Raw genomic sequence first — 50,639 nt, forward strand, 5'->3', positions numbered from 1 at the left:
AATCAATGTATAAAAGAACAAACTGTTCTCATATAAGCGGTCAGAAAATAGCCAATCGGGGAGTTGTTCGGTGTGGTAATTCATGAGATGGTTGTGTAAATGAGTGTGGATGAATTGTAAGTTTGTGTACAGAGGATATCAATGGGTGTTGGGGGTTTGCTATAAAATAAAGCATGTAAGTGTTAATAATTAAAAGGGCTATTTAAGCCATAAGGTCATCTTGATGTATCTGTGGTATTATTATATCTTTAATTTCGCATTTTTTTCTTCGCTATCGGTGCTTTTGTTGAAGGCGGGGTTGGGCTTCATACAGTTAAAACTTTAAATTAAAATCATACATATAACCATCATATTCAAAATCGCTCCATAAATGCCCATCTATTTTATCTATCATGACATTATTAGGTATAAAGCCATCAGGATTATTTCCCACAAAAACCGTCTTAAAAGAATAAAATAATGGCGTATGATGATGAAAAGCAGAATCAATTAATGGCTCTACGTCTTTATATCTTGTTGATTTTTTTGCTATTTGAAATGCTTCTTTTGCTGTTATATTTATATTATTCTTGTACTGTAAGGGCACGCTATAATAATTTATTTTTTTATCTTTTAAAATGCTGATTAAATTAATTAATTTTAATCTTTCAACACAGATATTTAAATATCCATGATATAATTTATCGTGATTGTATTTGAAATTTTTATCTAACAATTCTAAAAATCTTAATGAATTATCATTGGTTGGGTGTTCCAAAAATAAATCACAATATATTTTCATCTTTATCCGCCTTGTGTGTTTGGTTGTGATGGTTTTTAAGAGTGGTTTTAGTAAAATCCAAAAATATTTATCATTTTTTAAGATTTCTCATATTTTGGATAAATTGCAACCTGATACGAACCACCAATCCCTGAATTTTTATCAGGATAGCACAGCTTTTTGTTTATAGTATTTGGCTCTTGCTAGGTTTGATGATTTTTGCTACATTAATAAAAATTTTATGTTTGTGATGACCATGCACCATACAGAATTGCCTTTGACCAATGAACAGCAAAAAGCCCAAATTGCTTATGCCAAATTTTTAAAAAATCGCAGCCGTCTATTAAGTAAAATTTTACGCCACCAACCAGAATCAGTGGGCATTACCTTAGACCGTCAGGGCTATGTGGCGGTGGATGAGCTGTTATCTGCCCTACAAAATTCGCCTTTTCCCATGGATAGGGCGGTACTTGATGAAGTGGTGGCAAAAAACGACAAACAGCGATTTTCATACAGTTCAGATGGTCAAAAAATCCGTGCCAATCAAGGGCATTCTGTCATCGTTGATTTGGAGCTGTTGCCACAAACTCCGCCTGATGTGCTGTATCATGGCACGGCGATACAGCATTTGTCAAGCATTTGGCAAATGGGACTGACCGCCCAAAGTCGTCATCATGTTCATCTAAGTTGTGATGTGCAAACTGCCATCAAAGTGGGTAAACGTCATGGAAAAGTGGCAGTATTACAAGTCAATGCCAATCAAATGAATACAGACGGCAGGGTGTTTTATCGTTCAGATAATGGCGTATGGCTCACAGAATGTGTACCACCTTGTTATTTGGAACAGTTGGTGATTTGAGTGTTTGTGGTTTTATTTTGACGGATTTTTTAGTAAAATACTCCCCTATCTTGGTTAAATCACTTGCTGATGACCTATTTACCATCAATCAGAGACGTTTTATGACACATACTGACCCTAAACTTGCCCAAAAACGAGCTGTTGCCAAATCCGCCCTTGATTATGTAGAAGATGGTATGATTTTGGGCGTGGGAACGGGCAGTACAGTCAATTGCTTGATTGAACTGTTGCCACAAGTTCGCCTAAAAGGGGCGGTCGCCAGCTCCAAAGTTACCGAAGATAAACTTCGTGCTTTGGGCATTGAGATTTTTGATTTAAATGCGGTGGGTGAACTTGATTTGTATATAGATGGTGCAGACGAAATAGACGCACAGGGCAACATGATAAAAGGTGGCGGCGGTGCTTTGACTCGTGAGAAAATCGTAGCAGCAGCATCTAAGCAGTTTGTCTGCATGGTAGATGATAGCAAGGTGGTGGATAAGCTTGGCAGATTTCCTGTGGCGGTAGAAGTGTTGCCACAAGCCCGCTCTTATGTGGCTCGTGAGCTGGTCAAATTAGGGGGCGACCCTGTGTACCGTGAGAACTTTGTTACGGATTATGGTCATGTGATTTTGGATACTTATGAGCTGGACATTAAAAATCCCAGCGATTTTGAACAAGTGCTCAACAATATTGTGGGTGTGGTGTGTAATGGCATTTTCGCCAGTCAATCTGCCCATATCATGCTAAAAGCAAGCGATGGTGGGGTAGAAGTGGTGAAATTCTAGTCATTAAAATTGAGTAAAGACAAATCATGGGGTAAACAAAAATCTGCCCATGACGATGGTTTTTGGATAAAATAAAGATTGAACTTAGAAATTTTAAAAACCCCTTAATCATTAAGGGGTTTTTGTATGGCAACTAAATCTTAGTGTCTAAAATGTCTCATGCCTGTAAACACCATGGCGATGCCATGCTCATCAGCAGCAGCAATGGTCTCATCATCACGCATAGAGCCACCGGGCTGAATGATGCATTTAATCCCTGCTTTGGCAGCATTATCAATGCCATCACGGAATGGGAAAAACGCATCTGATGCCATTACCGCACCTTCTACCACCAGACCTGCGTGCTCTGCCTTAATGCCTGCAATACGAGCCGAATTGACACGACTCATCTGACCTGCACCAATACCGACGGTTTGACGATTTTTGGCATAGACGATGGCATTGGATTTGACATATTTGGCAACTTTCCATGCAAAAATCAAATCATCAAGCTGTTCATTGGTGGGGGCGATTTTGGTAACAACTTTAAGGTCAGATTTATCAATCATGCCTAAATCTTGATCTTGAACAAGCAATCCGCCATTGACGCGTTTATAGTCTAATTGTGCCTTGCGTTCACTTGGATTTGGCAAATCACCACAGACCAATACTCGTACATTTTTCTTGGCAGCTGTAATGTCCAACACGCCATCTGCCACACTTGGTGCGATAATCACTTCTACAAATTGACGTTCCACAATGGCTTGGGCGGTCTGAGTGTCAAGTTCTCTGTTAAAAGCGATAATCCCACCAAAGGCAGACTCAGGGTCGGTGGCATAAGCCAGATGATAAGCTTTCAAAATACCATCGGTAGATACTGCCACGCCACATGGATTGGCGTGTTTTACGATGACGCAAGCAGGCTTTGTAAAGGATTTGACGCACTCTAAGGCGGCATCTGTGTCAGCAATGTTGTTATAAGACAGCTCTTTGCCTTGGAGCTGACGTGCGGTTGAAACAGAGGCTTCGCTGGCGGTGCTTTCGGTATAAAAACTTGCGGATTGATGTGGGTTTTCACCATAGCGTAAATCTTGGGCTTTGGTAAACTGGGTGTTAAAGGTGCGAGCAAATTTATCTACCTGAGCATTTAGCCTTGCTCCCAAATAATTGGCAATCATCCCATCGTATTGAGCAGTATGTTCAAAAGCTTTTACCGCCAAATCAAAGCGAGTATCGTGTGATAAACTGCCTGTTTCTTTGAGTTCATTAAGAACTTGATGATAGTCAGATACATTAACCACAATACCAACAGATGCGTGGTTTTTAGCGGCAGCACGTACCATTGTGGGGCCACCAATATCAATGTTTTCAATGGCATCAGCAAGCGTACAGTCAGGATTGGCAACGGTTTGAGCAAAAGGGTAAAGATTGACCACCACCAAATCAATGCCATCAATGCCATGTTCTGCCATGACCGCATCATCAATACCACGGCGAGCTAAAATGCCACCATGAATTTTTGGGTGTAAGGTTTTGACACGACCATCCATCATTTCAGGAAAGCCTGTGTGCTCAGAGACTTCAATGACGGACACGCCATTGTCTTTGAGTAGTTTGTAAGTACCGCCTGTGGATAAAATCCCAAATCCAAACTGACTTAGCCCTTGGGCAAATTCTACAATGCCTGTTTTGTCTGAAACTGACAAAAGTGCAAAACGTGAAAAACTCATAAAAACCCCAATTGGTAAAATTAGAATAAGTGCTAAACGCCTACTAATGATACCAATTATTGGGGTATTTATAAAGCAAAATTTCTTTTATGTGGGTAAAAGATTATTTTTTAAGCAAATCATAGGTTTTTAGCTTGGTGCGTAGTGTACCACGGTTGAGACCTAGGATTTGGGCGGCTTTGGATTGATTGCCGTGGGTGTAACGTAACACAGAAATCAGCAAAGGTTTTTCAAATTCACCTAAAAATAGCTCATATAGTTGGCTGGGTGTTTCGCCATTTAGAGCGTTTAGGTGTTGTTGTACCGCACTTTCAACGTGTGTGTGTAGTGGGTGAAGTGTGTTTTCAGTAGTCATAATTAACCTTATTAACCTATTAATAAAAACGTCTAGGCCATATAGCCTTTGACAACCTAAGGAGACTGATACAAAGGAGTAACTTCTACGACAGTCGGCGTTTGTTTGAGTTTAACGGTTAGCTGAATGCGTTTGGTTTGATTGCCTAATATGCTTTTTTGGGATTCTGCCAAATAATCACTGCGTTTTGCCACAAAATCAGCCACTACGACACCTTTGCTATCTTTTAGACGCACCAACAGGTCAGGATATAACTGCTCTTGGCTACTTCTGTTAAAAAAAGTGATGATAACATCGGTTTTGTTGCTGCTGTTTTTGTGTGTGGCACTAATGGCAATGCTCCCTAAATCAGCGTGGGGGGCACTACATTTTGCCAAAGAGCAAAAAGCGTGCACCTTGTCAGCATGAGATGGACTAGCGATGATACTTTCTAAATTAAATAATGTGTATTGCATCACCATCAGCCCCATCAAAATTATAGAACCAATCAACCACATGAGCTGACTGACAAAGGATTTTTTGGTTGCCAGTTGCTGGGTGGTGGGTCTGTGCGACATCGCTTTTTTAAAAGATGGCATTCTTTTTTGACCGAGATTGGACGCAGGGGCAATAATGGTGCTTAGGTCAATGTCGGCTTTTGGATTGGCATGGGTGTTAGTGCTTTGATTGATAGCAACATCATTGGGGTTGCTATTATCTAGGGCATCTTGTATCCATGCTTCATTTGTGGTGCCATCTGGTGATTTTTCGCCATGTATGCTTGATGTGGCAATTTGCATTTGTTCATCTAAAAAACGGCTAAAATCATCAACTGTTTGTTCTTCTTGCACTTGCACAGATTGTGCCAACTTTGATGTGTTGGGTGCAGAAGGCGGTATTTGGTCAATGGACGTGTTTTGTGCAACATTTGTGTGAGCATTGGGTGTTTGGTGAGCCTGAGAAATGGGCGGCTTACTTTGAACCAGATTGTCATTAAGTAAAAAAACCTGCTGACAACGCCCACACTTTGCTTTTGCAGTGGGATTGCCAATTTTAGCACTTGGCATGGGGTAAACCGCCCCACAACTGGGGCATTGTGTATGTTGCTGACTCATGGGTGTTCCAATGCTTTTATTATTATTGGGTTGGCACAAAGCAAACCGATTAGTTTCACATAAAAATTGCAAAAATAACGCCAAAAATTTAGCCGATTTGTATTTATGATGCTATTTTTACAAAATAGTAACTGTGTTAGAATTGTGTAAAAAAATAGCCGTGCCAAGACAGTAGTAATGGCGAATAATTGACCGTCTTGGTGGCTATGCTACTAAATTGTTTGATGATTTACAACGATTTAGGGGTTAAGTGAGCTTAATAGCAGATAAACGATGCCAATGGTGGTCATCGGGGGTGTCGTAATGGTAGGGTGGGTCAATTTTAAAATAGGGCGAATAGGCATTTTTGACATCTTCGGTTTGGTTTTCAATCAGTCCTGCCAAAACAATTTGTCCACCATTTTTTAATAAAGTAGCAAAATAAGGGGCAAAATGAATGAGTGGCTTGGCTAAAATGTTAGCAGTGATGACATCAGCGATGATGTGATGTTCTTTTTGGTGGGCTTGAAACTCTTCGGGTAAAAAAACCAACATTTTATCTGACACACCATTGAGCTTAGCATTTTGGCGAGTGGCGAGTACCGCTTGGGGGTCTATATCTACCGCTAAAACCTGCTTGGCACCCAGTAATAAAGCACCCACGCCTAATACGCCTGAGCCACAGCCATAATCTATGACAATTTTGTCGGTTAAATCTTGCTCACTTAGCCAATCCAAACACAGTCGTGTTGTGGCATGATAGCCTGTGCCAAATGCCAAACCGGGGTCTAAGATAAGGTTGATGGCATCAGGGTCGGGAGCATTTAGCCATTGGGGGACTATCCATAAGTTGCCTTGACATTTGATGGGGGTATAGTGGCTCATCCATTCACGAGTCCAATCTTTGTCATCTAAGGTAGTAAGCCACACACGGCTTGCTCTGACAGTTGCGGCGATGTCTTGGGCGAGATGTTCAAAATCTACTGACAAAAAACGCTCATCAGTATGTGTGTCAAAAATCGCCGTCAAAATCACATCTGCCCATAGCGGCTCTTCATTAGGCAGCGGCTCAAATAAAGGCTCATCGCCTGCATCTTCTAATAAAATGGACACCGCTTCGGCTTCATAAAATAAAGCTTCTGCCAGCTCTACTTGGTCTTTGGTGAGTTGTAAATGGATTTGTTGCCACGCCATAAGATTTTTCCTACTTAAAGACAAATATTTATTTAACATAATGCTTAAATTTTTAATAAAATTTTAAAAATATGTTAAATTATTAAAAGCAATCATTTTAACAAAAAATTTAAAAGAAATTAGTAAAGGATTGTTAAAAAAAACCGCGACTTATGACGCATCTAAGGCTTGCCAAACATAAGTTGGTGCGATAAAAAAGATGGCAAAATAAAAAGGGGAGTTACTCCCCATGTTATCAAAGTTTGTTAAATTAAGTGCCAACATCAGATTTTGGATTGTCTAAGATGTCTAAGTCATCAGAATCAATCGCTTGGCTTTTTGACTTACAAAAGGTAGGGTCAAGCCGACAGATGGCGTTTTGCAATTCTTCTATACGTTTATCTTGGGCTTGGATATGGTCTAGTAGTTTGGCGATACTGGTGGCAACAGGGTCTTTATCGGTGCTGACCCCATAAGCATTAAAGCCATCATCACTTTTTTTGGCGTTATTTTTGGTGTTTTTGTCTATCATGCGAGCGGTTGCTCCGACCATGGTTACATTATCAGGAACAGGCTTGACAACCACAGCATTTGAGCCAACCTTGGCGTTATTACCAACGGTAAAGCCACCTAAAATCTTTGCCCCTGCACCAACCACGACATTATTGCCAAGGGTGGGATGGCGTTTTGTGCCTTTTTCCCATGACACACCACCAAGCGTAACACCATGATATAAAGTAACATCATCACCAATTTCTGCTGTTTCCCCAATCACCACACCCATACCATGGTCAATAAAGAAGCGTTTGCCGATTTTGGCGGCAGGGTGAATCTCAATGCCTGTACTCACACGGGTAAAATGCGACAAGGCACGAGCCAAAAATTTATGGTCAGCTTGCCATAGAGCATGGGACGCACGGTGTAGTGTGCGTGCGTGAATGCCCGGATAAGTAAGCAAAATCTCTGTTTTGTTGCGAGCGGCAGGGTCTTTGGCAAGTACAGCACTTAGGTCGTCATCAATGCTGTTTTTTAGGTCAAGCAGTTTTTTAAAAAGCGTCATGGTCATGGTTTGATGGATGTTTTGGTTATTTTAGCATAAAAATTTATCATCACAAAAAGCTATTGGGATTTTTTGGTTAAAGCAATCATTTTTGCAGTCAAAGCCTGTAAGATGGCGTATTCTTTTTGGTCAAGTTGTAGGCGACCAACCAAGCGAGATAAACGGCTGGGCAAGTCTTTGAGTTCATCATCACGAGCAAGGTTGAGTGCCACCATTAAATCGGTGATGTTGTTTTGCAAGCTGTCTTTTTGGGCATGGGTGATGGCAGGTAAATCCCAATCGGTGCGAATGGTGATGGGCATGACAGTACGGTTTGGTTCGGTGTCAGCAAAATGTGCGTATATCGTACTTGCAATGACTTGCACCGAACTTGCCACATTTAGCACAGGATAGACAGGATTGGCAGGGATTTGTATGTGATAATCTGCCAAGGCAAGCTCATCATTGGTCAAACCACGGTCTTCACGCCCAAATAAAATGCCAATGCGGGCAGTTGGATTGCTTGTAAGAAATTGTGCCATGATGGTGGTGCTCTGGGTGGGGGTAATGGTAGGGCGTGGCAGATGGCGAGAGCGTGCTGATGATGCAAAAATGAGTGAGCAATCACAGATGGCATCATGAAGTGTTGGGACAATGCGTGCATTGTCTAATATACAAGCACCGCCTGCTGAGTTGGCATAACTGTTTTCATCAATGGGGAGTTTTGGGCTGACCACCACCAAATCTGACAGCCCCATGGTGTGCATGGCACGAGCGGCTGAGCCAATATTGGCAGGTAAGGTGGTGTTTATCATGATGATACGAATGTTTGGCAAAAAAGACAACATGAGTTTTCCGTCAGTATAATTTGATGGTTTCTGTGTTAAATAATCGGTGTAAGGCGTTCATGGTTTCATCTGATGGATAAAAGCGAAAACGCTCATTTACCATGACTTTGCACAACCCACAGTCGTCATGTAAAAATAAAGAAATGGGCAGACAACCATCACCGTCATCGCCAGTATTGCCATGTTCATCGGTGGTTTGGGGTATGTCGCTGTCATTGGGTGGGTTATTTTCTTTGAGCAGTCCAAGAAGCTCATATAAAGTGGCAGTATCATCACTGGCAAGTTTAAGGTGCACACCTGTCAGGTGTTTAAGACGAGCTTGGGTTAATGTGCTGGCTCCATGCAGTCGGCAAAATAACCGCCCATCATTTTCACGCACGCTAATGCGAGCAATGATGATAGAACCGTTAAGATTATGAACATTTTCCCAGTCGGTTTTGTCAATCTTGGCAAGCGTTTGACTGTTGAGTTTTTGGGGGTTGAAGTTTTTTTCGCTTTTGATAAGCCGTTCATATTTGGCTACCAAAGCATCACTTAGACTGATGTTGCTTTCTAAGATGGATTTTAGGTGGGAGTATTTGTCAGCATAACAGCTAATTTCTAGGCGAGCTGTGCCATCGTCCAAAGTAACCGCAATGCGATTGCCAAAATTTGCCACATCAACGACAAGCCCCGCCACTTTAACCATTTTGCCAGCACCTGTGTCGGTCAGCTCGCTTAGGCTAGGCACGTTAGTAAATTTTGGCAGTTCATGACGATATTTGTCCAAAGGGTGCCCTGTCAGATATAGCCCAAGCGTGTCTTTTTCGCCACGCAGGCGAGTTTGGTCGCCCCAAATGATGGGTTTTAAGGGTGGGGCAACAGACAGACCATCATCAACTTCGGCAAATAAATCTAGTGTGCCATCTAGCAGATTTTGGCGGTTTTGGTGAGCCACTTCCATTGCTGATGGCAACTGCTCCCACAGTCCGCCCCGTATGTGGTGGCTTTCGTGGATAAATTGTGGGGCAAGTTTTTTTGCCATGTCATCAAAACAGCCTGCACAAATCAAGGCTTCTAAGGCACGTTTACCAACTTTTTTGGTGTCCACACGGTTGCAAAAATCATACAAATCTGCAAATTCTCTTTCTTGGCGAGCTTTGACAATGCTTGCCACAGCATCTTCACCCACGCCTTTGACCGCCCCAAGCCCTGAGATGATGCGAGTGTGTGTGGGGTCATCAGGGTCGGTAACAAATCGCCATTGACTGTGATTGATGCTTGGGGGCAATACAGACAGCCCAAAGTTTTCTTTGCAATCACCAATTAAAAACACCACTGTGTCCGTGTTGTTCATCTCCGATGTCAAGACGGCGGACATAAATTCAGCAGGATAGTAGTGTTTTAAATAAGCCGTTTGATATGCCAAGACGCCATAGGCTGCTGAGTGCGATTTGTTAAAACCATAACCTGCAAAAAACTCCACTAGGTCAAAGATTTTACCTGCCAGCTCACCATCAATCTCATTGGCGATAGAGCCTTCCACAAACTTACTTCGCTCCTTTGCCATCTCTTCTACTTTTTTCTTACCCATCGCACGTCTTAGCATGTCCGCGCCACCGAGCGTATAGCCTGCCAATACCTGAGCGATTTGCATGACTTGCTCTTGATAAACAATCGTGCCATAAGTTGGCTCTAAGGCAGGTTTAAGCAGTTCATGCTGATGATTGGGGTCAGGATAAGCAATTTCTTGAATGCCGTTTTTTCGGTCAATGAAGCTTTGTACCATGCCAGACTCTAACGGACCGGGGCGATACAAGGCACACATGGCGATGACATCTTCAATGTTGGACGGTTTGAGCTGTTTTAGGTATTTTTTCATGCCTGAGCTTTCAAGCTGAAACACGGCGGTGGTGTTACCTGTCTGCAATACCGAACGATACACGTCCATGTCATCAAGTGGCAAAGTGTCTAGGTCAATGGGGGGCAGACCTTCTTTGGCACGGCGTGCATCTATGTTATCAATGGCGGATTTGATGACAGTCAGGTTTCTAAGTCCTAAAAAGTCAAATTTGACCAAACCCACCGCTTCTACATCATCTTTATCGTATTGGCTGACAAAATGCCCTTCATCATCGCAATACACCGCACTAAAATCACTGATGCGGTTTGGGGCGATGAGCACGCCCCCTGCGTGTTTACCAACATTTCGGGTGATGCCTTCTAGTTTTTGAGCCATCTCCCAAATCTCTAACGCTTGCTCGTGGTCGCCATCTTCGCTATTAGTTAAAAGGTCGTTTAATAATGGCTCTTCTTCTTTGGCTTTTGCCAGTGAAATGCCGGGTGTTTTGGGGATAAGTTTGGAGATTTTATCTGCCAAACCATAAGATTTGCCTTGCACACGAGCCACGTCTCTGATGACGGCTTTTGCTCCCATTGTGCCAAAGGTGATGATTTGACTGACCGCCATGCGTCCATAAGTTTGGGCGACATAATCAATCACGCGGTCTCGCCCTTCAATACAAAAATCCACATCAAAGTCAGGCATACTGACCCGTTCGGGGTTTAAAAAACGCTCAAACAGCAAATCATAATGTAAAGGGTCTAAATCGGTGATGTTCAATGAGTATGCCACAAGCGACCCTGCCCCAGAACCACGACCAGGACCAACTGGCACGCCATTTTCTTTTGCCCAACGGATAAAGTCCATCACGATAAGAAAATATCCGGGAAAGCCCATGTTTAAAATGATATTGACTTCAAATTCAAGGCGGTCATCATAAGGCTTTCGCACGCTTTCCCAGTCATCTGTGCGAGTGCTTGGTGGGTAGAGTTTATCTAGGCGTTTATTAAGACCATCTTTTGAGATTTGACGAAAAAAGCTCTCTTCGGTCATGCCATCAGGTATGGGAAAAGCAGGCAAGAAGTTTTTGCCAAGCGTTAAAGACACATTACAGCGACTGGCTAATAGGTTTGTGTTTTCAATGACTTGTGGCAAATCAGCAAACAGCTCACTCATTTCATCTTGGGTGCGAAAATACTGATTTTCGGTGTATAAATGTGGTCTGTTTGGGTCGGCAAGCACCCAACCGCCTGTGATACACACACGAGCTTCATGAGCTTCAAAGTCGCTACTATTGGTGTCTTCTTTACCAATAAGCTCAGGGGTTTTGTTGATAAAACGCACATCATTATGGGCGATGATGGGTATGCCTGCTTGTGAGCCATAGATGATGGCGTTTTTGTTATAAGTATCATCGCCAGTATGGGTGCGTTTGATGCCAAGGTATAGACGGTCGCCAAAGGTTGCTTGCCAAAACTCAAAACGTTGTATTGCCCATTGTGGGTGCTGGCTAGATAAAATTGGGGCGATTTCTGAGCGGTGGGTTAAAATGGCAATCAGCCCTGAATTTCTTTTGGCTAGGGCATCTTTGGTAACAATGGGGGTATGTTTGATGACTTTGCCATTATCGCCCATTGGACGGGTGGTATAACTGTCAGAGACAAGCCTTAGCAGGTTTTTGTAGCCATCATCATTCATGGCATAGAGTATGACACTAAACTCATCTTGGCTATCCATGCTTGGAGCGACCACAACTTCACTGCCTAAAATCGGTTTAATCCCTGCACCAATACAGGCTTTATAAAATTTTACCAAAGCAAAAGTGTTGTGCAAATCCGCCAAGCCGAGTGCTGTTTGTCCGTCTTGTTTGGCAGCTTGTACCAGCTCATTAATGCGTACGATAGAATCAACAATGGCGTATTCGCTACGCACACCAAGATGTACAAAAGCCATAAGATACCTACAAAAATACACATTATAACTGCTTATCATGAGTGTGTAAACAGATTTGGCAAAGCCCAAAAAGCTGTGTAAAATAAGTAAACATTTATCAAAAAGCCATCTTATGTTTTATATCATACAGTCCAACGATACCGACACGCTTGTTAATCATCTTATTGATTTTTATAAAGATTTATCAATAGATGGCGAGCTAAGTAGGGCGATATTTGACCCCTTTACGGTCATTGTGCCATCAATGGTTTTGGGCGACTGGCTGACCAAACAGGTGGCACTAAAACTTGGGGTAAGCACGTTGTTTACCGCACAGTTTTGGGGTAAATATCAATGGCAAATGACCCAAACGGTGCTAGAAAAAGACGCACAAACTCACCCATATGACAGTTTGGTTGTTCCAGAAGTGGCGGTGTTGTCCGCATCCATCATGCGATGGCGAATTTTTAGTTTTGTGTCAGCACAACTGCAACAACTGACACACATCATAGATGACACTGAGCACCCTTTACATTTGCTCATTAAGCCTTTATATGATGAAAAAACAGGCGTGGCAGAACATCGTTTATGGCAGGCGTGTGATGAATTATCTTCGGTATATGTGCGTTATTTGACCCATCGTCCCCAGTGGCTGTTGTCATGGTCAAAGGGTGAGTCTTTGGCTGACGATGTCAAAAAAATGATGAGCGATAAAGCTCGCTTGGAGCGTGAGTTTGGTGCGATAAGACCCAGCGAGCATACTGATGATATGATGTATGAGCTGCCAGAGTGGTTGCAGGAGCATTATTTGGCGTTGGAGCGATTGCTTAGGTTTTTGTGGCATTCGCTATTTGCCCAGACTTATTTGTATCGGACAGCCTTAGAAGAGCGGTTTTGGCAAGTGCTGTCAGGCGAGCGTGGTGATGAGTTGGCAAGTCAAGCAAAACAAGCCCTGCCAAAGCGTTTATATTTGTTCACGGTGCAACAAATCCCACAGGTAGAGTTGGATTTTTTAAAACAGTTATCGCAGTATTTGGATGTGATATTATGCCATTTTAATCCGTCTATGATGTTTTGGGCAGATATTGTGGATAAAAATTGGCTATTGACCCAACGTATCATCAAGCCCAACAGCGTTTATTTAAAAGATTATGGACATGGGTTGTTATCCAGACTTGGTAAAGAGTCCAGAGAAACCTTTGCCATGCTTGCAGACATGACAGGTGGGGCTGATGATGGGGATTGGGTGATTAATTGGCAAGAGCAATTTGTTCGCCATTATGACAAAAACCCTACTTTATTAAATGCCCTAAAACAAGACATTTTAATGCTTGGCGATGGTGATGTGGACAGTCAAAATGAGCTTGGATGGCAAATGTTGCAGCTTTTACAAAATGATGAAATGCTTGCCACAAAAACCCGCCCCAAGGTGGGTATGCCCATACAGCCCGATAACAGTTTGTCCATTCATGTCTGCCACAGTTTAAAGCGTCAGTTAGAGATTGCTCGGCTGATGATAGCCCAATATCTTAATGACAATCCAAAGCGTACTTTGGCGGATGTGGTTGTGCTTCTGCCAGATGTGGACAGCACCCAAGAGCTGATTTTATCAGTATTTCCAAATGGCGTGGGGATTGATGGTTTGACCTTGCCCATCAAAATCACAGGAACGACCGATAAAAATATTGATGAGCTGCTTTATGCCATCATGGGGTTTTATGAGTTGGTGGGTGAGCCATCGTCTCGCTTTTATGCAGATGATGTTTATGAATGGCTACAAACGCCTGCTTTGTATCAAAGTTTTGGCTTGGGATTTGATGAGATAAAGCGTGGCTGTGAGTTATTAGCACAAGCAGGGTTTAAACGGGGCTTTGATGAGCGGCATTTGGCACAAACCTTAGATAAAAATGATGATGATTATCGTTATACATTTAGCTATGCCCTTGACCGCATTGTGATGGGCTTGCTTGCACCAACTGATGGCTTGCCAAATGCCAGTTTATATCCATTTGTATGGCGTGATGGGGTATTTGCAGAAGCGGTGTTGCCTTTGGTGGGGGTCAGTTTGTCAGATGAAAAAATCATCAATGCCCTGACAGCCATTCATGCAGGGTTGCATGATAATCGCCATGCTTATCAGCAGACAGATGATGTAGAAAAACTGTTGGAGCAGATAGAGCGTGATGTCATTCATCGGTTTTTTGGGGTGTTTCATCAAAGCATTGCCATGCGAGCGATTTTTAATGCCAAAAATGCCATGAAAGCCAGCCTGAGAGCCAATAAAGTTCATCACCCAAACCAAAAAAGCCAGCCTGTCATGCTAAGTTTAAAATTTGTCTTAAACAGCTTAGTCAATGATGTCAAAGCCCAAGCCCTAAGTGCTGAACCTGCCGAGGTCATCACTTTTGCTCGTTTTGGCTCATTAAGAAGCATTCCTTTTGGGCTGACGGTCATGCTAGACATGAATGTGTCATCTTTTCCCCGCCAAGATAAGAAAGGGCGACTTGATTTGATGAGAGCGGGCATAAATCAGCGTGGCGACCGCTACAACGAAGATGATGACAATGGCGCTTTTTTGGATGCTTTGTTGTGTACCAAAGATAGGGTGCTGATTTTTTATCATGGCATGAGTGCTGATGGTAAAACACAGCTACTACCTGCTTCTGTAGTCAGTGAGCTGTTGCAGTTTTTTAAAACGGATGCATTGTGGCAAGATGATGACCTAAGTGGTTCAGACGATGAGATGTCTTTGATGGTGCGTGATATTGGTCAAGCAATGCCTGCACTGATAGAGCGTCATCTCATCACGCATCATGAAGCTCATGCCTTTGACAGACAAGTGTTTTATCATGAAGCTGACGATGATGACCCAAAAGATGTTCTGGACGCACTAAGACAACGCATAGACAGTTTTAAACAAATCCAAAAACAGCAGTTGCCCCCACCGATGATTTGGCAACAAGTGCGTCATGTGTTAGATGGTCATCATGATGACACACAAACCGTATCTTTATTAAGCACAGATGAATTGCACCATATACAAGACATATTACAGGCGGTGATGTCTTATCAAATCACCGACAAAACATTGGCTGATTTTGAGCAGATGTTTGATGTGGTAACAGATGGCGATGTTTTTTATGAAAGTGGTATTGATGAGCTGGTATTTGCCATTACCAGACCTGCTCGTGCGTTTTTAAGTCGTAAAATTGCCTTTGCACATCTTGATGATGATTTGACGCTTGATGAGCCACTGGTGTTGGACGGACTGGATAACTATCGCATCAAAAACATCATTTTAAATGACATTAAAGCAGGAATATTTGATGATGTCAGTTTATTTGATGGTCATTTAAGTCAAAAACTTCATGCCATGCAGTATGGCGATATTTTACCCGCAGGCGTGCCAAGATGGACGGTTTTGTCAGAACATTTGAACGACTTTGGACAAAAAATGACACAATTTGTCGCCACCATGACCAAAATTGATGATGACCAGCTACATCATCGCTTAACAAACTGTGTTACACAGGACAAATATTCGTCCTACTTTACAAAAACTCAGCCCACCCAAGTCTCTTTTGGGGTGGCAGATAAACAAATCATCATCAATGCCAATCTGCCAAAACCAGATGAGTCTTTATGGGTGGATTTTGTTCCAAGAACTGCCCGAGTGGTACAACTGGTGAGATTTTGGCTGTATCATTTGTTGTGGCAGATTGAAGGTGGTGAAAAAGTGAGCATTTGGCAGTTTGATAGGGCAAGTGATGATGGTGGTTTTGATAAACAAAGCACGTTTATGTTGGCAAATATATCTGCCGATGAAGCAAAAAGATATTTGTTGGGTTTTATTGTGTTGGCAAAAATCATCAAACAAAAACCCATTGTCATGACTTGCCGAGAAAGTATGAATCATGCCAAAAAAGATAATAATAAATCGCCATCAATCAATAAATGGCTAAATTATCCAAATCATGGCATGGTTGATGATGAAAATTCTCACCACGAAACATGGCAGTTTATTTTAAAAAATCAAGACCCAAGCGAACAACTATTAAATACTCTGGCAATGACAGACATATTATTTAAACCAATCAATCATCATTTAAAAAACTTATCATAAGAGAAAAACATGAGCAAAAAAGCAAGAATACCTGCTATTGATTGTGAATTACAAGGTGGCTATTTAATAGAAGCGTCCGCAGGCACAGGAAAAACATGGACTTTAACAGGCATTTTATTAAGACTATTAATAGAAAAAAAATACCCGCCTGAAAAGATAATTGCTACGACATTTACTCGTGCTGCTGCTGCTGAAATGCAAGAAAGACTGCAAGACAGATTAAATGAATTTTATCATTATATTTATTGGTTACAATCAAAAAAACAGCAACATCCCACGTGGTTTTCACTTGGTTTTGATGAGCAAAATACTGATGATGTCATCAATCAAATCAAACAGCACGCAAAAAACGCTCATATCGTTGGATATGATGACCCAATTAATATTTATTTAATCCAATATTTATTAACAGATGGTGAACCTAGGGCGTTGGATTTTGCAGTATTGCGTACTTCATTGTTATTATCTACATTGGATAAATTGTTTGTTGGCACCTTAGATAGCCTTGCTCAAAAATGGCTAAAAGAATTTTCATCGGAGATGAGTTATCAACCTGATACAAAAATCACCATGAATGATGATGAAATTATTCAGTTTTTAATTCATGATGAACTGCGGCGTGAGCATAGTTTTATGGCAACTTGTCAGCCAAGACTATATCAAATGCTAGGAGCACAATTATTTAGCCAAACCGAAAATATTTTTCAAGCGGTTGGTGTTTCTTTGCAGTTTTATAATGCAGATATTAATGAAACAAAACAAATAGATGACAGTTTGTTATACGACATAGACCATCGCATAGATGATATGATGAGCACGGATTTTTCAGGATTAGAACCATATTATGATTTAGATAATGCTAAGGCATTAGGTTTTAGTGGTAATAATGCCATCGCCAAGCAATTTGGATTATTAAAAGACATTTTAAATCATATCTTTTCTTATAAAAGCAGTTTTTTGGGTCAGTTAAATAAAGAGCAGATTAAATTTTTAAATGATTTAGCCAAGATAGATGTTGATAAATTATTTAAAAAAGGTCATGAAAAAAACAAAGAAAATTTTAATAATAACCTCATGATGATTGTTAAAAAAATTCATCATATTTATCAAGAATTATCACAAATAAAGCAAAATTACCAAAACCACCTATATAGAAAAATCACCATCAGTGTCAAAGAAAAATTAAAGACCACCCTAGAAAACAAACAACAAAGTACATTTACCTTTCAGATGGTCAGACTTAATGACGCAATTTTTAATAATCCATCACTGGCACAACATATCCGCTATTTATATCCTGTGATATTGATTGATGAATCCCAAGATATTAATGGTCTGCAAAGACAAATGGTAGAAAAAATCTATCTTGAACCTTTAAATAAAGAAATTAAAAAAGAAAAAAAACCAAAGGGATTTGTATTATTGGTTGGCGACCCAAAACAGGCAATTTATTTGTTTCGTGGCGGTGATGTGATTAATTATATTGGCATTAAAAATTATGGCGATTCAAATGTATTAAATCACAGCTTAATATTAAATGAAAATCGCCGTTCTCATCAAGTATTGATTGATGGATTAAATCACTGGTTTGAGTATGCTGATGTGGGTCATCATCATTTTGGCGATGGCATTGATTATCAGCATATCATCGCCCATAATACCGAGCAGCGACTGTCTTGGCAACAATCATCACAAAAAAAACTGCCTGATTATCTTACTCATCATGCCATTAATGTGTTATATTTTTCCCAAGATGATAAAACAAAAGATGAATATCAAACCATTGCTTGTCATATTAATAGTTTGTTGCAAAACGAACATACCATCATAGATAAAGATGGCAAAGAGCGGGCAATTATGCCAAGTGATATTGCTGTATTAGCAAGGCGTACTTTGGATTTGGATAATACCAAACACGCTTTAAATGAACTTGGTATTCAAGCAATATCTCCAAAAGACATTCACGTATTTAGTACACCATCTGCTTGGGATTTATATTATTTATTGTCTGCTGTGATAGACATGACCAATACCGAAAAAATCACCAAAGTTTTAACATCGGTATTATTTGGACTGTCTTTGGAGCAAAGCATTCATGTATTAAATGATACCAATATGTATTATCGCATCATGAGTTATTTTGATAAAGCCAGACGATTATTATATTATCAAGGCGTAATGGTGGCGATTAACCATTGCTTATCAAAAAATCCCCTAAAATATTTTAATAAAAACACCCAAAAAGACACTTTATGGGAGCAAATTGCCACGCAAGGCGAGCGATATATGGCGGATTTATCTCAGGTCATTGAACTTATTGGAGTTAAGCAGCACAGCACTCATCATAATGTGAGTCAATTTATGTCATGGTTTTTGAGTATGATGCAGGGCAAAGATAAAAGCGAAATATATCATCAGCTACCACTGCCAAGCGAAACAGGTGTTACATTGATGACCATTCATAAATCAAAAGGGTTGGAGTTTCCAATCGTTTATATTTTTGGTTTAGATGATGGAATTAGCCATAGACACAGCACGCATTTTTATCCATATAGTGATGAAAATAAACTAAGAAAAATATCCCCCCAAGCTCATTTGGGTGATGATAAAGATTTTTATAAAAAACAAAAACAACAAGAAGAAATAGAAGAATTTAAAAGATTAGGTTATGTAGCATTAACCAGAGCTTCTGAGCAAGTATTTGTGATTGCTAAAGAACCCAGTAGGGCAGAAAATATGCAATCTAGACCGCTTTATTTGTGGTTTGATTGTGCGTCAAAACAATTGTCGCTTCCTGATAGGTTATTGGGTCATGTTGGTTGGATAGCGATGAATGATGTCATGCTTAATGACAGATATTATCAAAATAAGGACATATCATTTAAGCCTGTGGCATATCAAAAATGGCAAGATGTCTTTAAAAAATGCGAGTTTTATGGCGAGCATTCTACCAGTGCCACAGATATGATAGATAAATTAGAAAAAAACTCATTAAAACAAACTGGTGAAGATGATGACATATATATTGATGTGCCTGATGGTCAATATGGTGATATCAATTATCCTGATGGCGACATTCGTCAAACCTTTATTAAAGGTAAAGAGTCTGGCATATTTTTACATCAAATACTGCAATTAACCAATCCTGACAATATCAGCGAAACTATCAACAAAACTGCAAAAAAGCTAGGTTTTTATCATTATGTCAGCACAGATAAAAATGATGAGATGGCTAAGATTTATGAAGATAATCACACAGCATTACAAAGATGGATTGATGATATTATAAGTACGCCCATGTCATCATCATCGGCCAGTTTAAAAGAAATAGCAAATCATCATTGTGTCAAAGAAATGAGTTTTTCTCTGGGAGTGAATCCATCTTTTAATCCTGAGAAAATCAACGAGCTATTTTGTCAATACACAGATAAGCTACTTGATAAATTAGACAATCAGCACAATCAGCATTATAAATATCTCAATGGCGAGATAGATTTGGTCTATGAACATCAAGGCAAATTTTATATCGTGGATTATAAATCAAACTTTTTAGGGTCAAAACTGTCTGATTATCACCAAGAGGCTTTAAATATTGCCATGAATAAAGCAGGTTATTGGTTGCAAGGATTGGTGTATCAGGTGGCTTTACATCGTTTATTATCCATTCGTATTGATGACTATCAAGGCAATGAACATTTGTATTTGGGTGGTGTGGAATTTATATTTTTGCGAGGCATAGATAAACAATACCCCCATTTAGGTCATATCAGTTGGTCAATTCCGATACCAATGGTATTGGCGTTTGATGCGTTATTGGGTCGCTATTTTCAAGATTAAAATAAATATTAAGGAATTTTATGAATTTATCCATCAATGATTATTTAAAACATCGGGTAATGTATCATGCGAATTTATATCAACACAAAATCCATAATGGCATTAAGATAACAGCATTTGATGAAAATATTTTTGATATTTTATTTTTTATTGTTCAAGAATATCTTGACCAAGGACACACAATCGTTATTTTATCATCAGATTGGCAAAAAACCATCACCAATATTTTAATCAATCACATTAATGGCGAATTGGGTTTTGTATTTAATATCAGGCAAATTTTTAATCAAATTGATGAATTTTTTGATGATACTGTACGTTTAAAAATCATCAGCGATGATGCGTTAAAATCTCTACAAATACATCATCAGCAACACCAAATAACAGCCGTTTTAAAACAACAAAGAAATGACATAGAAAATCAACGTTTTATTGAAAAAATATCACAAAGATTATTGTGGGTTTTAAGATTTTATTATTATACAAAATACCAAATGAATGCCAGACTATCAGCATTGGCAGATGTATTAGCAAATCATTGTTTTTTTGGACAATCCCATCAGTCAGACCGACCCTTAATTTGGACATATGATGACAAAAAAAATGAGCTGTATTTATGGTTAAATCGCATTTATCATGCCGAAAAACAGTTATTGACAGGGTTGTATCACCTACATCAAACACCAACAAATAAAATAGCACCAACACAGCTAAATCCAAATTTAAATCCAGAGCAGCAGCAGGCGGTTCGTGCAATTTTTAATAACAGTATCAGCATCATCACAGGCGGACCAGGTACGGGTAAGACGTTTACCATCGCCCAAGCGGTGCTGGCACTTCACCAAAATCTCACACAGCAAAATCACATAGAGCTGGCATTGGTTGCCCCCACGGGTAAAGCAGCTCAGCGTATGAAAGAATCTTTGGCACTGGCATTGGCAGGGAGTAAAATACAACTGACCGAGCCAATGACCATTCATCGGTTATTGGGTATTGGTAAAAGTGGTTTGCCACGATACGCCCCAGACAATCCTTTACCATTTGATTTGGTAATTGTTGATGAAGCATCTATGATAGGCGTGGAGCTGGCTCAACAGCTAATCGGTGCCATAAAATTGGGGGCTAGGCTTGTCTTGCTTGGTGATATTCATCAATTATTTGCCGTAGAAGCAGGGTCAGTATTGTCTGATTTGTGTGCATTGCCAATAATGAAACAAAACCATGTACAATTACTACAAAGCCGTCGTTTTAAGGAAGGTTCAGGGGTAGGTAAGCTTGCTAAATTGGTCAATGCAAATACACCAAAATCTAGTGATGATGTGCTTAGACTAATCAATCAGCACGCACAATTATCCTTTAATAACATTAAAAGACTGGGCGTACACGACCTAAAACGCTTATACAACAACATCATCGCTCCTTATGAGTGTGATGGGGGTTATTTTGAGCTGACCAAACATTTGCAGTATGTATTTTATAAAGCAGCTGATGAGCAAAAACAAATCTACCTAAAACAGCTTAATGACAAGCTGGGCGAATACCGCATCTTATGTGCTTCACATTTGTCAGAATGTGGAGACAATGCTATCAATCAATACATTAAAAGCAAACACCAAGATTATCTCAATATCCCTAAGACCACTGCCAATCGCATTGAGTGGTATCATGGCAGGCCTGTGATGGTACTCAAAAATCGCTATGATTTGGGATTGTTTAATGGTGATATTGGCATTTGCTTACAAACAGGCAAACGATTGAATGACTTGACTGTATTTTTTTATGGCGAAACCATCAAATCTTTTCCCATAAGTATGTTATCGGGCGACGTGGTGAATACCGCCTACGCCATGACCATTCACAAATCACAAGGCTCGGAGTTTGATGTGGTGGCGGTGGTTTGCCATGATGTCAATGAGCGACTGCTGTCCAAAGAGCTACTTTATACCGCCATCACTCGTGCAAAACAACAAGTCCATCTTTATAGCACGTCCACCGCCTTATGCCAAGCAATCAATCAGCCCACCATCAGGCATACAGGGCTTGGGTTGCATGATGGGGTGGGGGATTATTGACAACGAAATTTGATGTGATATTCATAATCATCATCACGGCTTAGGTTGGGTGTTTTTGTGCCAAGCACTGAGCCAATCACCCCCACGCCTTGCTCCAATACTCTGCCCATTTTTTCATCAATCACACCGTTATAAGTTGTGGTATCACTGATGACAATGGGTGTTTTTATGCCACAGTGTTTTTTGGCATCATTTAATGCGTTTGCTTGGGCTTTTGCTTTGGTAGTGCCAAGCCCTGTCAGCTCAAAAGTATTATCCGCTCGGACAATGACAGGCACACTTGGTGTACTCTGGCAAGCGGTCAGAAGTAGCACGATACTTAGAGAAGTTGGGATTAAAAATTTATTTAACATAATCTTTTTTAGAAACCTCAAATAAAAAAATTAAAAAAACATAAAACTAAAAACAATATAACACAAATTAACAAAGAATAAATCTCACGGTTGTATCATTTTGTCAAGAAATTTTTATTTATTTTTCTTAAATTTTTTATTAAATCATCATGTCTTTATGTTTAATCACAGTCATTTAAATTGCCATGTCTTGATACGCATCATCACCAAAAAATGATATAATGGGCGGATTTTAAATATATTTGATAACCCATGAAAAATCCCAATACCACACTTATTCCCGCCACGCACCTTGGTGAGCAAGGTGTGTTAGAAGTTGATGCTATTTGGCAGAGTGATGTTTTGGCGATAATTTGCCACCCCAATCCCAAAGCAGGTGGCGACATGAACAACAAGGTCATCACAACAACATATCGTGTTTGCCGAGAGCAAGGTGTGAGTGTGGTGCGTTTTAATTATCGTGGTGTGGGGCGGTCATCTGGTGTGATAGAGTATGGCGATGGTGAGTTTTTTGATACTTTGGCAGTGCTAGATTGGGCAGTCAAACAAGCAAATCAAAGACAAATTTACTCAAAGAAACTTTGGCTTTTTGGATTTTCTTTTGGGGGATTTGTGGCGTGCCGCGTGGCGGATTATTTAACCAAAAATCCCATCATTACCTTGGATAAATTGGTGCTTATTTCTCCATCTATACAATGGAATAATCCAACAGGATTAGTCCTAGACTCTGCCAACACCCATGTTATTTATGGCGATGCTGATGAATGGGTCAGTCCTGAGAGTATGGCAAAGTTTGCTGATGATTTTGGATTGCCCAAAACTGTCATGACAGGAGCAGGACATTTTTTTAGTGGCAGACTGAGTGAATTGGGTCAAATATTGACCAATCTACTCATAAACTCACCTGCTTCATCGGACTTATAAGCATTTTTTTAAAACATTTTAACAATATAGGACTATTATGCAACAAAGCCCAAAACAGCGATACGAGAGTGCCTTAGCCACAGGGAATTTTAGCCGTGATGACGTACAAGCTCAGGCGGTGGCGTATTTGGATAATTTATATCATGAGATTATCAAGGCAAACACCCAAGAGACAGGGTTTTTTAAAAGCCTGTTTAAAAGTAAATCGCCCACGCCACGGGGCTTGTATATGTGGGGCGGGGTAGGTCGGGGCAAAACTTGGCTGATGGATATGTTTTATGACAGCTTACCCATAGATAAAAAAATGCGTCTGCACTTTCACCATTTTATGCAACGTGTGCAAAAAGAGTTGGTGGCACTTCGTGGACAAGCTGACCCTTTAAAAAAAGTCGCTGACATCATTCATGGCGAAGCTGTGGTAATTTGTTTTGATGAGTTTTTTGTCTCTAATGTGTCAGATGCCATGATTTTGGGAGACTTGTTTGCCATGCTTTTTGACAAGGGCATTACATTGGTCGCCACATCCAACATTGAGCCAGCTGGGCTTTATAAAAATGGCATTCACAGAGACCGTTTTTTACCTGCCATCGCCCAAGTACAAAAACACACCACCGTCATGAATATTGATGCTGGGGTGGATTATCGTTTGCGACTGTTAAAGCAAGCCAAGCTCTATGTTTCGCCTTTATCGGCTGATACTGATGGTTGGCTGTCTGAACGATTTGACGCTTTAGCAGGGGGACAGGCGATGATGACCGACCCCATCACGGTAGGTGGTCGCACGGTCAATATCATAAAACGCACCGAGACTATGTTGCTTGTGAATTTTAGAGAGCTGTGTATGGAGCCACGTTCGGCGGCGGATTTTATTGAGATTGCTAATGATTATAGTACGGTACTGGTAGATAATGTGCCTGCTTTAACAGACACCTTTATGGACCCAACACGCCGATTTATTTATTTGGTGGACGAGTTTTATGACCGTAAAGTCAAATTGCTTATCCGAGCTGAGCAATCCATTTTGGATTTGTATCAAGGTGAAAAATTGGCATTTGAGATAGAACGCACCCGCTCACGCCTGCTAGAAATGCAATCGGAAGAATATTTGTCAGAAGAGCATCGGTTGGACTAATATGAATATTTTGGACATTATGCACACACGCCGTAGTATTGGCAAACTTACCGCCCCCATGCCCACTCATGATGAGCTAATGGTCGCTTTAAAAGCTGCAATGACTGCACCTGACCACAAACAGCTAAAGCCTTATCATTTTACCGTTTTGACCGATGGGGCATTAGATAAATTTGGTGAGCTTTTATTAAAAGCAGGTGTGGTAAAAGCACAACAAAATGGGGAAAGTTTGGATGATACCGCACGCACCAAACTTTTTAATATGCCAAAACGTGCCCCGATGATTATCACAGTGGCAACCAATTATCAAGAACACCCAAAAGTACCAAAATTTGAACAGCTTTTATGTGTAGGAGCAATGATACAAAATATGCTGCTGGCATTTGAAACGATGGGCTATTGTACAATTTGGCGGACAGGTGTTTTGTGCAATGAGCCCATTGTCAAAGATTTTTTTAATGTGTCAGATGATAATACCATTTGTGGCTTTATTTATGTTGGCACAAGCGATGTCAAAATGCCGTCTCGTGATGAGATTGATATGACTGATTTTATTACTACTTTTTAAGGTACGTTCATGAAACTCAACAAAAACAACCCCAAAGTTAAAAAAATCGTGGACGTGGCGACCCAAGGCATTGATGAAGCCAAACAATTGCTTGAAAAAGGCATTAATGAAACCGAAAAAAGCAGTCTTTTGGCTCATCTGTCTAATTTGGCGATTTTTAGAAAGCATAAAAAGCCCTTAGATGCCGATGCCTTAGGTGTCAAAATTGACCCAAAAAATATGCCAACACCGCTACGAATTGCCGTATTGGGTGGGGGAAGTTTTGGCACAGCCATGGCAAATATTGCCACAAAAAATGACTGTGATGTTACCCAATGGGTCAGGGACAAACAAACCGCCCAAGCCCTTAAAAAAACACACATCAACAAAAAATATCTGCCCAATCATAAGTTAGACACTCGCTTAAAATTTAGCCATGATTTAATAAAAACGGTTAAAAATACAGATTTGATTTTTGTGGTTGTGCCAAGTTTGGCAGTGCGTGAAACCCTAAAAAATATCGCCCCCCACATCACACATCAAGCGGTCATCTCTTTAACTAAGGGTATAGAAAAAGGCACGTTTGCCCTAATGAGCGACATCATTCAAGAAGAATTACCACAGGTTAATTTTGGGGTGATGAGCGGTCCAAATTTGGCAGCAGAGATTATGGACAACATGCCAACCGCCACCGTGATAGCCAGTCCATCCGAACCATTACGCCTTGCAGTGCAGACGGCACTACACAGTGCTTTTTTTCGGGTGTTTGCGTCCGATGATGTCAAAGGCGTGGAGCTTGGCGGGGCACTAAAAAACATCTATGCAGTCGCCATGGGCATGGCAAATGCTTATGGGGTGGGCGAAAACACCAAAGCACTGCTTTTAACGCGAGCTTTGGCAGAGATGAGCCGTTTTGGGGTGGCAGTTGGTGCAAACCCTTTGACTTTTTTGGGGCTTTCTGGCGTAGGTGATTTATACGCCACGTGCAGCTCCACACTGAGCCGCAATTATCAAATTGGTCATATGCTTGGCAAAGGAATGAGTCTTGATAATGCCATCAAAAAATTGGGGCAAACTGCCGAAGGGATAAACACCATCGCCCAAGTCCATGAACAAGCAAGCAAGCTTGGGGTATATATGCCCATCACACACGCTTTATATGCGGTGCTTTATGAAAACAAATCCGCTCTTGGCGTGGCACTCAACTTGATGGAGACAGGTTTTAGAAGTGATGTTGAGTTTGTTATGCCCCATGATGTCAGCAATGACAGGCTCTCCAAAGAGTTTGGTGAAGTGCTAAAAGCCAGTAAAAACGCCAAAACCCCCCAAAACAAACCCACACAAGAAACCACCACAGATTAAAGGACATCACATGAAACTGATTTTTATCCGCCACGGACAAGCCACCGCCTATTGCGATGATGATGCAGGGCGTAATTTGACCGAGTTTGGACAACGCCAAGCAGCCGAAACGGCAGAACATTTGATTGTAAATCACCATATTGACCTGATTATTGCCAGTCCGTTTAATCGTGCTGACCAAACCGCCCGTATCCTACAAAAAACACTGATTGCACAAGGCATCACGCCTGCTTTTATTACACTTGATAGTATCACACCTGATGATGACCCAAAACAAGGCGTTGATGATATTGATGGTGTCATCAGTAAGCATTTTAATGACATGGACACATCAGATAAAACAATTGCCATCGTCTGCCATATGCCAATTGTGGCAAACATGGTGGCGGTATTAGACAATGATGGTTTGCCTGCACCTATGTTTGATTTGGCAGAGTGTCGTGTGTTACAAACAGATGTTGTTGCTCCTGACATGGCGGTACAAATTGAGCGATTTAGCCCAAAACAGCCTGATTAAAAACTTGGGGGCAAAGCTGATTTTGTGATATAATTTTTTGGTTGTTTGACCAAAACACGGATAAAGCCATGTCGTATGCACTCATTCGCCCCTATTTATTTAGTATGCCACCTGAGCAAGCTCATGAGTGGACACTGCAACTGTTACAAAAAGCCAATAAAGCACATCTGTTAGGGTTTGCCTACCCAAAACAAGCCCTATTAACATCTTGCATGGGTGTGCATTTTGCCAATCCTGTGGGGCTGGCGGCAGGGCTTGATAAAAACGGTGAGTACATTGACGCTTTATCTGAGCTTGGTTTTGGGTTTTTGGAGATTGGCACCGTAACGCCACAGCCCCAAGACGGCAATGACAAACCCCGCATGTTTCGCTTACCCCAAGCAGGGGGCATTATCAATCGCATGGGCTTTAATAACAAAGGTGTGGACACTCTGATTAACAATGTCAAAAAAGCCAAATATCAAGGGGTTTTGGGCATTAACATCGGCAAAAATGCCATCACCCCTGTGGAAAATGCTCTTGATGATTATGTGTATTGTTTGGAACGAGTTTATCCTTATGCCAGTTATATCACCATTAACATTTCAAGCCCCAATACCAAAAACTTGCGTTCCTTACAAAGTGGTTCGGCATTGTCTGAGCTGTTAGATGGCATCAAAACTTGTCATCAGCGTTTGGCGACTGATTATGGATTTTATGTGCCGATTGCTCTAAAAATCGCCCCTGATTTGGATGAATCGCAGATAGATGAAATTGCCAAATCCTTGATAGAATTTGATATTGATGGGTTAATCGCCACCAATACCACCTTATCACGGGTGGGTGTGGAAGATTTTGAGCATAGTGATGAAGCAGGTGGGCTGTCAGGCAGACCACTTAGCCATCAAAGCACGGTGATTTTATCGCAATTTGCTGAGCGTCTGTCAGGTAAGGTGGATTTGATTGGCGTGGGCGGGATTGATAATGGCAATTTGGCGGTCAAAAAACTCAAAGCAGGCGCATGTGCGGTGCAATTGTATTCAGGATTGGTGTATCGTGGTCCTGCCTTGGTACAAGAATGCGTGCAATCCATCGCGGGCTATAAGGACTTACAACGAGATTTTGATGCATGAGCATGATTGATGGGGCGATTTTATTTGTGCTGATGGTGGGCGTGATTCGTGGCTTTATGTCAGGCATGATAAAAACCGCTTTTATGCTCATTGGTTGGCTGGTCGCCTTAGTGATGGCATCAAAATTTGCTCCCATATTTGCGTTATTATTGCAGCCCATCATTGATAACAGGGTGGGGCAAATCACTTTGTCATTTTTTATGATTGTTTTGGTGATTATTGTTATCACCCACATTTTGGCATATATTGCCCTAAAAATGCTTAAATTTTTAAAACTTGGCTTTTTAGATAGGCTGGGTGGGGCAGTGTTAGGTGTGGCAAAAGGTCTGTTTAAAATATTGATTTTATTAAGTTTAACTGCTCCGATACTGCCACATTTGCCCAATGTTGGCTCATCGGTGTTGATGCCATCTTTATTGCCATTTGCTCCTATTGCTCAAAAAATAGCAGGTGATGCACTGACACAAACATGGCAAGAGATACAAAACCCTTATCAATCTTTGTGATTATTTTATTTATTTTGGAGTGCTTATGTGTGGCGTTATTGGTATTTGTGCAAATGAACCGGTTAATCAGCTGTTGTATGATGGCTTGACCATGTTGCAACATCGGGGGCAAGATGCGGCAGGCATTGCCACTTTACACGATGACCGTTTTTATTTGCGTAAAGATAATGGCATGGTGCGTGATGTGTTTTTAAACAAACACATGGTGCGTTTGGTGGGAAATTTTGGCATTGGTCATGTACGCTATCCTACCGCAGGCACATCAAGCACCGCCGAAGCCCAGCCTTTGTATGTCAATTCCCCTTATGGCATTGCACTGGCACATAATGGCAACTTAACCAATGTTGAAGAGCTGACCCGAGAGCTGTATCAAAAAGACCGCCGTCATCTTAATACTGACTCAGATTCAGAAGTTTTGTTAAATATTTTTGCTCATCAGCTACAAAGCTATGACAAACCCACATTAACGCCTGATGACATTTTTGATGCCTTAGGGGCGGTATATGAACGCTGTCAAGGGGCGTATGCGGTTGTTGCAATGATAGCAGGGCATGGGCTTTTGGCGTTTAGAGACCCTAATGGCATACGTCCTTTGGTGTATGGTCGCCGTTTGACCCAAACAGGGGTGGAACATATGGTGGCATCAGAATCGGTGGCTTTAACCGCCTTAGGCTTTGAAGTGGTCAGAGACATACAAGCGGGCGAAGCGATGTTTATTGATTTGTCTTATAATGTTCACAGTCGCCAATGCGTGCCTGCTCCTAAGCATACCCCTTGTATTTTTGAGTATGTGTATTTTGCCCGTCCTGACAGTATCATTGATAACATTTCTGTACATAAGGCTCGCATGCGTATGGGTGAAAAGCTTGCCCAAAAAATCATGCGTGAATGGGGTGAAGAGCATGGCATTGATGTGGTGATACCCATTCCTGACACTTCACGAAATTCAGCCTTGGAACTGGCGTTGCATTTGGGTGTAAAATACCGTGAAGGTTTTAACAAAAATCGCTATATTGGACGCACCTTTATCATGCCGGGGCAATCACAACGCAAAAAAAGCGTTCGCCAAAAGCTCAATGCCATTGCTTTGGAATTTAAAAACAAAAACGTGCTTTTGGTAGATGACAGCATTGTACGTGGCACAACCTGTCATGAGATTGTGCAGATGGCACGAGATGCTGGGGCAAAAAATGTCTTTTTTGCGTCTGTGGCACCGCCTGTGATATACCCAAATGTCTATGGTATTGATATGCCTGCAAAAAGCGAGCTGATTTCATCAGGAAGAAGCACCGAAGAAGTGTGTCAAATCATTGGGGCTGACCGTTTGATTTTTCAGGATTTGGACGATTTGATTTATGCGGTAAATAACACCAAATACAGCCGAGTGGATGGCTTTGATTGCTCGGTGTTTGATGGGGTGTATGTGGCAGGTCAGATTGATGATGACTATTTGACCGCTTTGCAGGCCAAAAGAAGCGATGGTGCCAAGAAAAATGTGGTTAATACCCCTGTGGATATTACAGGCGTGATGGACATTTAACACTATATGAGTGCTGTATTGTTGCTAAGTTTTGGCTAAGTTTTGTTTGTTATACTGTGCCTAAATCTATTTAGGAGCATCTTATGTTACACAAATCATTTTTAGCCATCATCTTAGCAGCCGTATTATCCACACCTGTCATGGCAGATGATGATTATGATGATGATTACCGTCCACGTTCATCACAGGCCAAAAACCAAACCGCCAGCAAAGCTGTCATCTCTGCTCAGCAAGCTCGCAATATCGCCCTTAACCGTGTTGGTAAAAAAGGTCGGATAACTGATGTGGATTTTGACCATCATGACGATGACCATCGTGGGGTGGCAACTTATGATGTGGACGTGGTCTTAGGTCGCACCAAACATGAAGTAAAAATCAACGCTCACACAGGGGCAATCATCCGTATCAAGCGTGATAATAACGACTGATGAACAAAAAAGCCGCCTAAGTTGGCGGTTTTTATTTACAGCTGGATTTTATCTTTTAACAAAAACTCCATCAAGGCTTTTTGGGCGTGCAAGCGATTTTCTGCTTCATCCCACACCACCGCTCGCGGGTCGTCCAATAAATCAGCACTAATCTCCTCACCGCGGTGAGCAGGCAAACAGTGCATAAACAGCACATCTTTATCAGCCATATCCAACAAAGCAGGGCTGACTTGAAAACCAGCAAAATCTGCTTCACGTTTTTTCTGCTCAGCTTCTTGCCCCATACTTGCCCACACGTCTGTTACTACCAAATGACTGCCTTTGACAGCATCTGCCACATTGTCAGTCAAAGTTAGGCGATGGGCGTATTTGGCAACAAGTGTATCATTTGGTTCATAACCTTTTGGGGTGGCGATATTAAGATAAAAATCAAATTGCTCTGCGGCAATGATGTAGGAGTTGCACATATTGTTGCCATCACCCACCCAAGTTACAGTTTTGCCTTTGATGTCGCCTTTATGCTCAAAATAAGTCTGCATATCAGCAAGCAGTTGGCAAGGGTGGTAATCATCTGTTAAAGCGTTGATGACAGGCACACTAGAATATTTGGCAAAAGTTTCCACACGCTCATGAGCAAAGGTGCGAATCATCACGATGTCCGTCATGGCACTGATGACCCGAGCAGAGTCTTCTATTGGTTCGCCACGCCCAAGCTGGGTATCATTGGGCGATAAAAACAATGCTTGTCCGCCAAATTGCCCCATGCCTGTTTCAAAAGACACACGTGTGCGAGTGCTTGACTTTTCAAAAATCATGGCAAGCGTGCGACCAACAAAAGGGCGATAAATCTCACCACGGTGTTGCATTTTGCGAAGCTCAGACGCACGGCGAATGATGCCATAAAGCTCATCTTTGGATAGGTCAAGCAAAGTCAAAAAATGGCGAACACTCATAAAAATCCTTAATATGATGGTGGAAAAGATTTAGTATAACAAAATTTATCCTTAATCACAATTTTTGCAATGACAAAACCATTTTATAAAACAAACCGTCTGTTCGGTCTTTTTGTGGTTTTACAAAACAGCTCATAGCCAATCGTATTTGCCCAAGCTGCCACTTCATCACACGCCAACCCATCTCCCCACAATATCACCGTATCGCCAATGTCTATGGGTAGCCCTGTGATGTCTATCATCATCATGTCCATCGCCACACGCCCCACAACAGGCACAAAATACGTTTGCTGATTTTTTATTATCAGCACCTTAGCACCGACAACCACCCTAGGGTAGCCATCACCATAACCCACAGCCAGCACGCCGATACGGCTTGGTTTATCCGCCACCCACAACCCACCATAACCAACTTGCTCGCCTGCACAAAGATGATGTGTGGCAAAAATTTGGCTACTAAACGTCATCACCGTCTGCAAACCTAGCTCTGATGCTGATTTATCTGTCATGGGCGTACCACCATACAGCCCAATACCTGCACGCACCCAGTCATAGTGGGCATGGGCAAAGTTCATAATCCCTGCCGAGTTACATAGTGAGCCTTGTATTTTATTGCCATATTGGGATTTTAATGCACTCAATGTGTCATGAAAATGTTTGATTTGCATGGCATTGCTGGGGTGATTTTTATCATCAGCACAAGCAAAATGACTGGTTAGAACAATCCGATAGCCTGCATTTATCAAAATTTTGGCACTTTTTAGGGCATTTGCTTGGTCAAAACCCAGCCGATTCATGCCAGTATTGTATTTTAGCCAGATGGTGTTGCTAAAACTGTCTGTTGGCGGGGTATTTTTTATTGCCCAATCAAGCTGTTTGTTACAATGCACCACGCAACCAAAACCATGCTTGATTGCACCTAGCCACTCATCAGCACTAAACACGCCTTCTATCAAAACAACGTCTTTATGGGTGTTTAAATGCTGGCAAGTATGTCGCACTTCCAAGCCTTCATCAAAAGTCGCCACCCCAAAAGCGTCCGCCTGCAACAAGCCTGCCACGCAAAGCGGTACGCCATGCCCATAAGCATTGGCTTTAACCATCGCCATGATACGGGTATTGGTGGATAACTGGCGTTTAAACACCCCAAGATTGCGAGCTAGGGCGGATTGGTTGATGGTGATGTGAGTTTGTCGCATGGTCATTCTTCTTGAAAATCAGCAGGAATGTTAATGGCATTGTCAAATTTGGTGTATTCACCGATGAATTTTAAGGGAATTTTACCGATGGGGCCGTTACGTTGTTTGCCGATGATGATTTCTGCTTGTCCACGAACTTTTTGTTTGGTGGCTTCATCTTTGGCATACACTTCATCACGATAAATGAACAAAATCAAATCCGCGTCCTGCTCAATTGCACCTGATTCACGCAAATCTGACATGAGTGGACGTTTGTCTGTTCGCTGTTCTAATCCGCGATTAAGTTGCGATAAGGCGATGACAGGACAGTTCATCTCTCTGGCCAATGCTTTTAAACTGCGACTGATTTCACCAATTTCAAGCACGCGGTTATTTTCCATGCCGGGGACTTTCATCAGCTGTAAATAATCCACCACAATCAAACCGATGCCTGTGTCATGATTTTTGGCGATACGCCGACAGGTAGAACGCACCTCAGACGGCGGTAAATTGTTGCGTGCGTCTATGTATAAGGGCATGTTTTGAAAAAATCCCACCGCATCCATAAAATAGCCCCATTCCATCTCACTCATGTTGGCCGAACGCAGGTTGGTTTGGTTAATCTGAGCAAATGCTGAGACCATACGCATCATAATTGCCTCAGCAGGCATTTCCATAGAAAACATCACCACCGGCAAACCTTGACCTAATACCGCCTCAGCAATGTTCATGGCAAAAGTGGTCTTACCCATAGATGGGCGAGCTGCCACAATAATCAGGTCGCCTTTTTGCAATCCTTGGGTTTTATAATTTAGCTCATCAAAGGGCGTGGCAAGCCCAATCAACCCTTCACCACGAGCACGAATCTCTTGAAGCTGAGTAACCACGTTGGCTAAGATGTCATTGGCTTTCATCACGCCTTGTTTGCTGGCTTTTTTGGCATAGCTTTCATTGATGCGAAAAATATCAGCTTCCACCACGTCCAAAATCTCATTGACCGACTGCTGTTTTGGTTGGTAGGCCAAATTTAGCATGCGATTGGCAGCCTTGATAAGCTGACGGTACACCGAAAATTCTTTAACCCTTTCAGCATAAGGCACAAGATTAAATAAAGTGGCAGGACTTTCATTAATCTGCATGAAATACTGCTCACCACCTGCTCTTTCTAGCAAGTTTTGAACTTCCAAATGGTCATGCACCATAAGCGTGTCATAGGGCTGATTGACACGAGACAGGTGGCTGATGGCATCAAAAATCACGCCATGTCGCTCCCCATAAAAGTCATCGGACGTGATGATGCTTTCTACTTTGTCAAATGATTCGTCTATGCTCATCAAGGAAGCCAGCAACGCTCGCTCAATATCCATGTTGTGCGGGGGTTGTAAGTCCAGTAAACTGTGAGTTTTTTTGGGTGAATTTTGTTCAGTCATGGCAAGTTTTTTTGATAAAAAAATAAATTTTATCACAAAATAACAAATTCTACTTTTTAAAATCTTAATCAATGGGTAAAATATGCCTTTATCTTTAACAGAGCCACCCCATGAAATCCATCATCATCACTACTGGCGAGCCTGCCGGCATTGGTATGGACATTGTGCTAGATGTTTTGTGCCACCATCGCCATATTTTACCAAGCACGACCTACATCACCGCTTGTCATCAAAGTTTAAACGAGCGTATGCAGATGCTTGGGATAACGATGGATTTGCCCATCATGAGCAACGATGATGTTGGCAAAGATGGGGTATTTATTATAGACATACCATGTCATGACAAAGTGATGGCAGGACAGCTTAATCAGAAGAATGCCTTGATGGTGCTAAGTCAGCTTGATTTGGCTCATCAATGGGCGATGACGGGCAAGGTAGGGGCAATCGTTACCGCACCCATCTCAAAAGCGGTGATGATAGATGGAGGGATTTGTTTGGATAATGGCGACAAATTTAGTGGGCATACTGAGTTTTTTATGCACAAAGCACAGTGTCATAAAGTGGTGATGATGCTTGCTAATACCAAGATGAAAGTTGCTTTAGTAACCACCCATCTGCCCTTAAAAGATGTGCCTGACGCCATCAACGCCCAAGAAATCATCAGCACCGTAAAAATCACCCATCGTGAGCTTCAAGAAAAATTTGGTATTGCCAAGCCGCGCCTGCTGGTCTGCGGACTTAATCCCCATGCTGGTGAAGATGGTCATCTGGGTACAGAAGAGCAAACCATCATCAATCCTGCCCTAAAACAATGCCAACATGACGGCATTAATGTGTCGCTTGCCATGCCTGCTGACACCATGTTTACGCCCCATCATTTATCGCAAGCAGACGCCATCATCGCCATGTATCATGACCAAGGTCTTGCCCCCCTAAAATCACATGGTTTTGGCGATACAGTCAATATCACCTTAGGTCTGCCCTATGTGCGAACTTCAGTGGACCACGGCACGGCACTGGATTTGGCAGGTACAGCAAAAGCAAGCTCATCAAGTTTGCTTCAAGCCATCAACATCGCCACGTCTGCCTTGACTGACAAATTTTAAACAAAAAAACACCCCAAATGGGGTGTTCTTGAACAAATTACAGTTTGTCTTGGACTTTTTGAGCACCATCACTAACAGCTTCGCCGGTGCGAGAAACGTCTTTGCCAAAGCCTTTGATGGTGTTGCAACCTGTCAATACCACAGTTGCCGCCAAAACACTCAAAATCAGTTTTTTCATGTCAAATCCTTAATCGGTGGATAAAAAGTCAATGAAAACACACATGGTCATGTGTCAGTTTATGTTATGCAATTTTTTGGATAAATACAAGCATTAAATCCATATTTTTGTATCTTTATGTGTATTTTTTTAAAATGATTGGTGTTTGATGTACAAAAAGCAAGCCATCACAAACAGTTTGGTGGTTTTGGTAAGCCTGCAAGGCGATTGACATGACGGGCCACCAAACCTGTGTTAAACAAAACTTGCAGTTTGGCGTTATCAATCTCATCATCAGGCAGGGTTTGTTTTAGGTGTTTGATGAGTGGGCGAGTGGCAGGACTGTGGTGATATTGTTCAAAAAATAGCCTTGTCTGCATTAAAATGCGGTGATGTAACTCGGTCAAATGCACCCCAAGCGTATCTGCAAGCTCTTGGGCGACATCTGGTGTCCATGCGTGGTGGTCTTGTAGATGACCGTCATCATCTAGTGGTATTTGTGGCATTTAAAACTCCAAGCGTGCATCAAACACATCATCAGGACACGGCACATCAAAACGCACGTCCTGCCCATCAAAATCCGCCCACGCCACGGGCAACTCATACAAATCTAGTGAGCGTATCATGCCATAAGGTCGCCCCTGTTTGTTATAAAATAACGCTTGGCTGTCCTTGGTCAGATAAAATTGCACTTGATGGTCAAAACTTGCCAACACAAAGCCCAAAGATAGGGCTTCATAAGCGATAAGCTCACTGTTTGTGTTGATGGTGATTAAAATTTTCATGGTATTTTGATTTGTCAATGATTAAAACTGAATGAGTGTGGTGTCATCATCCAATGCCAAAGCAAAATTAGACAGACCCACCAAATAAAACGGCGAACGCAAATTATCACCATCTAAGCCATGACGTACGGCATTTTGATTGTCGCTGACACCCCGAGCCAATGCCGTCCCCACGCACACAGGCAATGCCAAACCATACTCATCATGTAGCTTTTGCCAGTCATCTGCCACATCTGCCACATCTGCTGTCTGCCAACGCAAACGATTGGCGACATACGCCCCATCACCATAAAAAAACACTTGTAAAGTTTTTCCGTCAGCTAAGGTTTTTTTGGCAAAGTCTAAGGCACGCTGTGCGTTTGGGTGGTACGGGGTGGTGGTGATAAGCAGAAAAATTTTGTTCATCGCTCAAATTGCTTAAAAATTTCTTAAAAATGCTTTATTATATCGCAAAACCACAAAAACCCAAAGGTCAATCCATGCAAACATTCACCCCAACTGACGATGAGATGTCTGTGCTTGCTACTGCCAGCCCTTTTGCCATGCAGATTTTCAACAGGCACACCGATGGTGCGTGTAAATTTTTGGGCAGGTTTGGTGTGCATGGACAAACGCTACTGACAAGACAAAATTTTGATGAGTTGATTGGTGAGTTTATTGGGGAGCAGCCCGATGAAACTTTGGTCATGGCAGGACTTCGCCAGCTTCGTCAGTACCTAATGCTACGTTGGATATGGCAGGATGCTTTGGGTGCGGTGTCGCTTGAAAAGCTCACGCATGAGCTGTCTGAGTTTGCCAATGCTTGTTTGTGTTATTGTAAAGATTTTGTCTATGCAAACATGGTGCAACGCTATGGCGAGCCGATGACGCAGGTGGACAACAAACGAGTGTGTGATGAATTTGCCATCATCGCCATGGGCAAACTTGGGGCGATGGAGCTTAATTTATCCAGCGACATTGACCTGATTTTTATCCATCAAGGGGCAGGGTTTAGCAATGGCAAAAAACAAATAGACAACCAAAAATTTATGACAAATTTGGGGCGAGGAATCATCAAGCTGCTGGCAGATACCACTGAGCATGGCTTTGTGTTTCGCATAGACATGAGGCTTCGTCCTTGGGGAGATGGCTCGCCTTTGGTGATGAGCTTGCCTGCGTTACAAAAATATTTTGGTCAGCATGGGCGGACATGGGAGCGTTTTGCGTGGCTAAAAGCACGTCTTGTGTGCTGGGTGAGTGATGATTTTTATCACAGCATTGCCCACATCAGACAAACCTTTGTACATCGCTATTATGTGGATTATACGGCGTTTAGTGCTTTGCGAGAGATGAAACAGCTCATCATGAGTCAGCAAGCCCAAAGGCAGGATTTAGATAACATCAAGCTGGGCACAGGGGGCATTAGAGACATTGAGTTTATCGCCCAAGCCTACGCACTGATATATGGCGGTCATCACCCCATCATCGCCCAAAACCGAGCGTGTTTAGACGCCTTAAAAACCTTGGCACAGCTTGACTATCTCAACCAAGATGAAGCAGATAAGTTGATGAGTGCCTATCGTTTTTTAAGACGTACCGAGCACGCCATACAAGCTCGCCATGATGAACAAAGCCAACGTTTGCCCAAAGCTGGTGAGCTGACAGACTTAGCAAAAACGCTTGGGTTTGATGATAAAAAAAGTTTTTTGGAGACCTTAAATACTCATCGCCAAAACGTCAGCGCACCTTTTATGCGTATGGTAACTGACCGCCAAAATCCCAAAGAGCAAATGGTGAATGCTGATGAACTTCAACAAAATCTAGCCACACTATTAAGCGATGACAGCATGGCGTGTTTGAGTGATTTTATGACATCACGACTGGTGCAAAGCCTAGACCAAGAGCCAAAGTCTCGCCTGCTAAGTGCCTATCCCATACTGCTACACGCCCTACATACGCACGCCTGCCAAGATGGGGTGGATAGGGCAAACATCGCCACGCCACGCCTTGTGGCACTGTTAGAAGCGATTGTTCGGCGGTCTATTTATTTGGTGATGATAGCCGAAAACCCAAACGCCACCGTGGCACTCATTCCCATGCTTTCAGCCAGCCCTTGGATAGCTCGTGAACTTGCCTTGCACCCCATGTTGCTAGATAACTTTCTGCAAAAACGCTACCTACATTTGCCTGATGAGTCGGAGCTGACCGACATTTTAAGACAAATGCTACTTAGGGTTGAGCCTTTTGATGATGAAAGCTATCTGTCTGCCATCAGGACCTTTAAAAAAAGCCAAGTGCTTGCGGTGGCAACGGCTGATATTTTGGGGCTTAGACACATCATGAAAGTGTCAGACAGCCTGACCTTTATTGCCCAAGTGGTGCTTTCATCTGCCCTAAGACGAGCGTTTGATGAGCTGGTGGCAAAACATGGCTATCCAAAGCTGTTATCAGGTGAGTATGCCACTGATGAGACGATGGGTGTGGCGATTATTGGTTATGGCAAACTTGGTGGCATTGAGATGTCTTATGCGTCTGATTTGGACGTGGTGTTTTTGCACCATATAGATGAAAAAGCTGACACCCAAGCAAATCATGCCCAAAAGTCAGTCAGTGGCATGAAGCTTGCTTCTCGCATGGTGCAAAAGGTGCTTAACTATCTGACCACTCAGACCCGAGATGGGCGAGCTTATGAGATGGACATGCGTCTTAGACCATCGGGCAATGCAGGCGTGATGATTGTCTCTACTCAGGCTTTTGAGATTTATCAAACCCAAAAAGCATGGGCATGGGAACACCAAGCCTTGGTCAGAGCTCGGGGCATTGCAGGCGACAAGTTGGTTTTGGCGATGTTTGAAAAAATACGCACCCATGTACTGACCAAATCTCGCCCCATCACGCAAGTACAAGCCGATGTGCTTGCCATGCGTCAAAAAATGCAAAACCATCTTGGCACGCACCACCGCCACGAATTTCATCTCAAACAAGATTTTGGGGGTTTGGTGGACATTGAATTTTTGGCACAATTTATGGTGCTGTCTTATGCTCATGTTTATCCAAATTTGGCGATTTGGTCGGATAATGTGCGTATTTTTGAAGAAGTTGCCAAAACAGGACTGTGGCAAACCAGTCGTTGTCAGGCATTAACAGATGCTTATCTTAAATTACGCCAAAAAACACACGAGTTGGCACTGTCTGACAAAAGTATCATCACCGATGATGGCGACTGGCAAGAAGTGCGTAGCTTTGTGCGTGATGTGTGGCAAGATGTGATTGAAGATGGCTTGTCTTAGTGTAAAAAATTTAGCCATTTTTGTAAAAATACCTATATTTTATTAAGAAAATTTGGTAGAATTGTAAAATGGCTAATGATGAATTAGCAAGAAAATTGTTTAACAATTTGATTAAAATTTCATCAGCTTTTTTGCCTTGGTTTTGAGCTAAAATCAGTGGTTTTAACCCATTGATTTTAAAAGCTAAAATTTTGGATTGCGTTCAAAACTTTCCCTGATTAAGAAGGGATTAAGACCTATCTGTCATATATTCACGATAAGCCCATGCCGTTTGAAACTTTCCCTGATTAAGATGTTTTTCACACAACAAAAAACCCAAATCCTAAAATTTGGGTTTTTATGGTTTGCTTTATGACCAACTACTCTTTTTTACCAAACATCTCATTTATCCACCGCCCAATGTCGGCAAGCTGTGCCAAAGATGCTTGATGAGCCATGGGGTACTGGTGAAATGTTGGCGTGTAGCCCAAACTTGTCAAATATTCATACGCTTGCACGCCTAGGGTAGTTGGCACAACATCATCATAACTGCCGTGGTCTATGCGAATGGGTAGGTCAGTGTGTTTGGGTGTGATGACATCTTTGGTGGCAAAATAAGTGGACATGGCAATAAGTCCTGCCAGTTTTTTGTCAGAGCTTAGGGCATAATGATAAGCGACCGCTCCCCCTTGGGAAAATCCAGCAATGATGATGTTTTTGGCAGGTATGCCTTTGGCGATTTGTTCATCTATCAGCTCATCAACCCAGTCGCCAGATGTTTGGATTTGCTTGATATCTACTTTGCGGTCAAGACTTCGCTCTATGATGTCATACCACGATGGCATGACGTAACCCCCATTGATGGTAACAGGGGCGTGTGGGGCGTGCGGAAAAATAAAACGCACAGACAGCTCATCAGACAAGCCCAGATGTGGCACACATACGGCAAAATCATGCCCATTTGCCCCAAGTCCATGTAGCCAAATCACCGCTTTGTCTATTGGTTTTGATGATGGGTTGTGGACGATTTCAACATATTGTAAATAAGTACTCATTTTTTACCTTTTTAACTTTAAATCAACGCTCCAAAATACACGTTACGCCCTGACCACCAGCAGCACAAATGCTGATTAAGGCTCTTCCACTGCCTTTTTGAGCAAGCAGTTTGGCAGCGGTAACGATGATTCGCCCCCCTGTGGCAGCAAAAGGGTGTCCTGTGGCAAGACTCGACCCATTGACATTGAGCTTACTGCGGTCAATACTGCCCAATGCTTTATCAAGCCCTAGCTGTTTTTGACAAAATTCATCACTCTCCCACGCCTTTAAGGTGGACAATACCTGAGACGCAAAAGCTTCATGAATTTCATAAAAATCAAAATCTTGCAAAGTCAGTCCTGCTTTGGCAAGCATTTTTGGCACGGCATAAGCAGGGGCAAGTAACAAGCCTTCGGTCAGTCCGTTTTTACCCACAAAATCCACCGCCGCTGTCTGCTGATGAGTGATATAAGCAAGTGGCTCAAAGCCATATCTGTTTGCCCACTCATCATTGGCAAGTAGCACACAAGATGCCCCATCAGTCAAGGCAGATGAGTTGCCTGCGGTCATGGTGGGATTAGGTTGTGATTTGCCAAAGACAGCAGGTAGCGAGCCAAGTTTTTCTATGGTGGTGTCTGCCCTTAAATTATTATCACGTGTTAGCCCCTTATAAGGGGTCATCAAATCGTCAAAAAAGCCTTCATCATAAGCACGAGCCAGATTTTGGTGGCTGTTTTTGGCAAGCTCATCTTGGGATAAACGGTCAATCTGCCATGCCAACGTGGTGATGGCTTGATGTTCGCCCATAGATAGGCGAGTTCTGGGCTCGGCGTTTTGCGGTAGGCTAAGTAGTGTTTTTGGGTTTAGTGTGGTCAGTGCCAACAGTTTGTCTTTGGTGGTTTTGGCGTGGTTCAGTCGCAGTAATGGTTTGCGAATGCCATCGCCTAGGGCAATTGGTGCATCTGACGTTGTGTCAGTCCCGCCTGCAATACCACTGTCTATCTGTCCTAGGGCGATTTTATTTGCCACAGCAAACACCGCTTGTAATCCTGTGCCACAAGCTTGCGAGATGTCATAAGCTGGCGTGGTGGGTTTTAAATCGGTGTTTAATAAAGCTTCACGAGTTAGGTTCAAATCACGACTGTGCTTTAACACCGTACCTGCCACCACTTCGCCAATGTCTTTATCTGCCAATTGAAAACGTGCCACCAAACCATCTAATGCTGATGATAGCATATCCAAACTGCTGGCATCTGCATAAGCGGTGTTTGAGCGAGCAAAAGGAATGCGATTACCGCCAATGATGGCAACTTTTTTGATGTCAGTCATGTGTTCTCCTGATATTAAATGATACAAAATGCTTTATAAATCTAGCTTAACACATTTTAAATAAAAAAGAAGGTTTTTTGGCAGGTTGTGTCATATTTTATTAAAAGTGCGTTGGGCAAAAGTTGAAACACAAACGTTCTCACGTTATAATGACAAAATCAAATAAATATTAAGGAGACATGATGAGCGACCGTTATGGCGAATTGGTGCAGTCATCATTGGGTAAAAAAGTTGCCAAAAATTTAGGCTTGCCCATGCCCATTAAACTTGACCGCTTTGAGATGGGTCAGCCTGTGTTGATTGGTGAGGTGGCGTTAGCAGGCGAGGGCGATGTTTTCTCATCAGTACAGGCATATTTGACCGAACTTGACGGAAAAATCACCACAGAAGATACGCTTGATGAGCGTTTGTCTGATGACAATGCCCGTTTTAAAGTGGTGATTTTTGATGCAACCGCCCTAAAAAATGGCGATGACTTGACCAAAATGTATGATTTTTTTCATAAAATCGCCAGACGTATCAAATCATCAGGGCGTATCATCATCATTGCTCGTCCTGAATGTTGTACAGGGACAGACGTGGCATTTGCCCTAGCTCAGCGTTCGGTATTAGGTTTTGCCAAATCAGTTGCCAAAGAGTTTAAAAAAGGCATCAGTGCCAATGTATTATACACCCAAATCGGAGCTGAACATCACCTAAAATTTGCTTTGGCGTTTTTTATGTCATCAAAATCCGCTTATGTGTCAGGTCAAGCAATCACCATCACTAAGGCAGATATCGTGGAGCTTGACAGCCCCAAAAAACCCTTAGCAGGCAAAACCATTTTGGTAACAGGGGCAAGCCGTGGTATTGGGGAAGCGACTGCCCAAGTTTTGGCTCGTGATGGTGCTAAGGTGGTGTGTCTTGATGTGCCAAACGCCCTAGATGAGTTACAAAAAGTCGCAGGTAACATTGGTGGTCAAGCCTTGCCACTTGATATTACCGCTCCTGATGCAGGTGAGCAAATCATGCGTGCTTGTGGCGTGCTTGATGGCGTGGTACACAATGCAGGCATCACTCGTGATAAAACCATTGCCAACATGACCGCTGAGCAATGGCAAAGCGTGATTAATATCAATCTAAACTCAGTATTTCATATCAATCAACATCTCATCGCACATGATGGGCTGTCTGCTGATGCTCGTATTGTCTGCGTGTCTAGCATTTCAGCAATTGCAGGCAATGTCGGTCAGACCAATTATGCCACCAGTAAAGCAGGCGTGATAGGCTTGGTGGAGGCGACCGCCAAAAGCTTTAAAGGCAGCAGCCGCACCATCAATGCAGTCGCCCCTGGCTTTATTGAAACCAAAATGACCGCATCCATGCCTTTTGCCATCAGAGAAGCAGGGCGGCGTATGAATGCCATGAGTCAAGGCGGTGAACCTGTGGACGTGGCAGAGACCATCAGTTGGCTGTCATCGCCACAATCAGGCGGTATCAACGGACAAATCGTGCGAGTATGCGGACTTAGCTTGCTGGGTGCGTGATAATCATGGGTAAGCCCCACAACCAAAACCAAATTTCAAAGGTATCTTATGGCAGAGCATACATTTAAAGAATTGCCAAAAATGCACACCACTTATGCCAATGTTGTTAAAAGCCTGATTCCCCTTGGCGACAACCGAGCAAATAGCCTACCTACGGCGGTTTATCGCATAGAAAAAATGGCAATAGATGAAACCAATTTAAAAAATTACCGTCAAATTTGTGGGTTTGTCAATGATGGCCGCATACCGCCCACTTACTTTGCGGTACTGTCGCAAACTTTGCAAATGAATATGATGGCAAAGCCAGATTTTCCTTTTGCCATGCTTGGGCTAGTGCATACTGAAAACAGCGTAACACAATATCGCACCATCTATGACACCGAAAGCCCAACCCTAAGTGTGCGTCTTGACAACCTAAGAGCTCATGATAAAGGTCAAGAATTTGACTTTATTACCACCGCCCATATTGATGGTGAGCTAGTGTGGGAAGGAGTATCTACTTATCTGTCTCGCCAAAAAAAGACCGCCGAAGAACGCCAAGCCGAAAGAGACAAACCCAAAACCCCCACCCAAACCCCACCAAGGCTTGTGCCTGATGATAATGGTTGGGAAGAGCTGATTTATATCCCAGAAGACATTGGGCGACGTTATGCTTTTGTGTCTGGCGATTTTAACTTGATTCATCTGCACCCACTATCAGCACGAGCTTTTGGTTTCCCCAAAGCGATTGCTCATGGTATGTGGTCAAAGGCGGCAAGCATTGCTCAATTTCACGATTTGCCCAAAGCCTATCGTGTTGATGTCTCTTTTAAACTGCCGATTTTTTTGCCATCTAAGATTGATTTTGTGGCGTGCCAAGAAGATGATGGCAGGGCATTTGCTTTGTATTCATCAGGTACAGACAAACCACATTTGATGGGCAAAATCACCTTTTTATAACATCATCTTTACTGACTAAGGGGCGATTTTCGCCCTGTTTTGGTTTTATTTATCCTGATTTATTTTTATCATAAGGCAAGACATGACTTGGCAAGATTTTCCTGAGATTTTAAAAGCATTACAGTTTGATGATGAGCCTGCTGGCGGTTCATTGGTGATTTGTAAAGATGGTCAAGAAGTGGTTAATACTAGTATTGGCAAAGCACGGCTTGATGATGATGGCGATTGGCACGACAAACGGCTGTCGGTGAATTTTTCTATTGGTAAAGGGGTGATGGCAACCTTGATGGCGGTATTAGTATCACAAGGTATGCTGGATTATGACACACCAATTTGTCATTATTGGTCAGAGTTTGGTGTCAATGATAAGCAAAACATCACGCCACGCCACATATTGACACATACCAGTGGACTGTTTGACGTGGCAAGTATCAGCCAAGAGCTGCATGAGCTGACCGATTGGCAAGTGATGACCACCAAGGTTGCCCAAATGTCGCCTACCATACCAAAAGGGCAAGATAAGCAAAGTTATGCCAGTGCATATAGTGCTTTGGTGTCAGGGTGGATTTTAGGTGGGTTGGTAGAGCGTGTTACAAAAATGCCACTACAAACCGCCCTAGATGAGTATCTTGCCAAACCGTTGGGAGTGGTGGGGCAAATGTACTGGGGATTGCCATCTGATAAACTGGATAAAATCGCCAAACCACTGCGTTATTTTACAGATGAAACCACCAAGCGTAAACCAACCTTAAAACCTGATACGCCCCAAATGCTAGATACGCTGGCAGATTTTACCGTATCGTCTTTGTGGCAAGACAAACTGGATAAGGATAATAAAGAACTTAACACCACTAACATTAACAAGCTGTATTTTGACACCACCAAGATGAATCTTGTTAATTATAAAAATGCACTCATGCCCAATGGGCGAGATGGTTTGGCATATCACACTCAGCAAGTACTCCAAGCCATCATTCCTGCTGCTAATGGTGTCTCTACCGCTCATGCCTTAGCGGTGATGTATGCCATGCACGCCAATGGTGGCACATACAACGGTCAAACCCTTATCACACCTGATGTGCTAGATGATATCAGACAGGTGCGTGTGGATGGCTTTGATGCGGTCATGCCTGCCAATATGCGTTGGCGGTCAGGTTTTCATCGTTTATTTAGCCTGCAAAACACACCAAATGCTTATGGACACATGGGCTATAATGGTTCGGTGGCGTTTTGCGACCCCGATAGGGCGATGTCTTTTGCTTTTATTCATAACTTTGATACCACCATGCTAAATGATATGCGTCAATTTGTGTTGATGGAAACCGCCATCGGCTTATAGGCATCAATTGGCAGGCGGGCTAATAATTTGACGGTTTTTTATGATTAAAACTATGATATAATGCCAAGTCATCAACTTTTTAATCATACCAACTTCATCATTATCCATTCCAAGGAAATTTTTATGAACATGGCAACACAAGAAGGCAAACTTTGGCTTGATGGCGAGATGCTCTCACAACCAGACGCAAAAGTTCATGTACTGACCCACAGTTTGCACTATGGTTTGGCAGTTTTTGAAGGCGTGCGTGCGTATGAGACAGCTGATGGTCGTACGGCGATTTTTCGTTTAGATGAGCATACTGAGCGACTGCTCAACTCTGCAAAAATCTTTCAGTTAAATGTTCGCTATGACCATGCCACACTTGCCCAAGCCCAAAAAGATGTCGTGCGTGAAAATGGTTTGGCAAGTGCCTATATTCGCCCCTTGATTTGGGTAGGTTCTGAAAAACTTGGCATTTCATCAAAAGACAACACCATTCATTCAGCAGTTGCTGCATGGCAATGGGGGGCATATCTTGGTGAAGATGGCATTAAAAATGGCATTCGCGCCAAAACATCTAGCTACACTCACCATCATCCCAATGTTACCATGTGCAAGGCAAAAGCCGCTGCCAATTATCCTGTTTCTATCCTTGCCAACCAAGAAGCCACCAAAGCAGGCTATGATGAAGCCATTTTGATGGACCCATTGGGATATGTCTGCCAAGGCTCAGGTGAAAATCTATTTTTGGTCAAAAACGGTGAATTACACACCCCAGATTTGGCAGGCGGGGCATTAGATGGCATCACTCGTCGCACGATTATCCAGTTTGCTCATGATTTGGGCATTAAAGTGGTAGAACGTCGCATCACTCGTGATGAATTTTATTTGGCAGATGAGATTTTTATGACGGGAACGGCTGCCGAAGTTACGCCCATTCGTGAATATGATGACCGTGTTATTGGCAAAGGCGGACGTGGCGAGCTGACCGAGCAATTACAAAGTTTGTATTTTGATGTGGTGCAAGGTCGTAATGATAAATACAAGCATTGGTTGTCATTTATTGATGAATAATTTACCAAAATCACAAAATCCCCAACAATATGGGGATTTTTAATGTCCTAAAAATATATCTATAACCATCAGTCTATTTTTAAAAAATTAAATTTTTTTATAAAAAATCCCAATTAACACTTGCAAATAATAATAATTATTGATAATATAGTATTATTAAGTACGAAGCGTAAACATTCTTATTTTTATTACTTTTTATTTAGGGATTTTATCATGTATGTTTGTATTTGTCATGATGTTAAGGACACCCAAATAAGAACTGCCATGCTGCAAGGTGTGGACAGCGTGCAGGCTTTGCAAGATGAGTTGCTTGTAGGCACATGTTGTGGTTGTTGTGTGCCAATGGTGCAAGATTTGGTAGATGAGCATCAAGCGAAATTTGCCATTGATATTATGAGTGCTTAATGTAATTTTTTGTAAAAATTATTACAATATTTTTACAAAAAATTAAGTCTCATGATAAAGATTTTTTACGTTTTATTATTTTAATTGATAATTATTTTTAGTTTTATAAAATTAAATAATAGCAGTTATTGTTTGGTAGTTGGTTTCAATAACATAATAACAACAAAAATCCAAAAAAATCATAATGTTAGCAGGTATGCCATTTCGTTTTCTCCACTTCACCCAAGAATCACTCTTGGGTGAAAATTTTTTTTATTGTGATAGCTGTTCTTACATTGCAATTCGTTCGCAGTTCATTCGCCATACAATTTAGCCCTGTTTCAAGATGGGCTTTATGATAATATAAGCACATACAAGGTCATCTTGTTTCTTTTATTTAAAAAAAGGCATGATTATGAAAGCATCTCAAAAAGTCATTGACTATCTTAATTTTTTGTTGGCAGGCGAACTTGGTGCCAGAGACCAATATTTTATCCATTCGCAAATGTACGCTGAATGGGAACTTGGTAAATTGCATGACCGCATTTATCACGAAATGGAAGACGAAACTTTACACGCACGTCTTATCATCAACCGCATCATCATGCTAGGTGGCACACCAAATATGCAAGTAGGTGAGATTAATATCGGTGCAGATGTGCCTGCCATGTTGCAATCTGACCTTAATCTTGAATATGCTGTGCAAGAACACCTTAAAGAAGGTATTGCCTTATGTGAAGCTGAGCGTGATTATGTAACTCGTGATATTCTTGTGCGTCAGCTAGAAGACACCGAACAGGACCACGCACACTGGCTGGAAAAACAACTTCGTTTGATTGAATTGATGGGTCTGCAAAATTACCTACAAAGTCAAACTTCTGAGCCAAACATGGTCGGTTCTGCTCACTAAGGAGAAAGACAGATGAAAGGTGATAAAGACGTTATCCGTCAGTTAAATTTGGTGCTTGGGCAATCACTGATTGCCATCAACCAGTATTTTTTGCACGCTCGTATCGTCAAAAACTGGGGAGTAGAAGAGCTAAACGATGCATTTTTTAAGCAGTCCATTCAGGAGATGAAATGGTCTGATGAACTGATTGAGCGTATTTTGCTACTGGAAGGTTTGCCAAACTTACAAGAATTAGGTAAGCTTTTGATTGGTGAAACTGTTCAAGAAATTTTAGAATGTGATTTACGCCTAGAAAAACGCAAGCACGACATTTTGATAGAAGCCATTGATGTCTGCACTCAAAAGCGTGATTTTGTCTCTCGTGAGCTTTTGGTGAAACTTAAAGACGGCAACGAAGAGTATGAAGATTGGCTAGAAACCCAACAAGAAAAAATTGATGATATTGGCATTCAAAACTATATCCAAACACAATCTGGCGAAAGCTGATTATCATTGATAAAAACCACCTAATCATAGGTGGTTTTTTTAGTCATTAAAAGCAGTAGGGCGTTTGCTAAAATGGGGGGCTATTAAAAATCATAAGTCATGCCGATGCTGGTGGTGGCTTTTGTGTTATCATCGGTAAGTGGGCTGTCTTTTTGAGTAGATGATAACCATTCTACACGCTGATTGGCAAAAATACCGACTTTATCATATAAGCGATATTTGGCACTGACTGACACAAAAGGTGAAATGCCTGATTTGGCATGATACTGGCGAACACCTGTACGTACAGACTCGGCAGATGACACGCCGTAATAATAATTATTATAATCATCGCTGTGCCATGTTACCCCAAATTTTGGATAAATGATGAGCTTATTGCCATAAAAATGAAAACGGCTACGATGAGCCAGTGCCAACGTTTGACCATCACTTTTATCCAAAATATCTGTGGTCGCTTTTAGCTCAAAACCGCCAATTGGTGTGATGTACATATAACTGGCGTGAGCATTTATTGAGCTTTTGCGTTCATCCAGATGACGCAAATTGGCAATTTTAGCATCATTTGGATCAAACTGGCGACCGTCATAACTGACACCGACACGCACCCAATGTTTGTCATTTTTTAGGGGATATGCACCAAACTCGGCACCTTCGGCATAAATGCGACCATTGTCATATAAAAATAATGGCACGGCAGATACTTTATCATCAACGGCATAGTCGCTAGCACCAAATGTCGCCAACGCACCAACGGTCAAAGATTCGTTTGCAAATGAAAATATGGGCAAGCAAGATAGGGTGATAATACCGCACGTTAAGGCAATCTTCATGGCAATCTTCCAAAATACAAAATGGCATTATATCAGAGTATGTCAATGGTGCAAACTGCTTTATAAACAAAACGAACAGTCGTTTTTTTATCAGTTTCGTTTTTGTAATGACGTATGTATACAGTTTATCTGTTTAAAAATGGTTTATAATTTTGATAAAAAGTAGTGGGATTTACCCACAAACTTTTCTAGTTTTGCTCAAAATTGATGAATAAAAAAATCAGAAATTCTTGGATTGTAAAAATGGCGTTGCCCCAACATTTCGCATAAATTTGGTTATGTTACAATAGGCTGGGCTTGCCCTTAGCTTGTCTTTGCCAAGCAAAGGTATTTAACATAATATACATTATGCGAAGTATTGCTTGTAACTTATTGAAATCAATCAATAAATTACATTTGGTTATTATAAGATGATTGGCAAATAAAATCAAGAAATATCTGTTGATGTTGGTGGTGGCTCGGTGTTGGGGGTGCTTGGTATGGTTGATGCCCCTTGCCCAAAGTTGGGGTTGTCGTTCAGCACCTTAGGCACAGGGTCAGCCTTGATGTCAGTGGTCTGCCCATTGCCCCTGTGCAATCTGCCTGCTTCTTGGATATAGTAGGTGCATTCGTCCATAGTTAGGCTCATCAGATTGCCGTGAGCATTGTAAGCGTTGCATTTGTTGCCTTTTTTTACGACCGCCTTAACTTGTAAGTTTGGGTCGGCTTGAATGATGTCGTAGTTCTTGGGCAAGTGGCGTTTGTACAGCTCCAAACGGGCATAAAAGTCTTTGATTTGCTTATCGTGTTCTAAGAGCTGTTTTTGCAGATTGTCGTATTGCATGAGTATCGCCAAGCGTTCTTGCTCTACCTGTAATTTGTATTTTTCTAGCTCGTTTTTGGCGTGTTTTTCTCTCGTTTTAACGTATTCTATCAGCTCATCTTTGGTTAAGTGCTGTAATACCGCCTGTTGTATGGGTTCGCCCTGCCCTATGGGCGTTGGGTCTGCCAATTCAGCGGTTTGTTCGTCTTGGTTTTGGTCTTGACTTGGTGTGTCTGGTATCTGTTGGGCAGTTTCAATGTTGTCTTCTGAGATGGGGTTTTTGGTGTCAAACAAGGCATAAGACACCAAGAAGATACCAAAGCCAACAAAGGCGAATAATATCACCAGCCGTCTAA

General features: G+C 41.9%; 43 protein-coding genes. 23 read left to right on the forward strand and 20 right to left on the reverse strand.

Features of this window, described 5'->3' with window-relative positions:
- Positions 1–313: 313 nt before the first annotated feature.
- Positions 314–781, reverse strand: coding sequence for a hypothetical protein (locus tag CEW93_RS09565; protein WP_089538748.1), 468 nt, complete (start codon positions 779–781; stop codon positions 314–316).
- 229 nt (positions 782–1,010) lie between these two features.
- Between CEW93_RS09565 and CEW93_RS09570 the strand changes: the two genes are divergently transcribed.
- Positions 1,011–1,619, forward strand: a complete 609-nt coding sequence (locus tag CEW93_RS09570) for an RNA 2'-phosphotransferase (RefSeq protein ID WP_255504082.1) — start codon at positions 1,011–1,013, stop codon at positions 1,617–1,619.
- A 101-nt stretch (positions 1,620–1,720) separates the two neighbouring features.
- Positions 1,721–2,386, forward strand: a complete 666-nt coding sequence (gene rpiA, locus CEW93_RS09575) for a ribose-5-phosphate isomerase RpiA (RefSeq protein WP_089538755.1) — start codon at positions 1,721–1,723, stop codon at positions 2,384–2,386.
- Positions 2,387–2,526: 140 nt separating this feature from the next.
- Here the strand turns inward: rpiA and purH are convergent, their stop codons facing one another.
- The 7 genes from purH to dnaE form a co-directional block, all read right to left on the reverse strand.
- A complete protein-coding gene (purH, locus tag CEW93_RS09580; RefSeq protein WP_089538747.1) occupies positions 2,527–4,095 on the reverse strand; it encodes a bifunctional phosphoribosylaminoimidazolecarboxamide formyltransferase/IMP cyclohydrolase in 1,569 nt (522 codons plus the stop codon).
- Positions 4,096–4,198: 103 nt separating this feature from the next.
- Positions 4,199–4,450 carry a helix-turn-helix domain-containing protein gene (locus tag CEW93_RS09585; RefSeq protein ID WP_089538746.1) on the reverse strand — a complete coding sequence of 84 codons (252 nt, stop codon included), beginning with the start codon at positions 4,448–4,450 and terminating at the stop codon, positions 4,199–4,201.
- 56 nt (positions 4,451–4,506) lie between these two features.
- Positions 4,507–5,544 carry a DUF3426 domain-containing protein gene (locus CEW93_RS09590; protein WP_089538754.1) on the reverse strand — a complete coding sequence of 346 codons (1,038 nt, stop codon included), beginning with the start codon at positions 5,542–5,544 and terminating at the stop codon, positions 4,507–4,509.
- A 246-nt stretch (positions 5,545–5,790) separates the two neighbouring features.
- A complete protein-coding gene (gene prmA / locus CEW93_RS09595; RefSeq protein WP_089538745.1) occupies positions 5,791–6,717 on the reverse strand; it encodes a 50S ribosomal protein L11 methyltransferase in 927 nt (308 codons plus the stop codon).
- A gap of 250 nt (positions 6,718–6,967) precedes the next feature.
- Positions 6,968–7,756: a serine O-acetyltransferase gene (gene cysE, locus CEW93_RS09600; protein WP_089538753.1), complete on the reverse strand. Its 789-nt coding sequence runs from the start codon at positions 7,754–7,756 to the stop codon at positions 6,968–6,970.
- Between the two features lie 59 nt (positions 7,757–7,815).
- A complete protein-coding gene (locus CEW93_RS09605) occupies positions 7,816–8,583 on the reverse strand; it encodes an RNA methyltransferase (protein ID WP_089538744.1) in 768 nt (255 codons plus the stop codon).
- 10 nt (positions 8,584–8,593) lie between these two features.
- On the reverse strand, positions 8,594–12,358 hold the full coding sequence (gene dnaE / locus CEW93_RS09610) for a DNA polymerase III subunit alpha (RefSeq protein ID WP_089538743.1): 3,765 nt from the start codon (positions 12,356–12,358) through the stop codon (positions 8,594–8,596).
- Positions 12,359–12,470: 112 nt separating this feature from the next.
- Here dnaE and CEW93_RS09615 point away from each other — a divergent pair, with 112 nt between their 5' ends.
- Genes CEW93_RS09615 through recD form a run of 3 tightly spaced genes read left to right on the forward strand, consistent with a single transcriptional unit; the run spans position 12,471 to position 22,369 of the window.
- A complete protein-coding gene (locus CEW93_RS09615; RefSeq protein ID WP_089538742.1) occupies positions 12,471–16,460 on the forward strand; it encodes an exodeoxyribonuclease V subunit gamma in 3,990 nt (1,329 codons plus the stop codon).
- Positions 16,461–16,469: 9 nt separating this feature from the next.
- Positions 16,470–20,297, forward strand: coding sequence for a UvrD-helicase domain-containing protein (locus CEW93_RS09620; RefSeq protein WP_089538741.1), 3,828 nt, complete (start codon positions 16,470–16,472; stop codon positions 20,295–20,297).
- Between the two features lie 20 nt (positions 20,298–20,317).
- On the forward strand, positions 20,318–22,369 hold the full coding sequence (recD, locus tag CEW93_RS09625) for an exodeoxyribonuclease V subunit alpha (protein WP_089538740.1): 2,052 nt from the start codon (positions 20,318–20,320) through the stop codon (positions 22,367–22,369).
- On the opposite strand, the gene CEW93_RS09630 is transcribed toward recD, so the two are convergent.
- A complete protein-coding gene (locus CEW93_RS09630) occupies positions 22,363–22,722 on the reverse strand; it encodes a hypothetical protein (RefSeq protein WP_089538739.1) in 360 nt (119 codons plus the stop codon). The genes recD and CEW93_RS09630 overlap by 7 nt on opposite strands.
- A 252-nt stretch (positions 22,723–22,974) precedes the next feature.
- Here CEW93_RS09630 and CEW93_RS09635 point away from each other — a divergent pair, with 252 nt between their 5' ends.
- The 9 genes from CEW93_RS09635 to CEW93_RS09675 all read left to right on the forward strand — a co-directional run bounded on the left by CEW93_RS09635 (position 22,975) and on the right by CEW93_RS09675 (position 30,790).
- Positions 22,975–23,646 carry an alpha/beta hydrolase gene (locus tag CEW93_RS09635; RefSeq protein ID WP_089538738.1) on the forward strand — a complete coding sequence of 224 codons (672 nt, stop codon included), beginning with the start codon at positions 22,975–22,977 and terminating at the stop codon, positions 23,644–23,646.
- Positions 23,647–23,683: 37 nt separating this feature from the next.
- A complete protein-coding gene (gene zapE / locus CEW93_RS09640) occupies positions 23,684–24,778 on the forward strand; it encodes a cell division protein ZapE (protein WP_370511951.1) in 1,095 nt (364 codons plus the stop codon).
- 1 nt (position 24,779) lies between these two features.
- The gene (locus tag CEW93_RS09645; protein ID WP_089538736.1) at positions 24,780–25,346 is read left to right on the forward strand and encodes a nitroreductase family protein; all 567 of its coding nucleotides are present in this window, start codon (positions 24,780–24,782) and stop codon (positions 25,344–25,346) included.
- A gap of 9 nt (positions 25,347–25,355) precedes the next feature.
- Positions 25,356–26,687, forward strand: a complete 1,332-nt coding sequence (locus CEW93_RS09650) for an NAD(P)H-dependent glycerol-3-phosphate dehydrogenase (protein WP_089538735.1) — start codon at positions 25,356–25,358, stop codon at positions 26,685–26,687.
- A 10-nt stretch (positions 26,688–26,697) separates the two neighbouring features.
- Positions 26,698–27,204 (forward strand): histidine phosphatase family protein, encoded by a 507-nt coding sequence (locus CEW93_RS09655; protein WP_089538734.1) that lies wholly within the window; start codon positions 26,698–26,700, stop codon positions 27,202–27,204.
- Between the two features lie 68 nt (positions 27,205–27,272).
- Positions 27,273–28,316, forward strand: a complete 1,044-nt coding sequence (locus tag CEW93_RS09660) for a quinone-dependent dihydroorotate dehydrogenase (RefSeq protein ID WP_089538752.1) — start codon at positions 27,273–27,275, stop codon at positions 28,314–28,316.
- Complete coding sequence (locus CEW93_RS09665; protein ID WP_089538733.1) at positions 28,313–28,822, forward strand: CvpA family protein; 510 nt, start codon at positions 28,313–28,315, stop codon at positions 28,820–28,822. Before CEW93_RS09660 ends, CEW93_RS09665 begins: the two co-directional genes overlap by 4 nt.
- A gap of 25 nt (positions 28,823–28,847) precedes the next feature.
- On the forward strand, positions 28,848–30,362 hold the full coding sequence (gene purF / locus CEW93_RS09670) for an amidophosphoribosyltransferase (protein ID WP_089538732.1): 1,515 nt from the start codon (positions 28,848–28,850) through the stop codon (positions 30,360–30,362).
- An 83-nt stretch (positions 30,363–30,445) separates the two neighbouring features.
- Complete coding sequence (locus CEW93_RS09675; RefSeq protein ID WP_089538731.1) at positions 30,446–30,790, forward strand: PepSY domain-containing protein; 345 nt, start codon at positions 30,446–30,448, stop codon at positions 30,788–30,790.
- A 35-nt stretch (positions 30,791–30,825) separates the two neighbouring features.
- Here the strand turns inward: CEW93_RS09675 and argF are convergent, their stop codons facing one another.
- From argF to dnaB, 3 genes are all read right to left on the reverse strand, one after another.
- Positions 30,826–31,743, reverse strand: coding sequence for an ornithine carbamoyltransferase (gene argF / locus CEW93_RS09680; protein ID WP_089538730.1), 918 nt, complete (start codon positions 31,741–31,743; stop codon positions 30,826–30,828).
- Positions 31,744–31,826: 83 nt separating this feature from the next.
- A complete protein-coding gene (gene alr, locus CEW93_RS09685) occupies positions 31,827–32,942 on the reverse strand; it encodes an alanine racemase (protein ID WP_089538751.1) in 1,116 nt (371 codons plus the stop codon).
- 2 nt (positions 32,943–32,944) lie between these two features.
- A complete protein-coding gene (dnaB, locus tag CEW93_RS09690) occupies positions 32,945–34,351 on the reverse strand; it encodes a replicative DNA helicase (RefSeq protein ID WP_089538750.1) in 1,407 nt (468 codons plus the stop codon).
- A 110-nt stretch (positions 34,352–34,461) separates the two neighbouring features.
- Here dnaB and pdxA point away from each other — a divergent pair, with 110 nt between their 5' ends.
- Positions 34,462–35,457 (forward strand): 4-hydroxythreonine-4-phosphate dehydrogenase PdxA, encoded by a 996-nt coding sequence (pdxA, locus tag CEW93_RS09695; RefSeq protein ID WP_089538729.1) that lies wholly within the window; start codon positions 34,462–34,464, stop codon positions 35,455–35,457.
- A 37-nt stretch (positions 35,458–35,494) separates the two neighbouring features.
- Here the strand turns inward: pdxA and CEW93_RS09700 are convergent, their stop codons facing one another.
- From CEW93_RS09700 to tusD, 4 genes are all read right to left on the reverse strand, one after another.
- Positions 35,495–35,635 carry an entericidin A/B family lipoprotein gene (locus CEW93_RS09700; RefSeq protein ID WP_089538728.1) on the reverse strand — a complete coding sequence of 47 codons (141 nt, stop codon included), beginning with the start codon at positions 35,633–35,635 and terminating at the stop codon, positions 35,495–35,497.
- Between the two features lie 167 nt (positions 35,636–35,802).
- Positions 35,803–36,120, reverse strand: a complete 318-nt coding sequence (locus CEW93_RS09705) for a TusE/DsrC/DsvC family sulfur relay protein (protein WP_089538727.1) — start codon at positions 36,118–36,120, stop codon at positions 35,803–35,805.
- Positions 36,121–36,399: a hypothetical protein gene (locus CEW93_RS09710; RefSeq protein ID WP_089538726.1), complete on the reverse strand. Its 279-nt coding sequence runs from the start codon at positions 36,397–36,399 to the stop codon at positions 36,121–36,123.
- 21 nt (positions 36,400–36,420) lie between these two features.
- Positions 36,421–36,804, reverse strand: a complete 384-nt coding sequence (tusD, locus tag CEW93_RS09715; protein WP_089538725.1) for a sulfurtransferase complex subunit TusD — start codon at positions 36,802–36,804, stop codon at positions 36,421–36,423.
- A gap of 74 nt (positions 36,805–36,878) precedes the next feature.
- Between tusD and glnE the strand changes: the two genes are divergently transcribed.
- Positions 36,879–39,668, forward strand: a complete 2,790-nt coding sequence (glnE, locus tag CEW93_RS09720; RefSeq protein WP_089538749.1) for a bifunctional [glutamate--ammonia ligase]-adenylyl-L-tyrosine phosphorylase/[glutamate--ammonia-ligase] adenylyltransferase — start codon at positions 36,879–36,881, stop codon at positions 39,666–39,668.
- Between the two features lie 359 nt (positions 39,669–40,027).
- Here the strand turns inward: glnE and CEW93_RS09725 are convergent, their stop codons facing one another.
- Positions 40,028–40,702: an alpha/beta hydrolase gene (locus CEW93_RS09725; protein WP_089538724.1), complete on the reverse strand. Its 675-nt coding sequence runs from the start codon at positions 40,700–40,702 to the stop codon at positions 40,028–40,030.
- A gap of 22 nt (positions 40,703–40,724) precedes the next feature.
- Positions 40,725–42,011: an acetyl-CoA C-acetyltransferase gene (locus tag CEW93_RS09730; RefSeq protein ID WP_089538723.1), complete on the reverse strand. Its 1,287-nt coding sequence runs from the start codon at positions 42,009–42,011 to the stop codon at positions 40,725–40,727.
- Positions 42,012–42,193: 182 nt separating this feature from the next.
- Here CEW93_RS09730 and CEW93_RS09735 point away from each other — a divergent pair, with 182 nt between their 5' ends.
- From CEW93_RS09735 to bfr (CEW93_RS09765), 7 genes are all read left to right on the forward strand, one after another.
- Entirely contained in the window at positions 42,194–43,537 is a 1,344-nt protein-coding gene (locus tag CEW93_RS09735) for a 3-oxoacyl-ACP reductase (RefSeq protein ID WP_089538722.1), read from the forward strand.
- 48 nt (positions 43,538–43,585) lie between these two features.
- Positions 43,586–44,476 (forward strand): MaoC/PaaZ C-terminal domain-containing protein, encoded by an 891-nt coding sequence (locus tag CEW93_RS09740; RefSeq protein ID WP_089538721.1) that lies wholly within the window; start codon positions 43,586–43,588, stop codon positions 44,474–44,476.
- An 82-nt stretch (positions 44,477–44,558) separates the two neighbouring features.
- A complete protein-coding gene (locus CEW93_RS09745; protein ID WP_089538720.1) occupies positions 44,559–45,815 on the forward strand; it encodes a serine hydrolase in 1,257 nt (418 codons plus the stop codon).
- 123 nt (positions 45,816–45,938) lie between these two features.
- Positions 45,939–46,871, forward strand: coding sequence for a branched-chain amino acid transaminase (locus CEW93_RS09750; RefSeq protein ID WP_089538719.1), 933 nt, complete (start codon positions 45,939–45,941; stop codon positions 46,869–46,871).
- Positions 46,872–47,084: 213 nt separating this feature from the next.
- Positions 47,085–47,276, forward strand: a complete 192-nt coding sequence (locus CEW93_RS09755; protein WP_089538718.1) for a bacterioferritin-associated ferredoxin — start codon at positions 47,085–47,087, stop codon at positions 47,274–47,276.
- Positions 47,277–47,670: 394 nt separating this feature from the next.
- Complete coding sequence (gene bfr / locus CEW93_RS09760) at positions 47,671–48,165, forward strand: bacterioferritin (protein WP_089538717.1); 495 nt, start codon at positions 47,671–47,673, stop codon at positions 48,163–48,165.
- Between the two features lie 12 nt (positions 48,166–48,177).
- Positions 48,178–48,651: a bacterioferritin gene (gene bfr, locus CEW93_RS09765; protein ID WP_089538716.1), complete on the forward strand. Its 474-nt coding sequence runs from the start codon at positions 48,178–48,180 to the stop codon at positions 48,649–48,651.
- An 83-nt stretch (positions 48,652–48,734) separates the two neighbouring features.
- Here bfr (CEW93_RS09765) and CEW93_RS09770 read toward each other — a convergent pair whose 3' ends face one another.
- Together CEW93_RS09770 and CEW93_RS10855 are read right to left on the reverse strand one after the other, a co-directional pair.
- Positions 48,735–49,481: a MipA/OmpV family protein gene (locus CEW93_RS09770; protein ID WP_089538715.1), complete on the reverse strand. Its 747-nt coding sequence runs from the start codon at positions 49,479–49,481 to the stop codon at positions 48,735–48,737.
- Between the two features lie 427 nt (positions 49,482–49,908).
- Positions 49,909–50,639 (reverse strand): hypothetical protein (locus CEW93_RS10855; protein ID WP_186727959.1); only part of this gene is annotated, 731 nt, incomplete at its 5' end.

It is taken from the genome of Moraxella sp. VT-16-12, from assembly GCF_002224245.2.
Taxonomy (GTDB): Bacteria; Pseudomonadota; Gammaproteobacteria; order Pseudomonadales; family Moraxellaceae; genus Moraxella.

Bases quoted from the DNA above. Each gene is read 5' to 3' on its own strand.
- CEW93_RS09635 (WP_089538738.1), top strand. From the start codon at position 22,975: ATGAAAAATCCCAATACCACACTTATTCCCGCCACGCACCTTGGTGAG.
- CEW93_RS09650 (WP_089538735.1), top strand. From the start codon at position 25,356: ATGAAACTCAACAAAAACAACCCCAAAGTTAAAAAAATCGTGGACGTG.
- CEW93_RS09735 (WP_089538722.1), top strand. From the start codon at position 42,194: ATGAGCGACCGTTATGGCGAATTGGTGCAGTCATCATTGGGTAAAAAA.
- CEW93_RS09755 (WP_089538718.1), top strand. From the start codon at position 47,085: ATGTATGTTTGTATTTGTCATGATGTTAAGGACACCCAAATAAGAACT.
- tusD (WP_089538725.1), bottom strand. From the start codon at position 36,804: ATGAACAAAATTTTTCTGCTTATCACCACCACCCCGTACCACCCAAAC.
- CEW93_RS09605 (WP_089538744.1), bottom strand. From the start codon at position 8,583: ATGTTGTCTTTTTTGCCAAACATTCGTATCATCATGATAAACACCACC.
- CEW93_RS09630 (WP_089538739.1), bottom strand. From the start codon at position 22,722: ATGTTAAATAAATTTTTAATCCCAACTTCTCTAAGTATCGTGCTACTT.
- CEW93_RS09655 (WP_089538734.1), top strand. From the start codon at position 26,698: ATGAAACTGATTTTTATCCGCCACGGACAAGCCACCGCCTATTGCGAT.
- dnaB (WP_089538750.1), bottom strand. From the start codon at position 34,351: ATGACTGAACAAAATTCACCCAAAAAAACTCACAGTTTACTGGACTTA.
- CEW93_RS09700 (WP_089538728.1), bottom strand. From the start codon at position 35,635: ATGAAAAAACTGATTTTGAGTGTTTTGGCGGCAACTGTGGTATTGACA.
- CEW93_RS09750 (WP_089538719.1), top strand. From the start codon at position 45,939: ATGAACATGGCAACACAAGAAGGCAAACTTTGGCTTGATGGCGAGATG.
- CEW93_RS09705 (WP_089538727.1), bottom strand. From the start codon at position 36,120: ATGCCACAAATACCACTAGATGATGACGGTCATCTACAAGACCACCAC.
- bfr (WP_089538716.1), top strand. From the start codon at position 48,178: ATGAAAGGTGATAAAGACGTTATCCGTCAGTTAAATTTGGTGCTTGGG.
- glnE (WP_089538749.1), top strand. From the start codon at position 36,879: ATGCAAACATTCACCCCAACTGACGATGAGATGTCTGTGCTTGCTACT.
- recD (WP_089538740.1), top strand. From the start codon at position 20,318: ATGAATTTATCCATCAATGATTATTTAAAACATCGGGTAATGTATCAT.
- CEW93_RS09745 (WP_089538720.1), top strand. From the start codon at position 44,559: ATGACTTGGCAAGATTTTCCTGAGATTTTAAAAGCATTACAGTTTGAT.
- CEW93_RS09675 (WP_089538731.1), top strand. From the start codon at position 30,446: ATGTTACACAAATCATTTTTAGCCATCATCTTAGCAGCCGTATTATCC.
- CEW93_RS09770 (WP_089538715.1), bottom strand. From the start codon at position 49,481: ATGAAGATTGCCTTAACGTGCGGTATTATCACCCTATCTTGCTTGCCC.
- CEW93_RS09645 (WP_089538736.1), top strand. From the start codon at position 24,780: ATGAATATTTTGGACATTATGCACACACGCCGTAGTATTGGCAAACTT.
- CEW93_RS09615 (WP_089538742.1), top strand. From the start codon at position 12,471: ATGTTTTATATCATACAGTCCAACGATACCGACACGCTTGTTAATCAT.
- CEW93_RS09590 (WP_089538754.1), bottom strand. From the start codon at position 5,544: ATGAGTCAGCAACATACACAATGCCCCAGTTGTGGGGCGGTTTACCCC.
- CEW93_RS09660 (WP_089538752.1), top strand. From the start codon at position 27,273: ATGTCGTATGCACTCATTCGCCCCTATTTATTTAGTATGCCACCTGAG.
- purH (WP_089538747.1), bottom strand. From the start codon at position 4,095: ATGAGTTTTTCACGTTTTGCACTTTTGTCAGTTTCAGACAAAACAGGC.
- CEW93_RS09725 (WP_089538724.1), bottom strand. From the start codon at position 40,702: ATGAGTACTTATTTACAATATGTTGAAATCGTCCACAACCCATCATCA.
- pdxA (WP_089538729.1), top strand. From the start codon at position 34,462: ATGAAATCCATCATCATCACTACTGGCGAGCCTGCCGGCATTGGTATG.
- CEW93_RS09565 (WP_089538748.1), bottom strand. From the start codon at position 781: ATGAAAATATATTGTGATTTATTTTTGGAACACCCAACCAATGATAAT.
- CEW93_RS09665 (WP_089538733.1), top strand. From the start codon at position 28,313: ATGAGCATGATTGATGGGGCGATTTTATTTGTGCTGATGGTGGGCGTG.
- alr (WP_089538751.1), bottom strand. From the start codon at position 32,942: ATGCGACAAACTCACATCACCATCAACCAATCCGCCCTAGCTCGCAAT.
- CEW93_RS09740 (WP_089538721.1), top strand. From the start codon at position 43,586: ATGGCAGAGCATACATTTAAAGAATTGCCAAAAATGCACACCACTTAT.
- CEW93_RS09620 (WP_089538741.1), top strand. From the start codon at position 16,470: ATGAGCAAAAAAGCAAGAATACCTGCTATTGATTGTGAATTACAAGGT.
- argF (WP_089538730.1), bottom strand. From the start codon at position 31,743: ATGAGTGTTCGCCATTTTTTGACTTTGCTTGACCTATCCAAAGATGAG.
- CEW93_RS09585 (WP_089538746.1), bottom strand. From the start codon at position 4,450: ATGACTACTGAAAACACACTTCACCCACTACACACACACGTTGAAAGT.
- purF (WP_089538732.1), top strand. From the start codon at position 28,848: ATGTGTGGCGTTATTGGTATTTGTGCAAATGAACCGGTTAATCAGCTG.
- prmA (WP_089538745.1), bottom strand. From the start codon at position 6,717: ATGGCGTGGCAACAAATCCATTTACAACTCACCAAAGACCAAGTAGAG.
- CEW93_RS09730 (WP_089538723.1), bottom strand. From the start codon at position 42,011: ATGACTGACATCAAAAAAGTTGCCATCATTGGCGGTAATCGCATTCCT.
- bfr (WP_089538717.1), top strand. From the start codon at position 47,671: ATGAAAGCATCTCAAAAAGTCATTGACTATCTTAATTTTTTGTTGGCA.
- rpiA (WP_089538755.1), top strand. From the start codon at position 1,721: ATGACACATACTGACCCTAAACTTGCCCAAAAACGAGCTGTTGCCAAA.
- cysE (WP_089538753.1), bottom strand. From the start codon at position 7,756: ATGACGCTTTTTAAAAAACTGCTTGACCTAAAAAACAGCATTGATGAC.
- dnaE (WP_089538743.1), bottom strand. From the start codon at position 12,358: ATGGCTTTTGTACATCTTGGTGTGCGTAGCGAATACGCCATTGTTGAT.
- CEW93_RS09710 (WP_089538726.1), bottom strand. From the start codon at position 36,399: ATGAAAATTTTAATCACCATCAACACAAACAGTGAGCTTATCGCTTAT.
- zapE (WP_370511951.1), top strand. From the start codon at position 23,684: ATGCAACAAAGCCCAAAACAGCGATACGAGAGTGCCTTAGCCACAGGG.
- CEW93_RS09570 (WP_255504082.1), top strand. From the start codon at position 1,011: ATGACCATGCACCATACAGAATTGCCTTTGACCAATGAACAGCAAAAA.